Genomic DNA, 54,788 nt, shown 5'->3' with positions numbered 1-54,788 from the left:
GAGCTGGCGAGCCTGCCGCCGGGTCCGCGCGATACCCGCGCGGTACACGACGTTGTCGAGCCGCGACTCGAGGATCTGCAGCAGGTTCTCACCGGTCTTGCCGGTCCGCCGGTTCGCCTCCTCGTAGTAGCGCCGGAACTGACGCTCGAGGACGCCGTAGGTGTAGCGCGCCTTCTGCTTCTCCTGCAGCTGCAGCAGGTACTCGCTCTCCTTGATCCGGCCGCGGCCGTGCTGGCCGGGCGGATAGGGGCGACGCTCGAACGCCTGGTCGCCGCCGATGAGGTCGACCTTGAGGCGCCGCGAGATACGGGTTGCGGGGCCGGTGTAACGAGCCATGTGTCCTGATCCTCCCCGTTCCTCAGACCCGGCGCCGCTTGGGCGGGCGGCAGCCGTTGTGGGGCTGCGGGGTCACGTCCTGGATGGTGCCGACCTCGAGGCCAGCCGCCTGCAGCGAGCGGATCGCCGTCTCCCGGCCGGAGCCGGGGCCCTTGACGAACACGTCGACCTTCTTCATGCCGTGCTCGGCGGCCTTGCGGGCGGCGCTCTCGGCGGCCATCTGGGCGGCGAACGGCGTGGACTTGCGGGAGCCCTTGAAGCCGACGTGCCCGGACGAGGCCCAGGAGATCACCGCGCCGTTCGGGTCGGTGATGGAGACGATGGTGTTGTTGAACGTGCTCTTGATGTGGGCGTGCCCGTGAGCGACGTTCTTCTTCTCCTTGCGCCGGACCTTCTTGGTTCCGGCGGTACGGGACTTGGGTGGCATGGGTGGGTGTTTCTCCTCGTTAGCGCGAGTTCTGGCGATGGGCTGCAGCGGCCTCCCGCTGCCCCTGCCGGATCAGCGAACCGGCGTCGGTGTACAGCTGGCGCAGCGCCATCGGGCGGGCGTAGAGCGCCTTCGGCGATACGCACGAGGCGGTGCCGCGACGCTGCACGCCCCCGGCTGCGCGTACGACCTTCCTGCCTCGGACGCTCACTTCTTACCCGCCTTCTTCTTGCCGGCGACCGTCTTCTTCGGACCCTTGCGGGTGCGGGCGTTCGTCTTGGTGCGCTGCCCACGGACGGGAAGTCCGCGGCGCCACCGGAGGCCCTCGTAGCACCCGATCTCGATCTTCCGACGGATGTCGGCATTCACCTCGCGGCGGAGGTCACCCTCGACCTTGAAGTTCTCTTCGATGTAGTCCCGCAGCCGCACCAGGTCGTCGTCGCTGAGGTCCTTCACGCGGGTGTCCGCGTTCAGTTCCGTGGCGGCGATCATCTCCTTGGAGCGGGTACGGCCGATGCCGTAGATGTAGGTCAGCGCGATCTCCAGCCGCTTCTCGCGGGGGAGGTCGACGCCGGCGAGTCGTGCCATGGCGCTCGTGCTCCTTCTTCAGTCGTCTCTCCAGGTCTGCTCCCCGTCCGTCCCGGGACCGACTCGCTGTCGTCCACCCGCTCTCACGGGCGGTGTCCCGGCCCCGGCCTGGAGCCCGGGGGTGCACCGGGCCGTCGGACGGCCCGGCAGGTGCGGGGAGGTTATTGAGGTGTCAACACTCCGACGAGTGCCGGTGATCAGCCCTGCCGCTGCTTGTGGCGCAGGTTGTCGCAGATCACCATGATGCGCCCGTGCCGACGGACGATCTGGCACTTGTCGCAGATCTTCTTGACGCTCGGCTGAACCTTCACGTCTCCTGCTCTCCTGCTCGGCTCACCGTGATCACTTGTAGCGGTAGACGATGCGACCACGGGACAAGTCGTACGGTGACAGCTCCACCACGACCCTGTCCTCTGGCAGGATGCGGATGTAGTGCTGCCTCATCTTGCCGCTGATGTGTGCAAGGACCTTGTGGCCGTTCTCCAACTCGACGCGAAACATCGCGTTGGGAAGCGGCTCGATCACGCGGCCTTCGACCTCGATGGCCCCGTCCTTCTTCGCCATGTCCTCCGCGTTTCGTGATTGGTTGAGCGGTGAGTGCTTTGCCTGGATGATGTCGGCACACACGTCACCCCGACTCCAATGCCCCAGAGATACACAAGCGCGATGGAATCGACGTGATGGGCACGCCGACTAGACAGTGTACGCACCCCGTGTCGCGGGCCCCAAACGGGGTCCGATTGTGGTAGGCGTCACTCTCGGTGATTTGATTTGGTCCCGCCGTCACCCCGCGCCCACACCCGGGTGAGCCACTGCCGACGGCGCGTTCTGCGGGCTGAATGTGCTCGTCCGGCGGGCACCGGAGCGCGTTTTGCGGGCTAAAGGCGGCGTCAGGGGGTCTCGGGGGCGGTCAGAACCCAGGGGCCGCTGTCGGTGACGGCTACGGTGTGCTCCCAGTGCGCGGATCGGGAACCGTCAGCGGTGACCACCGTCCAGCCGTCCTCCAGCTCCACCGTCTCACCCGTTCCGGTGGTGAGCATGGGCTCGATGGCGAGCGCCATCCCGGTGCGCAGACGCGGGCCCCGTCCCGGCTTGCCGACGTTCGGCAGGAACGGGTCCATGTGCATCTGCCTGCCGATGCCGTGCCCGCCGTACTCCGCGACCATGCCGTACTCGACACCGGCCTCCGCCGCGGCACGCTCCGCCGCGGTCTGGATCGCGTACGAGATGTCGGTGAGCCTGGCCCCCGCCACCACGGCCCGGACACCCGCCCACATGGCGGCCTTCGTGGCCTCGGACAGCGCGTGATCGGTGTCCGCCACCGCACCGATCTCGAGGGTGACCGCCGAGTCGCCGTGCCAGCCGTGCAGGATCGCACCGCAGTCCACGGAGATCAGGTCACCCTCCCCGAGCTTCAGCTCACCTGACGGGATGCCGTGCACTATCTGCTCGTTGACCGAGGCGCAGATCGACGCGGGAAATCCGTGATAGCCCTTGAACGAAGGCACCGCGCCCGCGTCCCGGATGGTCTGCTCGGCCACCTCGTCGAGCTCAGCCGTCGACACGCCCGGGCGGGCGGCGTCCGCGACCGCGGTGAGCGCGCCGGCCACCACCAGGCCCGCCTCGCGCATCGCCTCCAGCTCGCCCGGAGTCTTGACCTCGATCCGCCGTCCCCGGCTCATCCGCCGCAGAACGCTCCCCACCCGTGATGTCACTGCTTGATGCGCAGGGCGTCCAGGACCCTCGTCGAGATCTCGTCGACGCTGCCGACGCCGTCCACGGTCACGAGGATGTCGGCGTAGTACTCCAGCAGCGGGGCGGTCTCCGACCGGTAGACCTGCTGCCTGCGCCGGATGACGTCCTCGGTGTCGTCCGAGCGCCCCCGGGAGAGCAGCCGGTCGACGAGCACGTCCTCCGGCACCTGCAACTCGATCACCGCGTCGAGCGCGGTGTCGTTCTCGGCCAGCATCTCGCCGAGCACCTCGGCCTGTTTCGTGTTGCGCGGGAAGCCGTCGAGCAGGAAACCGCGCTTGGCGTCCGGCTCCGCCAGCCGCTCCCGCACCATCTCGTTGGTCACCGAGTCGGGCACGAGGTCGCCCGAGTCCAGGTACCGCTTCGCTTCCTGCCCGAGCGGAGTCTCCTCGCCCACGTGCTTGCGGAACAGGTCACCGGTGGAGATGTGCGGGACGCCGAGACGCTCGGAGAGCGCCGCGGCCTGCGTGCCCTTTCCCGCACCTGGCGGACCGACCAGAACGACGCGTGTCATCGGAGGAACCCTTCGTAGTTGCGCTGCATGAGCTGGCTTTCGATCTGCTTCACGGTGTCGAGGCCGACACCGACCATGATCAGCACAGCTGTGCCGCCGAATGGGAAGTTCTGGTTCGCTCCCTGCTGGGTCACGGACAGGAAGAAGTTGGGCAGGATCGCCACGATGCCCAGGTAGATGGAACCCGGGAAGGTGATGCGGTTGAGTACGAAGCCCAGGTACTCGGCGGTGGGCCTGCCCGGCCGGATGCCCGGGATGAACCCGCCGAACTTCTTCATCTCCTCAGCGCGGTCGTCCACGTTGAAGGTGATCGTGATGTAGAAGTACGTGAAGAAGATGATCAACGCGAAGTACAGCAGGATGTGCACCCAGCTGGACTGGTCGACCAGGTAGGTCTGCAGGAACCGCTGCCACGCGGAGGCCTCGTTGGGGTCGCCGATGAGCCTGCCGAGCAGGTCGGGCAGGTACAGCAGCGACGAGGCGAAGATGACCGGGATGACACCGGCCTGGTTGACCTTGATCGGCAGGTAGGTCGAGGTGCCGCCGTACATCCGGCGGCCGACCATGCGCTTGGCGTACTGGACGGGGATCCGGCGCTGTCCCTGCTCGACGAAGATGACGCTCGCGATGATCGCCAGGCCGAGCACGCACACGAAGGCGAAGATCATGCCGCCCTCGTTGTTCAGGATGTTGGCGCCCTCGACCGGGATGCGGGAGGCGATGTTCAGGAAGATCAGCACGGACATGCCGTTGCCGACGCCGCGCTCGGTGATCAGCTCACCCATCCACATCATGACCGCGGTGCCCGCGGTCATCGTGAGGACGATGATGGCCAGGGAGTACACCGAGTTGTCCGGGAGGACCGGCTGGCTGCAGTCACCGAACAGCGCGCCGCGGTCCGCGAGCGCGACCACGCCGGTGGCCTGGAGGATCGCCAGCGCGATCGTCAGGTACCGCGTGTACTGGGTGAGCTTGCCCTGTCCGGCCTGCCCCTCCTTCTTGAGCTCCTCGAACCGAGGAATCACCACGGTGAGCAGCTGAACGATGATGCTGGCCGTGATGTAGGGCATGATGCCGGTCGCGAACACCGACAGCTGTAGGAGAGCACCACCGCTGAACAGGTTCAGCAAGCCGTAGATGCCCTGCTGGTCGATCTCCGCTTGGCAGGCCTGCACATTGGGATAGGAGACCCCGGGCGCCGGCGTGACCGCACCGAGCCGGTAGACGGCCACGATCATCAGCGTGAACAGGATCTTCTTGCGCAGGTCCGGCGTCGCGAGAGCCGAGCGGAAGGCGCTGAGCACGCGGGGGACCTCCTCGGCGTCGTCGGTGATCAGCCGACGATCGGCTTGGCCGGCACGGTGACCGGCGGGAACACACTGTCGCTGGCGGGCAAGCCAGGAACGCTTCGGGGCAGACGTGTCCCGAAGCGTGCAGCCGACTCTAACAGCCCCGCATCGGCCGCCTGCACGTAGTGCGCATTTCGCATGCGACTTCCCGGTTCGTGGGGGCCAGCGGGGCGCGTTTTGCCCGCAGAACGCGCCCGGCCGGGAGGTGGCGAGGCGCGTTCCGCGGGCAGAACGCGGTTCAGCAGCGCGGGTCGGTCTCCTCGACCTTGACGTCCCAAGCCGGCTGGCTGGCCGGGCCGTCGACGACCACGTCGTGCACGTACCAGTAGTAGTGGCCGTAGTACGGATCGCCGAAGTGCATCTCGTAGGTGCCGCGCACCTTCTGGCGCATCGGTGCCGCAAAGATGTCCACGGCCTGGTAGGGCCCCAGCTCGTGGCGGATCTCGTCGGCCTTCGTGGTGGTCCAGCTCCATTCCTGGCTGAAGCTCACCTCGTAGCTGGTCTCGAAGATCTCGCCGAGGGTCGCCCCGGCACTGATGGTCACGCCGACCGAGTTCGTGGTGGTCTGCGACGACTCCCAGCGGATGACTCTGGTCGAGGTGCCCGCCGAACAGTTCCGCGCGCCTCCGGCCAGCTCGTACGACCCGCGGTAGACCTCGGGCGGGCCGGCCGGGTGGAACTCGCACAGGTCCGTCCTGCCCTGCTCGCACTGTTCGAGCAGCTGGCGGATGGTCGGCCCTTCCTCAGCGTTCGCGACACCGGGCGCGAGCAGCCCGCCCAGCATCGCCGCCGCCGCGGTGAGTACCGCCGTCGTTCGCTTGGCACGTCCCATGTCGATCATCCCCTCAGCTGAGTCCCACGGTCACGGTGCGGTCGTTGATGTAGTCGCCGACGTACGAGTGGTTGTCCTTGTACGGCCCGGCGCGGTCGCCGGACGAGGGGTAGAGCCAAAGCCAGCAGGTGGACCACGCCTGTACCGACGAGATCCGGTCCTGCCAGTAGTCGCTGAGGTCGAGCCAGAAGTCGACCTTGCCGTTCTTGGGGCAGGGCTCGGGGACGGTGATGGTCAGCGAGGACCCGCCGTAGTTCTCGTCCTCGAACACCGTGGCTCCGATGATCTCGCCCTGCACACGCAGGAAGTCCCGGCCCTGCGGTCGCGTCCCTGCCTGCGACTTCGCCTCGGCGAGCGTGTCGTGGCAGGTGTACTCATGCGCCGAGACCGAGTACACACAGTGCTGACCCGGTTGCGCGGCGCTCGCGGCCGACGTGCCGGCCAGCGTCAACGCGACCGCACCGGCAGCGGCCGCGAACGCGGAAACGACGCGTCTCCCGCGTCGCTGAGAGCCTGTGTTGACCGTTGTCATCTCGATGTCCTCCCCACGGGCGAAGCCCGATACGGAATCGGTTCAGCTGACGTCCCGACTGTCCCGAGAGCTCGGCCAAGGGGTCTAGACCAAACTGTGGAGTAACCGACGAAGGTCTCCCCACCGCGCGACGATCGAACGCCGCCGGCCGGGTGAACCGGGCCCCGGCCGCGGCTGCCCCGTCGACCGCGTTCTGCGGGCAGAATGCGGCGCCCGGGGCGCGTTTTGCCGGCAGAACGCGCCCGCCGGGCGCACGAAAACGGCCCGCCGGTTCCGTGCGGAACCGGCGGGCCGTTTCGTTGGGGCGGGTGGGCTCAGACCGTGGTGGCGGAGCCACCGGCGGCTTCGAGCTTCTCCTTCGCCGAGTTGGAGAACGCGTCGGCGGTGACGTCCAGCTTCACGCCGTCCACGTCGCCGTTGCCGAGCACCTTCACGAGCTTGCCCTTGCGGACCAGGCCGCGAGCGGCCAGCTCTTCCTTGCCGACCTTGCCGCCGTCGGCGAAGACGCGCGCGATGTCGCCCACGTTCACCGGCTGGTACTCGGTGCGGAACCGGTTCTTGAAGCCACGCAGCTTCGGCAGCCGCATGTGGATGGGCATCTGCCCACCCTCGAAACCGGCGGGCACGTTCTTGCGCGCCTTGGTGCCCTTGGTACCGCGGCCCGCGGTCTTGCCCTTCGAGCCCTCACCGCGGCCGACCCGGATCTTCTCGGTCTTCGCACCGGGCGCGGGCCGCAGGTGGTGGATCTTGATGGCCATTACTTGACCTCCTCCACTGCCACCAGGTGCCGGACGGTGTGGATGAGGCCCCGCACCTGCGGCGTGTCCTCACGCACGACCGACTGCCGGATCTTGCGCAGCCCGAGGGTCCGCAGCGAGTCCCGGTGGTTCTGCTTCGTACCGATCGTGCTCTTGATCTGGGTGACCTTCAGCTGAGCCATCTCAGACCCCCTGCCCCGCACGCATGCGCAGCATCCGGGCCGGAGCCACGTCCTCGAGCGGCAGGCCACGGCGCGCCGCGACCTCCTCGGGACGCTGCAGCTCCTTCAGGGCCGCCACGGTCGCGTGCACGATGTTGATCGCGTTGTCGCTGCCGAGCGACTTCGACAGCACGTCGTGCACACCGGCACATTCCAGCACGGCACGCACCGGGCCACCGGCGATGACACCGGTACCGGGGCTGGCCGGACGCAGCAGCACGACACCGGCGGCCGCCTCGCCCTGCACGGGGTGCGGGATGGTGCCCGCGATGCGAGGCACGCGGAAGAAGTTCTTCTTCGCCTCCTCGACACCCTTGGCGATCGCCGCGGGAACTTCCTTCGCCTTGCCGTAGCCGACGCCGACCTGACCGTCGCCGTCCCCGACGACGACCAGCGCCGTGAAGCTGAAGCGACGACCACCCTTGACGACCTTGGCCACGCGGTTGATCGCTACGACGCGCTCGAGGTGCGGGGTCTTGTCCTGGGCCGCCCCGCCACGGCCACCGTCACGACGGTCCCTGCGGTCCCGGCCGCCACCGCGCTCGCGGTCGCCGGGTCCGCCCTGGCCGCCGGATTGCCGCGTACGTCCCGGCATCAGGCGTTCCTTCCGTTCTCGAGAATGTGCATGATCACTAGAACTCCAACCCGCCCTCGCGAGCGGCGTCGGCCAGCGCCGCGATCCGGCCGTGGTAGGCGTTGCCACCCCGGTCGAACACCGCGCTGGAGATGCCCGCGTTCTTGGCGCGGGCGGCGATCAACTCGCCGACCTTGGCGGCCTTCGCCTTCTTGTCGCCCTCGACGGCCTGCACGTCCGCCTCGAGGGTGGACGCCGCGGCGAGGGTGTGCCCCGCGATGTCGTCGATCAGCTGCACGTGCATGTGCCGGCTGGACCGCTTGACCGAGAGCCGGGGCCGCTCCGCGGTTCCGCTGATCTTCTTGCGCAGCCGGAAGTGCCGACGGGTCTTCGCGACCCGACGGCGGGTCGAGATGTCCTTGCCGACCGGCTTGCGCTTGGTCACGGTTTCGCTCATGATCACTTACCCGTCTTTCCGACCTTGCGGCGGATGCGCTCACCCTCGTAGCGCAGGCCCTTGCCCTTGTAGGGGTCGGGACGCCGCAGCTTGCGGATGACCGCGGCCGTCTGGCCGACCTTCTGCTTGTCGATGCCGGTCACCGAGAACTTCGTCGGGCTCTCGACCTTGAAGGTGATGCCCTCCGGCGCCTTGATCGTCACCGGGTGGCTGTAGCCGAGGGCGAACTCGAGGTCCTGCCCCTTGGCCTGGACGCGGTAGCCGACGCCGTGGATCTCCATCCGCTTCTCGTAGCCGTCGGTGACGCCCACGACGAGGTTGTTCACCAACGTCCGGCTCAGCCCGTGCAGCGCACGGCTCTCCCGCTCGTCGTCCGGCCGCTTGACCAGGATGGAGCCGTCCTCGTCCTGCTCGACCGTGATCGGCTCGGCGACGGTGTGCTCGAGGGTGCCCTTCGGTCCCTTGACCGAGACGTGCTGGCCGTTGATGGTCACCTCGACCCCGGAGGGGACGGCGATCGGCTGCTTTCCGATGCGAGACATGCTCTGGTCCCCCTTCCTCACCAAACGTAGGCGAGGACTTCGCCGCCCACGCCGTTGCGCTTGCACTGCCGGTCGGTCTGCAGGCCGGACGACGTCGAGATGATCGCGACGCCGAGTCCACCGAGGACGTTCGGCAGGTTGGTCGATTTCGCGTACACCCGAAGGCCCGGCTTCGACACCCGGCGCAGGCCGGCGATGCTGCGCTCGCGGTTCGGGCCGTACTTCAGCTGGACGACGAGGTTCTTGTGCTTCTCGCCGGGCTCGTCGCGGTAGTCCGAGATGTAGCCCTCGCGCTTGAGGATCTCGGCGATGTTCGCCTTGATCTTCGAGTGCGGCAGCACGACCTCGTCGTGGTACGCCGAGTTCGCGTTACGCAGACGCGTCAGGAAGTCTGCGATCGGGTCGGTCATCGTCATGGTGACCTGTCAACCTTTCTCACCCCGGTTCCCCGCCTTCCGGCGGGGCCTGTGGCGAAGTAGGAAATACGGAAGCCTTACCAGCTGGACTTGCTGACGCCGGGCAGCTGGCCCGCGTGGGCCATCTCGCGCAGGCAGATCCGGCAGAGCCCGAACTTGCGGAAGACCGAGTGCGGCCTGCCGCAACGCTGGCAGCGGGTGTAGGCGCGCACCTTGAACTTAGGCTTGCGGGCGGCCTTGGCGATCAGTGCTTTCTTGGCCATCGGCTCAGTTCTCCTTGAACGGGAAGCCGAGCTTGCGAAGCAGCGCACGGCCCTCGTCGTCGGTAATGGCGGTGGTGACAACCGTGACGTCCATGCCGCGCGGGCGGTCGATGGAGTCCGGGTTGATCTCGTGGAACATCGACTGCTCGGTCAGGCCGAACGTGTAGTTCCCCTTGCCGTCGAACTGCTTGGCCGACAGCCCGCGGAAGTCCCGGATACGCGGCAGCGCGATGGTCAGCAGCCGGTCGAGGAACTCCCACATGCGGTCGCCGCGCAGCGTGACCCGCGCGCCGATGGGCTGGCCCTCGCGCAGCTTGAACTGCGCGATGGACTTGCGGGCCCGGCGCACCTCGGGCTTCTGCCCGGTGATGGTGGCCAGGTCGCGGACCGCGCCTTCGATGAGCTTGCTGTCGCGGGCGGCGTCGCCGACGCCCATGTTCACGACGACCTTCACCACGCCCGGGATCTGGTGCGGGTTGGTGTAGCCGAACTCCTCGCGGAGCTGGCCCTTGATCTCGTCGCGGTACCGGGCGCGCAACCGCGGGGTCGGGTACGTCTTCTCTGCGGTGGTCATCAGATGTCCTTGCCGGTCCTACGCGAGATACGAACCTTCTTGCCGTCCTCGCCGATGCGGTACCCCACCCGGGTGGGCTTGCCGTCGGAGTCGACGACCATCACGTTCGAGACGTGGATGGGCGCCTCCTGCGTGACGATGCCGCCGGACTGCGCACCACGCTGCGTCTGCGTGATCCGCGTGTGCTTCTTGATCCGGTTGACACCCTCGACGAGCACGCGCTGACGCTCCGGGTAGGCCTGGATGACCTTGCCCTTGGCGCCCTTGTCCTTGCCGGCGATGACGAGGACCGTGTCCCCCTTCTTCACCTTCATCACAACACCTCCGGCGCGAGCGAAATGATCTTCATGAACTTCCGATCGCGCAGCTCGCGGCCAACCGGCCCGAAGATGCGGGTGCCTCGCGGCTCGTTGTCGTTCTTGATGAGCACCGCGGCGTTCTCGTCGAAGCGGATGTAGGAGCCGTCAGCGCGACGCTTCTCCTTCACCGTGCGGACGATGACGGCCTTGACCACGTCACCACGCTTGACGTTGGCGCCCGGGATGGCGTCCTTGACGGTAGCGACGATGATGTCGCCGATGCCCGCGTAGCGCCGCCCCGAGCCACCGAGCACGCGGATGGTCAGGATCTCCTTGGCACCCGTGTTGTCGGCGACTCGTAGTCGCGACTCCTGCTGGATCACGTCAACTCCTGTATGTCGCGCCGGTTCTCGGCGTCTTCCGAGCCTGGCGGAACGAAAGGGACCCGAGGGCCCCTGATTACTTGGCCTTCTCCACGATCCGCACCAGGCGCCAGCGCTTGGTGGCGGACAGCGGCCTGGTCTCCATGAGGATCACGCGGTCGCCGACACCGGCCGCGTTCTGCTCGTCGTGGACCTTCACCTTCTTGGTGGAGCGCACGACCTTGCCGTACAGCGGGTGCTTCTTCCGGTCCTCGAGGACGACCACGACGGTCTTGTCCATCTTGTCCGAGACGACGTAGCCCTCCCGGACCTTCCGGTAGTTCCGGCCGGCATCGACCTTCTGCACCGGCGTCTTGGCGAGCTCCTCAGCCTTCTCGCTCATGCCGCACCTTCACTTTCCGAGTCCTGCGGGGCGACCGACAGCCCGAGCTCGCGCTCGCGCATCACGGTGTAGATCCGCGCGATGTCCGAACGGACCGTGCGCAGCCTGCGGTTGTTGTCAAGCTGCCCGGTGGCCATCTGGAAGCGCAGGTTGAACAGCTCCTCCTTGGCCTCGCGCAGCCGCAGCACGAGCTCGTCCGCGGCGAGCTCACGGAGTTCCGATGCGGAAACGCCTGCCTTCGCCATCAGAACTCACTCCCTTCCCGGGTCACGATCCGGCACTTCATCGGGAGCTTGTGGATCGCGCGGCGCAGCGCCTCGCGAGCCACCGCCTCGTTGGGGAAGCTCATCTCGAACATCACCCGGCCGGGCTTGACGTTGGCGACCCACCACTCGGGCGAGCCCTTACCGGAACCCATGCGGGTCTCCGCGGGCTTCTTGGTGAGCGGGCGGTCCGGGAAGATGTTGATCCAGATCTTCCCGCCACGCTTGATGTGCCGGGTCATGGCGATACGAGCGGACTCGATCTGCCGGTTGGTCACGTAGCTGTGCTCAAGCGCCTGGATGCCGTACTCACCGAAGTTGACCTTCGTGCCGCCCTTCGCGGCGCCGGAACGATTCGGCGAGTGCTGCTTGCGGTGCTTGACCTTGCGTGGGATGAGCACGCGTCAGCCCTCCGTCTTCTCTGCCGCGTCCGGAGCGGCCGTCTGCGGCGCCTGCTTGCTGGCGACGTCGGTGTCGGACTGCGCGCCGCCCTGCGACGCCGCGGCAGCCCGGCCCGCCTCGGTGGACGTGGGCGTGGTGCCGGAAGCACCGGAACGGCGGGGCCGCGAGGGGCGCTCGCGACGCGGCGCGCGCTCGGCGGCCGCGGCGGCGTCCCGCGCCTCCTTGGCCTTCAGGCCACCGACCAGGTCGCCCTTGTAGATCCACACCTTCACGCCGATCCGGCCGAACGTCGTCTTGGCCTCGAAGAAGCCGTAGTCGATGTCGGCGCGCAGCGTGTGCAGCGGGACCCGGCCGTCGCGGTAGTGCTCCGAACGCGACATCTCGGCACCGCCGAGGCGGCCGCTGCACTGCACGCGGATGCCCTTGACCTGCGGCGAGCGCATGGACGTCTGGATCGCCTTGCGCATGGCACGGCGGAACGCCACCCGGTTGGACAGCTGCTCGGCGACGCCCTGAGCCACGAGCTGGGCGTCGGCCTCGGGGTTCTTCACCTCGAGGATGTTCAGCTGCACCTGCTTGCCGGTCAGCTTCTCCAGCGCGCCGCGGATCCGGTCGGCCTCCGCGCCGCGACGGCCGATGACGATGCCCGGCCGGGCGGTGTGGATGTCGACGCGGACCCGGTCACGGGTGCGCTCGATCTCGACCTTGGAGATGCCGGCGCGCTCCATGCCGGTCGACAGCAGCTTGCGGATCTTCACGTCCTCCGCGACGTACTCCGCGTACTGCTTGTCGGCGTACCAGCGGGACTTCCAGTCCGTGGTGATCCCGAGCCGGAAGCCGTGCGGGTTGATCTTCTGGCCCACTACCGGCCACCTGCCTTCTTCTTACCGCTCTTCTTCGCCTTGGACTCGGCCTGCGCCGGACGAGACTCCAGCTCGACCGTGATGTGGCTCGTGCGCTTGCGGATCCGGTAGGCGCGTCCCTGCGCGCGGGGCCGGATGCGCTTGAGCGTGGGACCCTCGTCCGCGTAGGCGTTGCGCACCCACAGCGTGTCGGGGTCGAGGTCGAGGTTGTTCTCGGCGTTGGCCATGGCGCTGGCGACCACCTTCGCCAGCTGGTAGCTGGCGGCCTGCGGTGCGAACCGGAGCACGGCCAGCGCCTCGTTGGCGTTGCGGCCCTTGATCAGCTCGATCACCCGGCGCACCTTGGTCGGCGAGTCCCGGACGAAGCGAGCCCGCGCCACGGCGACGGGCAGCGCTTCTGCCGTCGCGGCGTCGTTCTGGGCGTTCATCGCTTGCTTCCTTTTCTGTACCCGCTCAGCGGCGGCGCGACTTACGGTCGTCCTTGATGTGGCCCTTGAAGGTCCTCGTCGGGGCGAACTCGCCCAGCTTGTGACCCACCATCGCCTCGGTGACGAACACCGGGACGTGCTTGCGGCCGTCGTGCACCGCGATCGTGTGCCCGAGGAAGTCGGGAAGGATCGTGGAGCGGCGGGACCAGGTCTTGATCACCGTCTTCTTGCCCGACTCGTTGAGCGCGTCCACCTTCTTGAGCAGGTGGTCGTCCACGAACGGGCCCTTTTTCAGGCTACGCGGCATGTTCTTCTACCTCCCTGCTCAGCGCTTCTTGCCGGTACGCCGGCGGCGGACGATCAGCTGGTCACTCGGCTTGCGACGGCGGGTGCGGCCCTCCGGCTTGCCGTTCGGGTTCACCGGGTGCCGGCCACCGGACGTCTTGCCCTCGCCACCACCGTGCGGGTGGTCCACCGGGTTCATGACGACACCGCGGACGGTGGGGCGCTTGCCCCGCCAGCGGCTGCGGCCCGCCTTGCCCCAGTTGATGTTGGAGTGCTCGGAGTTGCCGACCTCGCCCACGGTGGCGCGGTTGCGCACGTCCACGTTGCGGATCTCGCCCGAGGGCATCCGCAGCTGGGCGTACGGGCCGTCCTTCGCCACGAGCTGCACGCGGGCGCCCGCGGAACGCGCGATCTTCGCGCCGCCACCGGGGCGGAGCTCGATCGCGTGCACGATGGTGCCCACCGGGATGTTGCGCAGCGGCAGGTTGTTGCCCGGCTTGATGTCGGCGCGCGGGCCACTCTCCACGGGGTCGCCCTGCTTGAGCTTGTCCGGGGCGATGATGTAGCGCTTCTCGCCGTCGGCGTAGTGCAGCAGCGCGATGCGGGCGGTGCGGTTGGGGTCGTACTCGATGTGCGCGACCTTGGCCGGGATCCCGTCCTTGTCGTTGCGCCGGAAGTCGATCACCCGGTACGCACGCTTGTGGCCGCCACCCTTGTGCCGGGTGGTGATGCGGCCGGACGAGTTGCGGCCGCCGCGGCCGTGGCGCGGACGCAGCAGCGACTTCTCCGGCTCCGAACGCGTGATCTCAGCGAAGTCGGACACCGAGGAGCCCCGGCGGCCCGGGGTCGTCGGCTTGTACTTGCGGATGCCCATGTCTTCTCAGTCCCTTACGCGGCTGGTCCGCCGAAGATCTCGATCGGCTTGCTCTCCGCCGAGAGCGTCACGACGGCACGCTTGGTGTCCTTGCGCTTGCCGAAGCCGTACCGGGTGCGCTTGCGCTTGCCCGGCCGGTTCAGCGTGTTCACGCTGACGACCTTCACGCCGAACACCTTCTCGACCGCGACCTTGATCTGCGTCTTGTTGGCGTCCGGGCGAACCAGGAACGTGTACTTGTGGTCCTCGAGCAGCCCGTAGGACTTCTCGGAGATCACCGGCGCGATGAGGATGTCGCGCGGGTCGGGGATCGCCACCGAGCTCACTGCTCGTCACTCCCTTCAGCCCCTTCGACGCGGCCCTTGCCGCCCTTGGCGGCGCCCGCGAGGAACGCCTCCAGCGCGGCCTTCGTGAAGACCACGTCGTCGTTGACCAGCACGTCGTAGGTGTTGAGCTGGTCCGGCGTGATCAGGTGCACGTAGGTGAGGTTGCGCGCGGAGAACCAGCCGAGCTGGTCGTCGCGGTGCAGCACCACGAGCACGCGCTTCGCCTGGGTCACGGCGGCGAGCGCGGCCTTCGCGTCCTTGGTGGACGGCTTCTCGCCGGACACCAGCTCGGTGATGACGTGCACCTGGCCCGCGCGCGCCCGGTCGGAGAGGGCACCGCGCAGCGCGGCGGCCTTCATCTTCTTCGGGGTGCGCTGGCTGTAGTCGCGCGGCGTGGGGCCGTGCACCGTGCCACCACCGGTGAACTGCGGCGCGCGGACGGAGCCCTGCCGGGCCCGGCCGGTGCCCTTCTGCCGGTACGGCTTCCTGCCACCACCGCGGACCTCGCCGCGGGTCTTCGTGTCGTGCGTGCCCTGGCGGGCGGCCGCGAGCTGGGCCACCACGACCTGGTGCATCAGCGGCACGTTGGCCTGCACGTCGAAGATCTCCGCGGGAAGCTCGACGGTGCCCTCCGCCTTGCCAGCGGGGGACTTCACCTCGATCGTCGCGGTCACTGCGTCACACCACCCTTCGCGGCGCTGCGGACGAAGACCAGGCCGCCCTTGGGACCGGGCACCGCACCCTTGATCAGCAGCAGGCCGTCCTCGGCGCGCACGGAGTGCACGGTGAGGCCCTGCGTGGTGACCCGGTTGTTGCCCATCCGGCCGGCCATCCGCAGGCCCTTGAACACGCGGCCCGGCGTGGCGCATCCGCCGATCGAGCCGGGCGCGCGGTGCTTGGCCTGGTTACCGTGGCTGGCGCCCTGGCCGTGGAAGCCGTGCCGCTTCATGACACCGGCGTAGCCCTTGCCCTTGCTGGTGCCGGTCACGTCGACGACCGTGCCGTTCTCGAAGACGTCCGCGGTGACCTCCTGGCCGACCTCGTACGTCTCGGCGTCACTGGTCCGCAGCTCGGCGAGATACCGCCGGGGCGTGACACCCGCCCGCTGGAAGTGCCCGGCCTTCGGCTTGTTGACCTTACGCGGGTCGATGGCGCCGAACGCCAGCTGCACGGCCGAGTAGCCGTCCTTGTCCTTGTTGCGCACCTGGGTCACCACGTTCGGCCCGGCCTGCACGACGGTGACCGGGATGATCCGGTTGTTCTCGTCGAAGACCTGGGTCATGCCGAGCTTGGTGCCCAGGATGCCCTTCACTTGCCTGTCAGACATGAGTCTCTTATCTCCGCCGCGCGCTCTCGCTTACTGGATGTTGACGTCGACGCTCGCAGGGAGGTCGATCCTCATGAGTGCGTCCACGGTCTTGGGCGTCGGATCCATGATGTCGATCAGACGCTTGTGGGTGCGCATCTCGAAGTGCTCGCGCGAGTCCTTGTACTTGTGCGGCGAGCGGATGACGCAGTAAACGTTCTTCTCGGTGGGCAGCGGCACCGGCCCGACGACGGAGGCGCCGGTGCGCGTCACCGTCTCCACGATCTTGCGCGCGCTCGCGTCGATCGCCTCGTGGTCGTAGGCCTTGAGCCGGATGCGGATCTTCTGTCCCGCCATGGTGGCAGCTCGTTCCTTGTCGTTTGCCGATTCGGGCTGTCGTCTTCTGCGCAGACGCAGTCGTCTCGTGCCGCTATCTCACACCGGAGTTCCGAGCAGCCGTACAGCCCTCTTCTCGCCGGTCTGCGCACGTCAACGCCCTGCTGTCCGGTCCACGCGGTCGGGCGTGTCGCGCCCAACACGCAGACTGATCCCGCAGGATCGTCGTGGTGCCGTAGGTCCTGTGCGTGCCGGAGCGGCCCGGCCGGTGCCAGGCGCTCCAGACCCGCGATCCCTCGCGGGCCCGACGCTCGTGCCGGGGCGGCCGATTCTTTCCGTGTTGCCACAGAATCGGCCGCCCCGCAACGAGCAACCCTAGTAGGATGCCATATTCGTTACCGGCACCCGTACCCGGGGGTACTTACTTCACGATCTTGGTGACCTGGCCGGCGCCGACGGTGCGGCCACCCTCACGGATGGCGAACCGCAGGCCCTCGTCCATGGCGATCGGCTGGATCAGCTTCACCGAGATCTCGGTGTTGTCGCCCGGCATCACCATCTCGGTGCCCTCCGGCAGCGTCACGACACCGGTGACGTCGGTGGTCCGGAAGTAGAACTGCGGACGGTAGTTGTTGAAGAACGGCGTGTGCCGGCCGCCCTCGTCCTTGGCCAGGATGTAGACCGAGGCCTCGAACTCCGTGTGCGGGGTGGTGGTGCCCGGCTTCACGACGACCTGGCCACGCTCCACGTCCTCACGCTTGATACCGCGCAGCAGCAGGGCGGCGTTGTCACCGGCCTGGCCGTAGTCGAGCATCTTGTTGAACATCTCGATGCTCGTCACGGTGGTCTTGCGCGCCTCGGGACGGATGCCGACGAGCTCGACCTCTTCGTTGAGCTTGATCTCACCGCGCTCGATACGGCCGGTGACGACCGTGCCGCGGCCGGTGATGGTGAAGACGTCCTCGATCGGCATCAGGAACGGCTTGTCGGTGGCACGCACCGGGTCCGGCACGCTGTCGTCGACGGCGTCCATGAGCTCGAGCACGCTCTGCGCCCACTTCTCGTCGCCCTCGAGCGCCTTGAGGCCCGAGACCTTGACGACCGGAGCGTCGTCGCCGGGAAACTCCTGCGAGGACAGCAGCTCCCGGACCTCCATCTCGACGAGCTCGAGGATCTCCTCGTCGTCGACCATGTCGGCCTTGTTCAGCGCCACGACGATGTAGGGCACGCCGACCTGACGCGCGAGCAGCACGTGCTCACGGGTCTGCGGCATCGGGCCGTCGGTCGCGGCGACCACCAGGATCGCGCCGTCCATCTGGGCGGCACCGGTGATCATGTTCTTGATGTAGTCGGCGTGGCCCGGGGCGTCGACGTGCGCGTAGTGACGCTTCTCGGTCTGGTACTCGACGTGCGAGATGTTGATCGTGATGCCGCGCTGCTTCTCCTCAGGCGCGTTGTCGATCTGGTCGAACGCACGCGACTGGTTCAGCTCCGGGTACTTCTCGTGCAGAACCTTGGTGATCGCCGCGGTCAGAGTGGTCTTACCGTGGTCGACGTGACCGATGGTCCCGATGTTGACGTGCGGCTTGCTCCGCTCGAACTTCGCCTTCGCCACTGGAATGTCCTCCTGGACTTTGCTTGCTCACCGGATCGGCGTGGCCCTGCCTGCCGGTGACTCGATCTGGTCGGTTGTGCGGACCCTAGGGGAGGCCCCTTTCACGCCCGCGTTGGGTGCGATTGGAGAGTTACTCCCCCGTCGCCTTCGCGATGATCTCCTTCGCGACGTTCGCCGGAACCTCGGCGTAGGAATCGAAGTGCATGGAGTAGTTCGCTCGACCCTGGGTCTTCGACCGCAGGTCGCCGACGTACCCGAACATCTCCGACAGCGGCACGAGTGCCTTGACGACGCGCGTGCCGGACCGCTCCTCCATGGCCTGGATCTGGCCACGGCGGGAGTTCAGGTCACCGATGACGTCGCCCATGTAGTCCTCGGGCGTGGTCACCTCGACCGCCATCATCGGCTCGAGCAGTACCGGGTTGGCCTTCTTCGCGGCTTCCTTCATCGCCATCGAACCGGCGATCTTGAACGCCATCTCCGAAGAGTCGACCTCGTGGTACGCACCGTCCAACAAGGTGAACTTCAACCCGACGAGCGGGTAGCCGGCCAGGACGCCGTACTGCATGGCGTCCTGGGCGCCCGCGTCCACCGACGGGATGTACTCCCTCGGCACGCGGCCACCGGTCACCTGGTTGTCGAACTCGTAGAGCGCGCCGTCGCCGGTCTCGAGCGGCTCGAGCTTCACGATCACCCGCGCGAACTGACCGGAGCCACCGGTCTGCTTCTTGTGGGTGTACTCGAGCTTGTCGACGACCTTGCGGACGGTCTCGCGGTAGGCGACCTGCGGCTTACCGATGTTCGCCTCGACCTTGTAGTCGGACTTCATACGGTTGACCAGCACCTCGAGGTGGAGCTCACCCATCCCCTTGATGATGGTCTGCCCGGTCTCCTCGTCCTGCTTGACCTGGAAGGTGGGGTCTTCCTCGGCCAGCTTCTGGATCGCGTTGGAGAGCTTCTCCTGGTCCGCCTTCGTCTTGGGCTCGATGGCCACCTCGATGACGGGCTCGGGGAACGTCATCGACTCGAGAACGATCGGGTTCTGCGGGTCGGCGAGCGTGTCACCCGTCGTGGTGTCCTTCAGGCCCTGGACGGCGTAGATGTGGCCGGCCTGCGCCTCGTCGACCGGGTTCTCCTTGTTGGAGTGCATCTGGAAGATCTTGCCGATGCGCTCCTTGCGGTCCTTGGTCGCGTTGACGACCTGCGAACCCGAGGCGACCCTGCCCGAGTAGACCCGGATGTAGGTCAGCTTGCCGAAGAACGGGTGCGCGGCGACCTTGGAGACCAGGGCCGAGAACGGCTCCTCGACCGACGGCTTGCGCGACGCGGGGGTCTCGCCGTCCAGCAGCAGGCCCTCGACCGGCGGCACGTCGAGCGGCGACGGCAGGTAGTCGATCACGGCGTCGAGCATGGGCTGCACGCCCTTGTTCTTGAACGCCGAGCCCGCCAGCACGGGGAACGCCTCACGGCTGAGCGTGAGCTTCCGGATGCCGGACTTGATCTCGTCCTGCGTCAGCTCCTCGCCGCCGAAGTACTTCTCCATCAGCTCGTCGTCGGTCTCGGCGACCGCCTCGATGAGCTGGTCACGGTACTCCTGAGCGCGCTCGGCGAGGTCGGCCGGGATCTCCTCGACCTCGTAGTCCTCGCCCTTCTTGACGTCGCCACGCCAGGTCAGCGCCTTCATCCGGACGAGGTCGACAACGCCCTGGAAGTCGCTCTCCGCACCGATGGGCAGCTGGATGACCAGCGGGCGAGCGCCGAGGCGCTCGGAGATGGTCTTCACGGTGAAGTAGAAGTCCGCACCCAGCTTGTCCATCTTGTTGACGAAGCAGATGCGCGGGACCTCGTACTTGTCGGCCTGGCGCCAGACCTGCTCGGACTGGGGCTCGACACCTTCCTTGCCGTCGAACACGGCGACGGCGCCGTCGAGCACGCGCAGCGAGCGCTCCACCTCGACGGTGAAGTCGACGTGGCCCGGGGTGTCGATGATGTTGACCTGGTAGTCGTTCCAGAAGGTGGTGGTCGCAGCCGAGGTGATGGTGATACCCCGCTTCTGCTCCTCCTCCATCCAGTCCATCGTGGCGGCGCCGTCGTGGACCTCGCCGATCTTGTAGTTGATGCCTGTGTAGAACAGGATCCGCTCGGTGGTGGTGGTCTTACCGGCGTCGATGTGGGCCATGATGCCGATGTTGCGGACCTTGTTCAGGTCGGTCAGCACGTCACGTGCCACTTGAATGTTCCCCTGTCTCGAACGTGGGGCCCGGCATTGGCTTCGGTCGGCTGCCGGGCGGCGCTCACCAGCGGTAGTGGGCGAACGCCTTGTTGGACTCGGCCATCTTGTGCGTGTCCTCGCGGCGCTTCACGCTGGCCCCGAGGCCGTTGCTCGCGTCGAGCAGCTCGTTCTGCAGGCGCTCGATCATGGTCTTCTCGCGGCGTACGCGCGCGTACGCGACGATCCAACGGAGCGCGAGGGTCGTGGAGCGACCCGGCTTCACCTCGATCGGCACCTGGTACGTGGCGCCACCGACGCGGCGGCTCTTCACCTCGAGGGTGGGCTTCACGTTGTCGAGCGCACGCTTCAGCGTGACGACCGGGTCGGTGCCGGTCTTCTCCCTGGCGCCTTCCAGCGCGCCGTAGACGATGCGCTCGGCCAGCGAGCGCTTGCCGTCCGTGAGGACCTTGTTCACCAGCTGGGTCACCAGCGGCGAGGCGTAGACGGGATCAGCGGTGAGTGGCCGCTTCGGGGCCGGACCCTTGCGGGGCATCAGCTCTTCTCCTTCTTCGCGCCGTACCGGCTGCGCGCCTGCTTGCGGTTCTTCACGCCCTGCGTGTCGAGCGAGCCGCGGATGATCTTGTAGCGGACGCCCGGCAGGTCCTTCACACGACCGCCGCGCACGAGCACCATCGAGTGCTCCTGGAGGTTGTGCCCCTCACCGGGAATGTAGGCCGTGACCTCGATGCCGCTGGTCAGCTTCACACGCGCGACCTTGCGCAGCGCCGAGTTCGGCTTCTTGGGCGTGGTGGTGTACACGCGGGTGCACACGCCACGCCGCTGCGGGCTCCCCTTGAGCGCCGCGGTCTTCTGCTTGGCAGCCTTGTCCTGGCGGCCCTTGCGGACCAGCTGCTGGATCGTGGGCAATGGACCAGCTTTCTGTCGCGTCTGTCAGCTCTACTCTTTCCCCGGTCCCCGCGGTCGGGCGTGTCGGCCCGCGTCAGGATCTTTCGATCCGCTAACGTCCCCTCGGGATTTCCGTGGAACTCCGTCTGGCCCCGGCCGTCAGCCGGGAGCTGGAGCACCCGGCCGTGGCCGAATGGCACACGGAGCCGCCCGACGCCTGCCGGGCACGGTCGTCAAAGATACCCGCCCGCCCAGATGTCAACCACATCGGGGGTCGGTTTCGACCCATGACGCGGCACGGACGGGTGGCTTACCGGTCCCAGTTTACCGGATCCTCACCCGCACGCAGGGCGGATGAGCCATGATGAGGCCCGCGTCGAGCGCGTACGTGACCACCACCATAGCCGGGGAGGCAAGCAGTGTCAGCAGAGTTCGACCGGCTCGTCGCTCAGTTCGAGCAGTTCCAGTCGAAGCTGAAGAACGTCGACGAGCAGTTCGCGAACCTGGGCCAGATGCAGCGGCAGATCGCGGACCTGGAGGCCGTCGCCACATCACCCGACCGGTCGATCACGGTGGTCGCCGGTCCCGGTGGGTCGGTGAAGGACATCAAGCTCACCGAGGCGGCGCTCGCGCAGCAGCCCCAGGCCCTGTCGAGCGCGCTGCTGTCGACGCTGCAGCAGGCGGTGGCCGAGGCCGCCCGCAAGCAGGCCGGGATCGTCGAGGAGCACGTCGGTGACGACATGCACCTCACCGACCAGGTGCTGGAGACGCAGGCCCAGCTGTTCGGCACCTCCCCCGAGGAGCTGCGGGAACGCACGGAGGAGGAGCGGCCCGCGCGGCGCGCGGACGCCGACGAGGTCCACGACGACTACTCGCAGCAGTCAGTCCTGCGGTCGTCCGACGAACAGCCGCCCGGCACTCCCCCGCCGAGCGCGACAGGTTCCCAGGGCGACGATTTCCTGCGCAACCTGTTCAGCGAGGACGACCGCTGACCTCGGAGGAGAAGGAGGAGGTCACCCCCGAGTGACGTTCGAGGACCACCTGCCCGGACTCATCGTCGTGAGCTACGCGCTCATGGCGCTGTGCCTCTGGGGACGGAGCAAGCTGCGGGCGAAACTGCCGCCGCCGTCCGCCGACGAGGACGCAGGCGAGTCGCAGGTGCCGACGCCGGCTCCCGGCAGCATCGGTCCGGAAGCCGGTGCGGGAGCGACCCGGACGGGGGCTCGCGCGCTGGCGTGGGGCGCCGCCGTGCTCGGCACCGGCACCACCGTGACGTGGCTGTACGCCGCGCTGGACCTCAGCGGCATCGTCGTGTTGCTCGCGGTGCTGCTGGGGCTGGTCCTGTTCGGGCTGATGCTGGGGCTCGCGCTGCAGAGCGAGTCCGCCACGAGCAAGCTGTTTGGCGTGCTCGGCGCGGCCGTGGTCCTCGCCGACTTCTGGTTTCTGATGCTGGCGCCGCTGCTGCACCTGCTGGGCCTGACCAGGGACATCGCATTGCACGTGACCAGCGTGTTCGAGTCGCGCAACCGCCTGGGCGCCGGGCAGGCCACGACCGTCCAGGGCAGCTACGAACTCGACGGGGCCGAGCACCAGGCGGACGTCTGGTGGCTCGCCCTCGGCGGGGCGCCGGAGGAAGGGGAGACGGTGGCCGCGGGCCTGTCCCCGGCGTGGCCGCACCAGATCATCGGGGAGACGTCGGAGGCGTGGCTGCTGCTCGGCATCGGCGCGGGCACCGCCGTTCTGTACGGATGCGTCTTCTTCGGGGTCGTCTCCGGCACCCGGCGGTTCCGCACCCGGCGGAACACACCGGCAGAACAGGGAACCGGGAGGTGACCCCGCACGGTCGAAGCGGGGAGCACGGAACAGGAGGAGGGCACAGTGAGCGGGTTCAACGTCAACGCCGAGGAACTGCGGGCGTACTCGGGGAAGCTGGCCGGGCAGAAGGACACCGCGAGCCAGATCGGCGGGCTCGTCGACACGGCCGATGTCGGGGACAAGTCGTGGGGCGTGGTCGGCCTGTTCGTCAAGGACGAGTACACGCAGATGCTCGGCGACCTCAAGGACCTGTTCGCCGACATGCAGGACGGGTTCCAGTCCGGAGTGGACAAGTTCCGGCTGGCCGCGGACGGCTACCAGCAGCACGAGGACGCCATGAAGCAGCTCCTCGACGGCATGAAGATCGAGATCGAGGGTAAGTAGCGATGGCTGAGGTCGAGCACGAGGCAGGCGGCGTCAAGATCAAGGTCGGCGAGAAGGACGTCGGCACCAAGGCCCAGGAGGCCGTGCCCGTTTACGGCAACTTCCTCAAGGCGTTCGAGGCGGGCGGCAAGCTCACCGACGGCGCGACCGGCTCCGAGGTCTCCGGGCTGATGTCGGAGGGCTCCGGGTTCATCATGTCGTGCGCGGGCACGGCGATGGGCATCGCGACGGACCCCATCGGGTGGCTCGTCGGCCAGGGCCTGAACTTCCTCATCTCGGTCGTGCAGCCGCTCGAGGACGCGATCCACTTCGTCAGTGGCGACGGGCCCGCGCTGTCGCAGGCGGCGGAGAACTTCAACGCGATCGGCCAGGGCGTGACCGAGCTGCGGCAGAAGTTCGACGAGGAGCTGGCCTCCACCGTGAAGGAGTGGGGTGGCGAGGCCTCGGAGACGGCGGGCACGAAGCTGGCCGAGTTCGCCAAGGGCATCGACGGGGTGGCCGGGCAGGCCGGCGAACTCGCCCAGCTCCTGCAGATGTCCAGCATGGTGATGACGGTCATCGAGGACTTCATCAAGGCGCTGCTCACCGAGTTCATCACCTGGCTGATCATGATCTGGATCCCGGCGCTCGCCGCCGCGGTGCCGACCGCCGGTGCCTCCACGGCGGCCGCGGGCACGGCGACCGGCGTGCGTGCCGCGACCACGACCAGCCGCGTGTCGCAGATGATCGCGAAGCTCCGCAGGGTGCTCGACAAGATCATGGACTTCCTGCGCGGGCTGCGCACCCGGATGGGCAACCTGCGCACCGGCTTCAAGCAGGCGATGGACAACAAGCGGCTGCAGAGCAGCCTCGCCGACATGGAGCTCGCGGGCGGCAGCAGGTCCCCGATGGCGAAGCTCATGGGCGGCGACGGGATGATCGGTGAGCGGGTGCAGAAGGGCTTCGGCACGATGACCGGCAAGGCGCTCGGTGACACCGCGGCCGCGCAGGTCGGCGCCGGCACGGGGGCGAACGCGGGACCCGAGAAGCTCTACCGCAACATCGGCAACACGGAGAAGGCCGGCGAGTACGACCAGACCGGCGCGGACCAGACGAAGAGCGAGACCGAGGGCTACCTCGACATCTGAGAAGGGGCTATGACACCGTCGACGTGGCTTCCGGACGGCCCGGCCGGGTGGGTGCTGATCGCCCTGCTCGTCGCGGGCCTGGCGTGGTGGGCGGCGCGGCGCGTCCCCAGGGCGACGTTCGGCGCCGGCGGCGCCCGGCGGCTCGCCCGGCAGCGTGGCTGGCTGGCCAAGGCGGGCCCGGCCGGTGAGGGCGATCTCAGCGGGGACGGTGCCCCGGCCGCCGCGTCCTGGGAGCACGCGGGGCTGCCCAGGACCGACTTCGAGTTGCTCGGTGAGCACCGGGGTTACGTGTTCCACGCCCGGCAGCAGCGCACGCGCGCCAAGACGTCGGCGGGCCATCCCGGTACCCACAGTTTCTACTGGCGGTACGACTACGTGGTCAGCATCGCGACGACCCCACATCCCTACGACGGGTTCTTCACCCGGGGCGTGCGCCAGCCGATCACCGACTGGCGGCTCGCGCTGTACCCGGCGTTCCTGGAGTGGGAGCGGGCCATCTTCGAGTCGTTCGACCTCGCGGGCAACAACACACCGCCGAACGGTTACCGCAGCGGGCACGGCCTCGTCTCCGTCGAGCGGCGTGCGGAACGGCTGTCCCGGCAGGCCCTGCTGGCCCATCTCGATCAGCTCGTGGACTCCGTCCAGCCCGGTATGACCGGCTACCACGCCGGTCCCTCCTGAGCCCCGCGCGCGACATTCTGCCCGCAGAACGCGGCCCGGGGACCCGCCGGAGCGCGTTTCGCGGGCAGAATGTCGCGCTCCGGCGGGTCCGGGATCAGATTCCGCAGCTGGATGCCGACCAGTAGCGGCTCGACCGGTGGTCGACGTGGGTGTGGTCGTTGTGGCCGGGGAAGCCGGGGCCGAGGATGCCGTTGAAGCCGTGGTTGCGGGCCTGCCTGGCCAGGGTGCACAGCGAGTGCGGGCCTGCCCCGAGGTCGACGGCGTCGCCGTAGAGGTGGCGGCTGTTGGACGCGCCGCCGACGGCGTCGTTGCACGCGTGGCTGCGGAAGCCGCTGGTGACCCGGATCGGGGAGTCACCGAGCGCGTGCCGCATGGCCTGCAGCTTCCACATGGACACGAGCGCGTTGAACCGGGCCGTCGAGGCCGAGACCGCGCCGCCCGACCAGCTGGAGTTGCACTGGTTGAGCTCGGCGAACGAGAAGTTCGCCGGGCTGCAGTCGCTGTCCTGCAGCGCGTAGATCTTGCTGTACGTCTGGCTGCCCGCGATACCGTCGGCCGCGAGCCCGTACGCCTGCTGGAACCTGGTGACCGCGGCCTTGGTGGCGGGACCGTAGTCGCCGTCGATGGCCAGTACCCCGCCGTAGCCGGGATAGCCCGAGACGCGGATCTGCAGCTGCCGCACGTCCTCCCCCGACATGCCCTGGGAGAGCGTGCGGTTCCACGTGTAGCAGGCGTCGGCCTGCGCCGGACTCGCCGTGACCGTGGAACCCACGACGGCGCCGGCGACGGCGAGCAGCAGTGCGGCAACGAGTCCGGCAACACGTCTGACCATGGGTGACCTCCTCTACCCGGTTCAGTGACGCCGGGAAGAGTGGCGTGGCCCACGCCGAGTCGTCAACGATTCACACCCTGGTGGCCCAGTCTGTTCGTCTGTGTCAGCGGCGCCCACCCCCGCCGTGCCGCCCGCCCCGGGCGCATTCTGCCCGCAGAAGGCGCCCGGGGCGGGCGGCGGAGCGACATTCTGCCCGCTAAAGGCGCTCGGGGGTGACGTCGTGCCAGTGGTGGACGGGGTCGTGGATGAAGTAGCGGGCGAAGGTGTCCACGGTGAAGTGGGCGCCGTCGCTGCGGGTGCCGGTGCGCTGCCACTGGTCGTCGTTCACCCGTTCGAACCGCGCGGCGAGGGTCTCGGCCGCCTCGGCGAGTTCGTCCGCGACGTGCCGGGGATCCTGCTCGCCGTACCGCTCGGCGACCGCCGTCTCGTCCTGGTCCCAGTTCGGGAAGGCGGGGTCGTCCTCGGTCAGCATGAGCACCAGGCGATCGTCGTAGATCCGGAAGACGTCCCGGACGTGGCAGGCGTACTCCAGTGGCGACCACTTGTCGGGCCGCGGCCGCGTCCGCACGTCCGCGCCGGCCGTGAGCAGCTGCCGCCAGGACGCCGCGTTCACCCGCAGCATCGCGGGCACCTGCCGGGGTGTGATGGACGAGGCGTCGAAGCCGCATTCCGGGCAGGTGCGGCGCAGGACCCAGGTCCAGTCCTTCGTGTCAGGCGTAATCACCAGCAGATCGTCACCCGCACCGATGCTGAAGCACCAGTGAAATTCCGTTCAACACGGTTAAGCAGCGCTGAAAAAGCGCTCGGCCCCCGGGGCGCGGGAGGCACCCCGGGGGCCGAGCGCTCAGGTGACTACGTCGGCGCGGCAGCCGCGTCCTCAGCGGAAGTCGCGGCCGAAGTCGTAGTCGTCCAGCGGGACCGCGGCACCCGTGCCGGTGCCGAACACGTCCGGCGTGTAGTAGCCGTCGTCGTAGGACGGGATCGCGTAGGCCGCGACCCGCGCCTCCTCGGTCGGCTGGACCTGGATGTTGCGGTAGCGGTTGATGCCCGTACCGGCCGGGATCAGCTTACCGATGATCACGTTCTCCTTGAGGCCCACGAGCTTGTCGCTGCGGCCGTTGATCGCCGCATCGGTTAGGACTCGCGTGGTCTCCTGGAACGACGCCGCGGACAGCCACGAGTCCGTGGTCAGCGACGCCTTCGTGATACCCATCAGCACCGGACGGCCGGAGGCAGGCTCGCCGCCCTCGGCCACCGCCTGCCGGTTGACCGCCTCGAAGCGCGTGCGCTCCGGCAGCTCACCGGGCAGGAACTCGGTGGTACCCGAGTCGATGATCGTGACGCGCCGCAGCATCTGCCGCACGATGACCTCGATGTGCTTGTCGTGGATCGACACACCCTGCGCGCGGTACACCTTCTGCACCTCGTTGACCAGGTGCATCTGGGCCTCGCGCGGGCCCATGACCCGCAGCACCTCGTGCGGGTCCGGCGTGCCTTCCAGCAGCGGCTGGCCGACGTTCACGTGGTCGCCGTCCGCCAGCGGGCCGTTCGGCCCCACGGCGAGACGCTGCCGCTTCGACAGCTTGTCGAAGACGATCTCCTCGCTGCCGTCGTCCGGGATCAGCGTGATCTTCCAGAACCGCTCGCTCTCCTCGATGCGCACGCGGCCGTCGACGTCGGCGATCGGCGCCTTGCCCTTCGGGATGCGGGCCTCGAACAGCTCCTGCACACGCGGCAGACCCGTGGTGATGTCGTCACCGGCGACACCACCCTGGTGGAAGGTACGCATCGTGAGCTGGGTGCCCGGCTCACCGATCGACTGGGCGGCGACGATGCCGACGGCCTCGCCGACGTCCACCAGCTGACCCGTGGCCATCGACCGGCCGTAGCAGGTGGCGCAGATGCCGACCGCGGACTCGCAGGTCAGCACGCTGCGGACCTTGACCTTGGTGATCCCGCTCGTGATGAGCTTCTCGATGGCGGGATCGCCGAGGTCGTCGCCCGCGTTGAGCACCACGTTGCCCTGCGCGTCGACCGCGTCGGCCGCGAGGTTGCGGGCGTAGACGCTGGTCTCCACGTGCTCGGTGCGCACCACGCGACCGTCGGGCAGCTCGTCGCCGATGGTCATCATGATGCCGCGGCTGGTGCCGCAGTTGACCTCGCGGACGATGACGTCCTGCGACACGTCCACCAGACGCCGGGTCAGGTAACCCGAGTCGGCGGTCCGCAGCGCGGTGTCGGCCAGACCCTTGCGGGCACCGTGCGTGGCGATGAAGTACTCCGCCACCGAGAGGCCCTCGCGGAAGTTGGCCTTGATCGGCCGCGGGATGTACTCGCCCTTCGGGTTGGACACCAGACCACGCATACCGGCCAGCGACCGGACCTGCGTCATGTTGCCCGCCGCCCCCGACCGCACGATCATCGCGATCGGGTTGTCGTCCGGGAAGTGGTCCTCCATCGCCTTGGCGACGTCCTCCGTCGCCTGGCCCCACACCTTGACCAGCTCGTTGTTGCGCTCGGCGTGCGAGAGCTGACCGCGCTGGTACCGCTTCTCGACCTGGGACGCCTTGGCCTCGTACTCGTCGAGGATCCGCTTCTTCTCCTCGGGCACGAGCACGTCGGAGATCGCCACGGTGACACCCGAGCGGGTGGCCCAGTAGAACCCGGCGTCCTTGAGCCGGTCGAGCGTCTGCGCGACCTGCGTCATCGAGTACCGCTCCGCCAGGTCGTTCACGATGACCGCCTGCCGCTTCTTCGGCAGGGGCTCGTTGATGAACGGGTAGTCGGCGGGCAGCAGCTCGTTGAACAGCACGCGGCCGAGGGTGGTCTCGGCCAGCCACGGCTGGCCGGGCTCCCAGCCCTTCTCGCGCAGCGCGGGCTCGTCGGCCTTGGCCGGCTGCCGGTCCTTGACCCGGATCTTCACCGGCGCGTGCAGGCCGATCTCGTGCAGGTCGAAGGCCATGACGGCCTCGGCGAGCGACGAGAAGGAACGGCCGGCACCCGGCGCGTTCTCGTCCAGCCTGGTCAGGTGGAACAGGCCGGTCACCATGTCCAGTCGCGGCATGGCCAGCGGGCGGCCCGACGCGGGCGACAGGATGTTGTTCGCCGACAGCATCAGGATGCGCGCCTCGGCCTGCGCCTCCGCGGACAGCGGCAGGTGCACGGCCATCTGGTCACCGTCGAAGTCCGCGTTGAACGCCTCGCAGACCAGCGGGTGCAGCTGGATGGCCTTGCCTTCCACCAGCTGCGGCTCGAAGGCCTGGATGCCGAGGCGGTGCAGCGTCGGTGCCCGGTTCAGCAGCACCGGGTGGCCGTTGATGACCTCCTCCAGCACGTCCCACACCTGCGGGCGGGCCCGCTCCACCATCCGCTTGGCGGACTTGATGTTCTGCGCGTGGTTGAGGTCGACCAGCCGCTTCATCACGAACGGCTTGAACAGCTCCAGCGCCATGTCCTTCGGCAGGCCGCACTGGTGCAGCTTCAGCTGCGGACCGATGATGATGACCGAACGGCCCGAGTAGTCGACGCGCTTGCCGAGCAGGTTCTGGCGGAACCGGCCCTGCTTGCCCTTGAGCAGGTCGGACAGCGACTTGAGCGGCCGGTTGCCCGGGCCCGTCACCGGACGGCCGCGGCGGCCGTTGTCGAACAGCGCGTCGACGGCCTCCTGCAGCATCCGCTTCTCGTTGTTGACGATGATCTCGGGCGCGCCGAGGTCGATCAGCCGCTTCAACCGGTTGTTCCGGTTGATGACGCGGCGGTACAGGTCGTTCAGGTCGGACGTGGCGAAGCGGCCACCGTCCAGCTGCACCATCGGGCGCAGCTCCGGCGGGATCACCGGGATCGCGTCCAGCACCATGCCGCGCGGGTCGTTGCCGGTGTTCTGGAACGCCGCGACGACCTTCAGCCGCTTGAGGGCGCGGAGCTTCTTCTGCCCCTTGCCGGTGCGGATCGTCTCGCGCAGCGACTCGGCCTCGGCGTCGACGTCGAACTCGACGGCGAGCTTCTGAATGGCCTCGGCGCCCATGCCGCCGGTGAAGTACTCGCCGTAGCGGTCGATCAGCTCGCGGTAGAGCTGCTCGTCGACGATCAGCTGGCGCGGCTCGAGCTTGGTGAACGTCGACCAGACCTCCTCGAGCCGGTCCAGCTCACGCTGGGCCCGGTCGCGGATCTGGCGCATCTCACGCTCGCCGCCCTCCTTGACCTTGCGGCGCACGTCCGACTTCGCGCCCTCGCCCTCCAGCTCGGCGAGGTCGGCCTCGAGCTTCTGCGCCCTGGCCTCGATGTCGGAGTCCCGCTTGGCCTCGATGTTGCGGCGCTCGACGCCGATCTCGTTCTCGAGTGTCGGCAGGTCGTTGTGCCGCAGCTCCGTGTTCACGCTGGTGATCACGTAGGCCGCGAAGTAGATGATCTTCTCGAGGTCCTTCGGAGCCAGGTCGAGCAGGTAGCCCAGCCGCGACGGAACACCCTTGAAGTACCAGATGTGCGTGACGGGCGCGGCCAGCTCGATGTGGCCCATGCGCTCGCGGCGCACCTTGGCCCGGGTCACCTCGACGCCGCAGCGCTCGCAGATGATGCCCTTGAAGCGCACCCGCTTGTACTTACCGCAGTAGCACTCCCAGTCCCTGGTGGGACCGAAGATCTTCTCGCAGAAGAGACCGTCCTTCTCCGGCTTCAGCGTGCGGTAGTTGATGGTCTCCGGCTTCTTGACCTCACCGAAGGACCACTGACGGATGTCGTCCGCGGTGGCCAGGCCGATCCGGAGCTCATCGAAGAAGTTGACGTCCAGCACGTCCTTGCATCCCCTTGGGTTTGATTCGGCTAGAGGGGTCGGCTACCCGGGTGGGAGGGCACACGGGAGGTGTGCCCTCCCACCCGGGCGGCTGGGTCATTGCACGACGTCGTCCACCGAGGGCGACTCGTTGCGGGACAGGTTGATGCCGAGGTTGGCGGCGGCCCGTTCGAGGTCTTCGTCGTCGGAGTCGCGCATCTCGATGGCGGCCCCGTCGCTGGAGAGCACCTCGACGTTCAGGCACAGCGACTGCAGCTCCTTGAGCAGCACCTTGAACGACTCCGGGATACCCGGCGACGGCATGTTCTCGCCCTTGACGATGGCCTCGTAGACCTTCACGCGGCCGAGCACGTCGTCGGACTTGATGGTGAGCAGCTCCTGCAGCGTGTACGCCGCGCCGTAGGCCTGCATCGCCCAGCACTCCATCTCACCGAAGCGCTGGCCACCGAACTGCGCCTTACCGCCCAGCGGCTGCTGGGTGATCATCGAGTACGGGCCCGTCGACCGCGCGTGGATCTTGTCGTCCACCATGTGGTGCAGCTTCAGGATGTACATGTAGCCGACGGCGACCGGGTACGGGAACGGCTCGCCGGAGCGGCCGTCGAGCAGCGTCGCCTTGCCGTCGGCGTCCACCATGCGCTCGCCGTCCCGGTTCGGCTTCGTCGCCCCGAGCAGCCCCATGAGCTCCTGCTCCTTGGCGCCGTCGAACACCGGGGTGGCCGTGCGAGTGCCCGGTTCCACCTCCTGCAGCTCCTCGGGCAGGCTCTTCGCCCACTCGGGAGCGCCCTCGACCTTCCAGCCCTGCGAGGCCAGCCAGCCGAGATGCAGCTCGAGGATCTGCCCGATGTTCATCCTTCGCGGCACACCGTGCGTGTTCAGCACGACGTCGACCGGCGTGCCGTCCGGCAGGAACGGCATGTCCTCGACGGGGAGGATCTTGCCGATGACGCCCTTGTTGCCGTGCCGGCCCGCGAGCTTGTCGCCGTCCTGCACCTTGCTCTTCTTCGCCACGTAGACGCGGACGAGCTCGTTGACGCCCGGGGGCAGCTCGTCGTCGTCCTCGCGGGAGAACACGCGGACGCCGATCACCTTGCCGGTCTCGCCGTGCGGCACCTTCAGCGAGGTGTCGCGCACCTCGCGCGCCTTCTCGCCGAAGATCGCGCGGAGCAGGCGCTCCTCCGGGGTCAGCTCGGTCTCGCCCTTCGGCGTGACCTTGCCGACCAGGATGTCGCCGTCGCGGACCTCGGCGCCGATGCGCACGATGCCGCGTTCGTCGAGGTCGGCGAGCACGTCCTCGGAGACGTTCGGGATGTCCCGGGTGATCTCCTCGGCACCGAGCTTGGTGTCGCGGGCGTCGACCTCGTGCTCCTCGATGTGGATCGAGGTGAGCACGTCGTCCTGGACCAGCCGCTGCGAGATGACGATGGCGTCCTCGTAGTTGTGGCCCTCCCACGGCATGATCGCCACGAGCAGGTTCTTGCCGAGCGCCATCTCACCCTGGTCGGTGGAGGGGCCGTCGGCGATGACCTGGCCTGCCTCGACGCGGTCGCCCTCGTTGACGACCGGCCGGTGGTTGAAGCACGTGCCCGCGTTGGTACGGCGGAACTTGTACAGCCCGTAGCTCTTGCGGGTGCCGTCGTCGTGCATGATCGTCACCAGGTCGGCCGAGAGCTCCTCGACCACCCCGGCCTGCTCGGCGACCAGCACGTCGCCCGCGTCGACCGCGGCCCGCAGCTCGGCGCCGGTGCCCACGAGCGGGGCCTCGTTGCGCAGCAGCGGCACGGCCTGCCGCTGCATGTTGGCACCCATGAGCGCGCGGTTGGCGTCGTCGTGCTCGAGGAACGGGATCATGGCCGTGGCCACCGACACCATCTGGCGCGGCGACACGTCCATGTAGTCGACCTCCATCGGGTCGATCAGCTCGACCTCGCCGCCCTTGCGGCGGCCGAGGACCGTCTCCTCGACGAAGTAGCCGTCGGCGTCGATCGGCGCGTTGGCCTGCGCCTTGACGAAACGGTCCTCCTCGTCGGCGGTGAGGTAGTGCACCTCGTCGGTGACCCGGCCCTCGACGACCTTCCGGTACGGGGTCTCGATGAAGCCGAACGGGTTCACCCGCGCGTAGGAGCACAGCGAGCCGATGAGGCCGATGTTCGGGCCTTCCGGCGTCTCGATCGGGCACATCCGGCCGTAGTGGCTGGGGTGCACGTCGCGCACCTCCATGCCGGCGCGCTCACGGGACAGACCGCCGGGGCCGAGCGCCGAGAGGCGGCGCTTGTGGGTCAGCCCGGACAGCGGGTTGTTCTGGTCCATGAACTGCGACAGCTGGGAGGTTCCGAAGAACTCCTTGATCGCCGCGACGACCGGGCGGATGTTGATCAGGGTCTGCGGCGTGATCGCCTCGACGTCCTGGGTGGTCATCCGCTCGCGGACCACGCGCTCCATGCGGGAGAGGCCGACCCGGATCTGGTTCTGGATCAGCTCGCCGACGGTGCGCAGGCGGCGGTTGCCGAAGTGGTCGATGTCGTCGGTCTCGACCGGCACCTCGCGCTCGCCGATCGTCATCCTGTCCTCACCCGCGTGCAGGCGGACGAGGTACTCGATGGTGGTGACGATGTCTTCCTCGGTGAGCGTGCCGGTGTCGTACGGCAGGTCGAGCCCGAGCTTCTTGTTGATCTTGTACCGGCCGACCTTGGCGAGGTCGTAGCGCTTGTCCTTGAAGAACAGGTTCTCCAGGAGCGTCTGCGCGCTCTCCTTCGTCGGCGGCTCGCCGGGACGCAGCTTCCGGTAGATGTCCAGCAGCGCCTCGTCCTGGCCCGCGGTGTGGTCCTTCTCGAGGGTCGCGAGCAGCGTCTCCGAGAAGGAGAAGCGCTCGCGGATCGCCTCGGTGGTCCAGCCGAGCGCCTTGAGCAGCACGGTGACCGGCTGGCGGCGCTTGCGGTCGATGCGGACGCCGACGGTGTCGCGCTTGTCGACGTCGAACTCCAGCCACGCACCCCGGCTCGGAATGACCTTGACGCTGAAGACGTCCTTGTCGGTCGTCTTGTCGACCGCCTGGTCGAAGTACACCCCGGGGGAGCGCACGAGCTGGGAGACGACCACGCGCTCGGTGCCGTTGATGATGAACGTGCCCTTGTCGGTCATCACGGGGAAGTCGCCCATGAAGACCGTCTGGCTCTTGATCTCACCGGTGTTGTTGTTGACGAACTCGGCGGTGACGAACAGCGGCGCCGCGTAGGTCATGTCCTTGTCCTTGCACTCCTCGACGGAGGCCTTGACCTCGTCGAAGCGCGGGTCGGAGAAGGACAGGGACATCGAGCCGGAGAAGTCCTCGATCGGGGAGATCTCGTTGAGAACCTCCTCGAGACCGCCGACCGGGTTCTCGTCCCCCTCGTTGACGGCACGCTCGTACCACGCCTCCGAACCGGTGAACCATTCGAAGGACCTGATCTGGACGTCGAGGAGGTTGGGAGTGGTCAGCGGTTCGCGAATCTTCGCGAAGGAGACCCGCTTCGGCGCTCCGGGGATGCCCGTGGACTCGGGAGTCGAGTGGGTGGTCGCAGCAGTGGCCTGGTTCGCGGGAGAGACTGCCAAGATGCGTCCTTCCGGGGACATAGCGGTTGAGCAGCCGCGTTAGCAACTCGTAACACGTACTGTCAAGGGTGCGGTGGTGCCGACCATCCTAGCTGCCGCGATTGGGCAGCCTGAAAGTGGGCAGCGCAAAGAAGCAGTCTAGCCCGGAAGACGGCATCTGTCGAGGGGGCACTCCCAGACCGGGGCCCAGCCTCACGTGCTCGTCTCCTGGCTCGCCTCCCGCATGGGCGTGCCGTCGGGAGTAAGCGTGAACCCCCAGCGACTATGAGTCAAGCGCCCACGCGCGGATCCCTTCGGACGGCGCAGTACCGGCACCCCCGACCGACCGGCAGCCGACACGGTTTCCCCTGGTGAGGGGGCCGGAATCCGGCCCGCGAGCCGCTTCGGCGGGCCGCGAGCGACCGCTCCCGCGCGCCGGCCGCGGCGGAACGGGACGCGCGGGCGGGAACGCGGCACTCGGCGTTCTGAGCGCGGCACTCGGCGGCCCGGGCGGGGGACACGCGCGCCCGGGCGGGGGACACGCGGTCAGTTGCCGCCGTTCGGCTGCTCGGGCGCGGAGGACGGGGCCGGCGTGGGTGCCCCCGAGCTGTAGGTGTCCATGTCGACGACCTTCCACTGCCCGTCGCGCTTCTCCGTGTTGAACCACATGGCGGCGCCGCCCGCCGAGCTCTGGTTCTTGTCGGTGCGCGTCGCGGTCTGGTCGATGTACACCATGACCTTGGCCCGGTCGCCGTCGAGCAGGATGACGCCGCTGCGGGTGGCCTTGACGGTCACCACGATCTTCTGCTCGGGTGCCAGCTTGCGGACCTCGCCCATGAGGGCGTCGTACTTCTGCCGGACCTCGTCGCCAGCCAGCAGCTCGTTCGCCGCCTGCTCGGTCTTGCCGAGATCGTTGTAGTCGATGGAGAACAGCCGCTCGGCCGCGCTGCTCATCGCCTGCTTGACCTCGGCGGTCGCGGCGACGTCCACCAGCGCGGTGTTGCTCGTGGCCGAGGCGACCTCGTCGTGCTGGAGCTTGAAGAACACCCCGAGTCCGCCGAAGACGACGGCCACCGCGAGCAGCACGGCGGTCCGCGTGTACATCCCCCGGCGCGACAGTCCGCCCGCGGAACGCTCGCGCCGGGCGGGTGGCGGGGGCGGCCCTGAGGGCGCCTCGGCGTCGGTGACCTCGGCCTCGGAGGCGGGCTTCGGCGCGCCCGCGTCCCGGGACTTGCGGCGCGGGGTCGGCCTGCCGGGTTCCCGAGGCACCTCGAGGGTGTCCGGCACCGGGGGAGCCTCGGGCGCCGCTTCGGCGCCCTCCGGCCGCGGCCGGGGAGAAGGGGACGGTTTGCGCAGGCCGGCCACGCGCGGCCGCCGGGCCGGCGGCGGCGCGCCCGGGAGGTGGCGGGAAGGTGGCAACACTGGCTCCGTTCTGGCTCGGCCTACTGGCCCGATCCGACCACCGGCACCTCGCCGATGTTCGACAGTTTCCAGGCCTGCTCGCCATTCTCCGCGACACGGGTCAGCTGGACCTCGAGCCGCAGGGTCTTGGTGCTCGTCTGGTCGCCCTGGGTGATCTCGTTGCTCACGGTGGCGAGCGCGCTGGCCTTGCCCTCGTGCTCGTTGAGCTCCTCCACGGCGATGTCCTGCACGGTGGAGACGACCTTCGTCTTGGCCTGGGCGATGGCCTTGCGGTAGGTCTCCTCGGACTTGTCGATCTGCTCGCGCAGGTCCCCGGTGGTGATCTCCCGCTGCCGGGAGAAGTACGCGTCCGGGTTCTCGTAGTCCAGCTCGGTGAACGCCTCCACGGCGGTGCCGGTGGCCCGCACGACGTTCTCCCTCGCGGTGGCGATGTCGGCGTCGTCGCTGTTCGACTCGGTCAGCCACAGGACACCGAAGACGGCGGCCACCACGACCGCGGCCACGGCGAGGGCCGCGCTGCCCAGCATCAGCAACCGGGGCAGCTTCGGGTCGGCCGGGTCGTCTTCCGCGGCCGCGGCCGCACGCTCCGGCTCGGTGTCCTCGGTGTCCTCGGTGTCCTCGGTGTCCTCGGTGTCCTCGGTGGACTCGGTGTCCTCCGCGGCCTCCGTGTCCTCCATGGAATCGGCGGACTCCGGGGACCCGGCGGCCTCCGGGGACCCGGTGGTCTCCTCCCGGGCCGCACCCTCGGCGGAGGACCCGGACGCGTCAGCCGACCCGGCCCGCGCCGTCGCGGTCTCCTCCTCCGGGACGGCGGGCTCGCCGTCGCCTGCGGCGGAGTCCCGCTGCTCGTCCGAACTCATAACGCTCCAGGGTAGGTGGGGGGTGTGATATCGCGGTCAGCTCGGCAACCCGATCAGCTGACGGAGGCTGACGATGTTCAGCCCGGGGCTGCCCGCCATGCCCGGGACGCCCCGCCGGGACGCGAGCTCCTCCTCGTCGCGGTCGGCGTTGGCCCGCACCTGCTCCTCGCTCGGCGCCACCGGCACGCCGTGGTACGGGGCGTTCTGCGACCCGCGCACGTTGATCGGGCTGCCGGCGGGCTCGGCGCAGTAGGCGTCCGTCTTCGGCGGCCGCGGCGACTCGACGTTGCCGGGCCGGTACTGCTCCGGCGGCAGGTATCCCTTGGTGCACGACGGTGGGTCGAACAGGTTGAGCACCAGGCCGAGGTGTGCGGTGCCGTCGCCGGGGGCGACCGTCTGGGCGCCGACGGCCAGCACCGGGTAGGTGACCAGCCCCTGCTCCAGGCCGTCGAGCCGGGTCACCAGGAGGTTCGACGTGGTGAGCAGGTTGGCCACGAGCGCGCCGAGGCCGGGGCCCGACTCCGCGAGGACCCCGCTGACCTGCTCGGCGACCTGCGGGGTGATGTCGATCAGCTTGCGCAGGTCGGCGTCGGAGCTCTTCAGCGTCGCGCTGAGCTCGTTGAGGTCCCGGCTGAACGAGCGCAGCGAGCCCGCCATCTCGTTCTGCGTGTCGAGCACCGTGTTGCCCTGTTCGAGCAGTTGCACGGTCTGCGGCAGGTAGTCCTGCGCGATCCGGGTGAAGTCGCGCGTGGTGTCCATCAGGATCTGCAGGTCGTCGCCGGTGCCGCGGAACGCGTCGTAGGACTCGTCGACGACGGTCCGCAGCGCGTCGGTGGGCACCGAGCCAGCGAGGCTGTTCAGGTCGGCGATGACCTCGTGGGCGCGGACCGGGGTCGTGGTGTCGGACGCGTCGATGACCGACCCGTTCTCCAGGTAAGGGCCGTCGTCGGTGACCGGGCGGAGATCGACGTACTGCTCCCCCACCGCGGACCGGTTGGCGACGACGGCGTGCAGGTCGCGGGGCACCTGGGGCGCCTCCGGCTCGATCTCGAGGTCCGCCTGCAGCCCGTCGGCGGTGAGGCTCAGCTCGCCGACCCGCCCGATGTTGTAACCGCGGTAGGTCACCTCGGCGCCGGTGAAGATGCCGCCGGACTCCGTCAGCTGCAGCCGCACGGTGTAGCCGTCGGTGCCGAACACCTTGCCGACGTCGGTGAACCGGAACAGCGCGTAGGTGATCGCGAGCACCGAGATGACCAGGAAGGCCAGGAGCTGGATCCGCGTCTTGCGCACCAGCATCAGCGCTCACCTCCCAGGAGACCGAAGATCGAGCCGAGGCCGCCCGGCGAGGACGAGGTGCCGTCCTGCCCGCCCTGGTCCGGTTCGGCACCGGGCACCGGCAGCGGGGGCGGCGAGTCGCCGCTCTCGCCCTGCCTCGGGCTGGTCAGGTCGCCGACGACGGGGATGTCCTGCAGCGGGTTCTGCCTGCTGCGGCCCAGGTTGGCCAGCACCTCGCCGAGGTTGAGGTCGATGGTGGCGTAGAGGTTGAAGTAGTCGCCCTTGGCGCCCTGCACCGCGGCGTCGCTGAACGGGAAGGTCAGCAGCAGTTCGAGCGCCTTCGGCAGGTCGGAGCCCGCCTCGCCGAGCTTGCGCAACGTGGGCAGCAGCGAGCGCAGGTTGGCGACCAGGTCCTCCTGGCTCTGGTTCACGGTGTTCACGGCGACGGTGGAGAGCTCGCGCATGGCCTGCAACATCGTGACGAGCTGCCCGCGCTGCTGTTCGAGGACGCGCAGCCCGGGACCCAGGTTCTCGATGGCGTTCGCGATCTGGCCCTGCTGCGCGTTGAGCGTGCTGGACAGCCGGTTGAGGCCGTCGAGGGCGCGGGTGATGTCGCTTGACTGGGCGTCGAGGGTGCTGACCAGTTCGTCGGTGTTGCGGAGGAGGGCCTTGATCTCCGGTTCGTTGCCGGAGAGGGCCTTGTTCAGCTCCTTGGTGATCGTGTTGAGCTGCTCGACACCGCCACCGTTGAGCAGCATCGACAGCGCCCCGAGGATCTCCTCCACCTCGACGTTGCGGTTGGTGCGGGCGACCGGGATGAGGTCGCCCTCGCCGAGCCTGGCCTCGGCGGGGTTCTGGGCGGGTGCGGACAGCTCCACGTACTTCTCGCCGAGCAGGCTGGACTGGCGCAGGTTCGCCACCGCGTTGGCCGGCAGCTCGACGTCGCCGTTGACGAGCACGGTGACCTCGGCGGTCCAGCCGTCCTCGGCGAGTGTGACCGACTCGACGGTGCCGACGGGCACCTCGTTGACCTTGACGCCGGCCTGCGGCACCAGGTCGAGCACGTCGCGGAAGTGCACGGTGACCGAGTACGGGTGGTCGCCGAGGTCGGCGCCGCCCGGCAGCGGCAGGTCGTAGATGCCACCGAAGCCGCATCCGGAGGTGGTGAGCAGCCCGGCCGCGCACAGGGCGGCGATGATCTTGCGCCTCACTGGCCACCTCCCGTTCCGTAGACCTGCGACGCCAGCGGGAGCGGCAGCGGCGGCAGCTGGCCGTTGTTGAGCGCGTGCACCGACTGGGCCAGCGACGGCAGCTGGAGGGTGCCGTCGAGCACGGGTGCGAGGGAGGCGCAGGTGTCGCCGAGCACGTCCAGCGCTTCCGGGGTCTGCCTGAGCAGGTTGCAGACCATCGTGATCGGCGGTTGCGTGAGCTCGTTGAGGTTCGGGCGCGCGTCGAGCGTGCCGGAGGCGGCGTTGTAGGTGTTCACGAGGTTGCCGAGGCCGACGGGGGCGACGTCGAGAATCTCGGCGAGCGCGCCGCGCTGCTCGACGAGCACCCTGGTGATGCTCGCGAGTTTGTCCACGTTGGACTTCACCCGGCCGCGGTTGTTCTCGATGAAGTCGCGGACCGAGTTGAGCGTGGTGCCGAGCTGGCGCACGGTGGCGGCGAGGTTGTCCTTCTCGTCGGCGAGGTAGCCGCTCACGTCGGCGAGCTGGGTCTCGAACCTGCGCACCTCGTCGTCGCTGGCGGCGATCGTGGTGGACAGCTGGGCCAGGTTCTCGACGGTGGCGAACAGGTCGCCCGAGTTGCCGGAGAGGGTGCCCGCGGCCTGGCTGAGCTTGGTGATCGTGTTGTTCAGCTGGGTTCCGTTGCCCTCGAAGTTCTTCGCGAGCGTCCGCAGCACGTCGGAGAGGGAGCCGTCGGCGTTGGCGCCGGTGGGCCCGAGGTCCTCGGCGACCCGGCTGAGGCTCTTGCTGAGGTCGTCGATCTCCAGCGGGACCGCGGTGCGCGCGAGCGGGATCTCGGCGCCGTCGGGGAGCCGTTCGCCGCCGGTGTAGGCGGGTGCGAGCTGGACGTAGCGGTCGGAGACCAGCGAGGGAGCGACGATCACGGCCTTCGCGTTCGCGGGGACCGGTACCTCGCGGTCGTAGGTCATCTCGACGCGAACCTGGTCGCCCAGCGGCTCGATGCCGGTGACCTCACCCATCCGCACGCCGAGCATGCGCACGTCGTTGCCCTCGTAGAGGCCGATGGCGGTGGGGAAGAACGCGGTGACCCGCTTCTGGCCCGCGTCCTGCAGCGTCCACCACAGTCCGCCCGCGACGACGAGGCCGAGGACGCACGCGATGGCGACCCCCCGGGCGAGGGACTGCCCGAACCTGGTGTCACTCATTCGGGTTGCACCCCTCTTCGTTGAGCGGGCCGACGGACGGCAGCAGGAGGCCGCAGATGTAGTTGTCGAACCAGCGGCCGTTGCCGATCGTGTTGGTGAAGACCCGCACGAACGGCGCGAACCGGCGGATGCCCTCGCCGAGGGCCTCCTGGTTGCGGTGCAGCATGTTCGTGAGCTGGTCGAGCTGGGCCAGGACGGGGTCGAGCTGCTCGTTGTTGTCGTCGATCAGGCCCTGCAGCTCGGTGGCCAGCTGCCTGCTGCCGTCGAGCAGGGCGGTGATGGCCTCCTTGCGCCGGGAGAGCTCCTCGAGCAGCAGGTTGCCGTCCTCCAGGAGCTTCGTCAGCTGCTGGTCGCGGTCGACGAGGGTCTGGCTGACCTGGCGGGTGTTGGCCAGCAGGGTCGCCAGCTGGGAGTCGCGCGAGGCGATGGTGTCGGACAGCCGGGACAGCCCGGTGAGCGCGCCGCGCACGTCGTCGGGGGTGTTCGCGAACGTGTCCGACAGCGCGTCGAAGCTCTGCGCCAGCTGTTCGGTGTCGATCGCGTCGACGGTCTGGGACAGCCCGCGGAAGGCCTCCAGCACGTCGTAGGGGGCGACCGTGCGTTCCTTCGGGATGGTGTCGGACGGGTCGAGCGGGGTGTCGCCGACCGGGTCGAGTGCGATGTACTTCTGCCCGAGCAGCGTCTTGATCTTGATGGCGGCCGTGCTGCGGTCGCCGACCCAGGCGTCCTTGACGCGGAACGCGACCAGGACCTGGTCACCGTCGAGGCCGACATCGCTGACCTCGCCGACCTTGACGCCGGCGATGCGGACCTCGTCGCCCGAGGTCAGCCCGGCCGCCTCGCTGAAGTGGGCGGTGTAGGTGGTGCCGCCGCCGATGATCGGCAGGTCGTCGGAGTTCAGCGCGGCGACGGTGCCGAGCACCATCAGGACGATGCCGACGATGGCGATCGGGACCGGGTTGCGCTTGGAGAAGCTTTTCATGCGTGGCACCGCTCCCTCTCGGCCGGAGCGATCGGCAGCGTGACGGGCTCGTTCATCAGCCCGGGGAGCTGGACGCTGCCCTTCGTCTCGCACATGAAGAAGTTGAACCAGGAACCGTAGTCGGCGGTCGCGGTCAGCCTGGTGACCTTCTCGGGCAGGTACTGGATGAAGTGCTCCACCACCGGCTCGTTCTCGTTGAGGGTGCGGGTCAGGTCGCCGAGGGCGTCGATGTCCTGCTTGAGCGGCTCCCGCACGTCGCGGACCAGGCTTGCCGTGGTGGTGGTCAGGTTGCCGAGCGCGTCGATCGCGTCGCCGATCTGCTGCCGGTCGCCGGACAGCCCGGAGACGAACTCCTGGAGCCGGGTGAGCAGGTCGGACAGCTGCGGGGTGCGCGCGTTGACGGTCTCGAGCACCGCATTGAGGTTGTCGATGACCTGGCCGATCACCTGGTCCTTCTCGGCGATCGTGGTGGTCAGCGACGCGGTGTGTTGCAGGAGGCTCTCCACCGTGCCGCCCTCGCCCTGCAGGACCTGGATGATCTCGTAGGACAGCTGGTTGACGTCGTCGGGGTTGAGCGCCCGGAACAGCGGCTTGAAGCCGTTGAACAGCTCGGTGAGGTCGAGCGCGGGCGTGGTGCGCTCGAGGGGGATGGTGTCGCCGGGTTCGAGCCTGCCCGCGGGCTCGCCGCTGCCCTTGTCGAGGGAGAGGTACCGCTGGCCGACGAGGTTGCGGAACTTGATGGTCGCGGTGACGCCCGCGGGCAGCGTGCGGCCCTGCTCGACCTCGAACTCGACCTCGGCCTGGCGGCGGTCGACGACGCGCACGCCGGAGACCTGGCCGACGCGCACGCCGGCGATGCGGACGTCGTCGCCCTCCATCACCATCGTGGCGTCGGTGAACCGGGCCGCGTACGTGTTGGTGTCGCCGAGGTTCACGTTGCCGATGCTGATCCCGAGGATCGCGGTGAAGACGACGGTCACCACGATGAACGTGACCAGCTTCGCGAGCGGAGCGCCGAGTCCCCTCATCGCACCGACACCTCGGCTCCCCGGTACAGCGGGCCGACGAGCAGCGAGCTCCAGCCGGGCACCTCGTCCGGGCTCAGCCCGACCTGCGGGGCGAGCAGCTGCGACAGCAGTGCGTGTTCGGCGGCGCTGTGGGCCAGGCCGCCCGCCGTGCTGCCGCCGCCATTGTAGTCACCGGCGTTGGCGGCGTTGTTGGCGGGGTTGAGCCCGTCGTTCTGGGACCGCGCGGGCGGCGGATGCTCGGTGCCGTCCTGGATCGGGCCGTCCGGCGGGTGCTGGGGGAAGGGCTTCGGGTACTCGTCCATCGCGTAGCAGCGCGGTCCGCGCTTGTCGTTGAACTCCGGTTCGTCCTGGCCGGGAATGTAGCGGCCCCGGTGGTTGGTGATCTCGATGGTGGCGTGCAGGCCGGGCTTGTCGGTGCCCTTGCCGAACGCCTCGTCGATCTTCGGCAGGGTGTCGGCCATCTGGCTGATGACGCACGGGTATTCGGGCGCGTACTTGGCCAGCAGTTCGAGCGTGGGCCGCGACGTCTCGCCGAGGCTGATGATGTTGCTCGAGTTGGCCTCGAGGAACGACCGCAGGTCCACCGACGCGGTGGTGAGGCTGCCGTAGAGCGTCCGCAGGTTCGTGGCCTGTTCCACGACGGTGCGGCTGGTGGTGGTGAGGTTGTCCATGGCGCGCACCAGGTCGGGGGCCGCGTCGGAGAGGTGGTGGGAGAACTCGGCCAGCTCCCGCAGGTTCTGTTGCAGGTCCGGCAGGTGCGGGTTGAGGTCGCCGAGATACCTGCCGAGCTCGGAGAGGGTCTCGCCGAGCGGTTCGCCGCGCCCTTCGAGCGCGGTGGAGATCGCGGTGAGCGTGCTCGACAGCTTCTGCGGCTCGACCGCCTGCAGCACGGGCAGCAGGTGTTCGAAGGCCTGCTCCAGCTGCACCGCGTCCTCGGTGCGGTCCTGCGGGATCACGTCGCCGTCGCGCAGGCTCTGCGGGGACGGCCGCTCCGGGATCTGCAGCGCGACGTACCGCTCGCCGAACAGGGTCTTCGGCAGGAACCGGGCCCTGACGTTGCTCGGCACCAGGTCGGCCTGCTCCGGGTTCAGCTGCAGGGTGAGTTCGACGCCGTCGTCGGTGGGCGCGACGTCGGCGACGCTGCCCACGATGAGCCCGCGCACCTTGACGTCGGAACGTTCGGTGAGCTGGTTGCCGATGTCGCCCGCGCGCAGCTTGACGGTGACGAACGTGGAGAACGCCTTGTTGTAGAGGGCGACGCTGAGCGCCACGCCGCCCACCAGGACGGCGATGAGCAGCAGGCCGAGCAGCCTGCGCCGTACCGTGACCATGACCTGCCGCGCGCTCATCCCGCGATCCTCACCGTCGTGTCGGTGCCCCAGATGGCGAAGCCGATGAAGAAGTTGACGATGGCGACCGTGACGATCGTCAGCCGCACGGCCCGGCCGACGGCCACACCGACGCCCGCGGGGCCGCCGCTGGCCCGGTAACCGTAGTAGCAGTGCGTGAGGATGATCAGCACGCTGAAGATCAGGACCTTGATGAACGAGTACAGAACGTCCTGCGGTGGTAAGAACAGGTCGAAGTAGTGGTCGTAGGTGCCCGCCGATTGGTCATAGAGGTAGACCACGACCAGCCGGGACGCGAGGTAGGAGCTGAGCAGCCCGATCACGTACAGCGGGATGACGGCGACGAACCCGGCGAGGATCCGGGTGGTCACCAGGTACGGCAGGCTGGGCACGCCCATCACCTCGAGCGCGTCGATCTCCTCGGAGATCCGCATCGCGCCGAGCTGGGCGGTGAAGCCGGCGCCGACCGTCGCCGACAGTGCGAGGCCCGCCACGAGGGGCGCGATCTCGCGGGTGTTGAAGAACGCGGTGAGGAAGCCGGTGAACGCCGACGTGCCGATCGAGCTCAAGGCGGAGTAGCCCTGGAGGCCGACGAGCACACCGGTGAACAGGGTCAGGCCGACCATGACGCCGACCGTGCCGCCGATCACCGCCAGCGAGCCCGAGCCGAAGCTGACCTCGGCGAGCAGCCGCAGCACTTCCTTGGAGTAGCGGCGGATCGTCCGCGGTGCCCACGCGAGCGCGCGGATGTAGAACGACATCTGGTCGCCGAGGACGTCCAGTGTCTCCAGTGGACGGTTCGCGATCCGCTTCGCGTTCTGGGTGAGGGAAGCCATCGTTCTTGCCGTCCTAGCCCAACTTCGTCGGAACGATCTGCAGGTAGATCAACGTGATCACGAAGTTCACCACGAACAACAGCAGGAACGTGATGACGACGGACTGGTTGACCGCATCCCCCACGCCCTTCGGCCCCGGCGGCGGGTGCAGGCCGCGGTAGGAGGCCACGACCGCCGCGATGAAGCCGAAGATGAGCGCCTTGATCTCGCCGACCCACAGGTCGGGCAGCTGGGCGAGGGCGGAGAAGCTGGCGAGGTAGGCGCCGGGTGTGCCGTCCTGGAGGACGACGTTGAAGAAGTAGCCGCCGAGCACGCCGATGACGCTGACCATGCCGTTGAGCAGCAGCGCGACGAGCATGCACGCGAGGACCCTCGGCACGATCAGGCGCTGCACCGCGGAGACACCGAGCACCTCCATGGCGTCGATCTCCTCGCGGATGGTGCGCGCGCCGATGTCGGCGCAGATCGCGGAGCCGCCCGCGCCCGCGACCAGCAGCGCGGTCACCAGCGGGCTGGCCTGCTGGACGGTGGCGAGGACGCTGCCCGCGCCCGTGTAGGACTGCGCGCCGAGCTGCCTGGCCAGGGAACCGAACTGCAGCGAGATGACCGCGCCGAACGGGATGGCGACGAGCGCGGTCGGCAGGATCGTGACGCTCGCGATGAACCAGGACTGCTGGATGAACTCGCGCAGCTGGAACGGCCGCTGGAAGATCCCGCGCCCGACGTCGAGGCCGAGGGCGAAGAGCTTCCCGGTTTCCCGCAGCATGCCGATTCCGGGAAACCTGGCCGTGGAGGCCCCTGCTGTCATGAACGTCCTCGCCGTGCTCGTTCCTCGCGGGCCGTGCCCGCTCGCCGTGTCGTGGGGAGCGACCGAACTCGGTCGGCACCGCTCATGCGCCGCCCTGCCCCGGGCGCGGCGACTGGTGCCGGGGGCCGCCGGTGCCGGGCTGGGGTCTCGGCGCGGGCCCGTTCCAGCCGGAGTCCGGCAGCTGGGCGATGTTCTCGGTGGGCAGCTCGCCGGAGTGCCTGCTGGGCGTGCTGCCGGACGCGACGGGCCGGGTGGCGTGCTGCGCGCCCGCGTAGGCGTGCGGCTGCACGCCGTAGCGCCGCTGCTCCTCGGGGGTGAGCGACTCGATGATGCCTTCCTGCGCTGCGGGCGGCAGGGTGTGCAGGATCTTCATGACGCGGTCCTTGCGGCGGCGGACGCCCTGCCGCTCCGGCAGCCCCGGCGTCGGCTGCAGCTGCGGGACGACGCCACGGACGTCCTCGGTGGACCCGTCGTGGTGCCCGGCGTCGGCCATCTCCTGCTCCATCGCCATCTGGGCGGAGTCCTTCTCCTCGGACATGCCGATCGGCCCGATCCGGCGGCCGTTGAGGAACTGCTCCACCACCGGCTCGTCGCTGGTCAGCAGCACCTCGCGGGGGCCGAACATCACCAGCTCCTTGCGGAAGAGCATGCCGATGTTGTCCGGCACGGTGCGGGCCACGTTGATGTTGTGGGTGACGATGAGGATGGTGGCGTCGATCTGCGCGTTGAGGTCGATCAGCAGCTGCGAGAGGTAGGCGGTGCGCACGGGGTCGAGGCCGGAGTCGGGCTCGTCGCACAGGATGATCTCGGGGTCGAGCACGAGCGCCCTGGCGAGGCCGGCGCGCTTGCGCATACCGCCGGAGATCTCACCGGGCAGCTTGGTCTCGGCGCCCTTGAGACCGGTCATCTCGAGTTTCTCGAGCACGATCTTGCGGATCTCGGTCTCGGACTTCTTGGTGTGCTCCCGCAGCGGGAACGCGACGTTGTCGTAGAGGTTCATGGAACCGAACAGCGCGCCGTCCTGGAACAGCACGCCGAACAGCTTGCGGGTCTCGTAGAGCTTGTGCTCGGAGCACTGCACGATGTCGACGCCGTTGACGACGCACTTGCCGCGGTCGGGCTTGAGCAGGCCGATCATCGACTTGAGGAACACCGACTTGCCGGTGCCCGAAGGGCCGAGCATGACGGAGACCTCGCCAGGCGGCAGCGTCAGCGTCACGTCCCGCCAGATGGCCTGCTTGCCGAAGGACTTCGTCAGGCCTTCGATGACCACCTCGGCACCCATCGCACCTCCCGGAGCTGTTCGTCGCCGGCCCGCGTCGGCCCGCACCTGGTATCGCCGCGCCCGATACCCGCGTCAACCAGGTGCAACGAGCAGGGGGCCGACAGGTTACTCGCCAGTTCTGTGCGCGAGCACCCGTTGTCGCCGCGATCGCGCAGCAAGGTAACCCACGAAGGCGGGTCTCGCGGATACCCGGGTGTGTTCCGGAATCGAAAAAGGGCGGGCACCCGGGATGGGTGCCCGCCCTTTTGCCGGTCCGTGAATACCGCGCCGTGGCGGTTCGTTCACGAGAAGTGACCGGAATGGGTCACTTGACGGTGACCTTGGCGCCGGCGGCCTCGAGCTTCTCCTTGGCGGCGTCGGCGGCCTCCTTGTCGACCTTCTCCAGGAGCGGCTTCGGAGCGCCCTCGACCATCTCCTTGGCCTCCTTCAGGCCGAGGCCGGAGACGATCTCGCGGACGACCTTGATGACCTGGATCTTCTTGTCGCCCGCGCCCTCGAGGATGACGTCGAACTCGTCCTGCTCCTCCTCGGCCGGGGCGGCACCGCCCGCGGCGGGGGCGCCCGCGACGACCTGCGGCGCCGGGGCGGCCGCGGTGACGTCGAAGGTCTCCTCGAACTTCTTCACGAACTCGGACAGCTCGAGCAGCGTCAGCTCCTTGAACGCGTCGAGCAGTTCGTCGGTGCTCATCTTCGCCATGGTGGCGTTCCTCTCTCGGTGATCTCGGTGGTCGGGGTTTTCGTGGTCAGCTCTCGGCAGTGTCGCCGGACTCGGACCTGCGCTTGTCCTCGAGCGCGGCGGTCATGCGAGCCACCTGGGACGCCGGCGCCTGGAACAGCGCGGCGGCCTGGGACAGCTTCGCCTTGAACGCGCCCGCCGCCTTGGAGAGCAGCACCTCGCGGCTCTCGAGGTCGGCGATCCGGTCGATCTCGTCGACGGTGAGCGGGCGGCCGTCCATGTAGCCGCCCTTGATGACGAGGGCGTTGTTGGCCTTCGCGAAGTCCTTCAGAGCCTTCGCGGCCTCGACCGGCTCACCCTCGACGAAGGCGATGGCGGTCGGGCCGATGAACAGCTCGTCGAGGCCCTCGATGCCCGCGTCCTCGGCGGCACGCTTGACGAGGGTGTTCTTCGCGACCCGGTACTTGGCGGTGTTGCCGAGAGCGCGGCGCAGCTCGCTGAGCTGGGACACGGAGAGGCCGGTGTACTCAGTGACGACTGTTGCCGAGCTGGTGCGGAACCGGTCCGCGATCTCGGCGACGGCCGCCACCTTGTCGGGCTTCGCCATGGTCGCCTCCTCTCTCTTGGCTGAGCGACCACTGGCCGGCCCGGGACCCCGGACACGACAAACGCCCCGGCGCAGCAGGCGGCGGGGCGTCCACGGTGGCGTGCGTGCGCACGCGGTGAGCCTCGTTCCTCCTGCGCGGGCCGCCCGCGGTGCACGGGACCTTCGCTCCCCGCGCCGGGAGGCACGGGGAAGACCAGCGGTCTTCGGTAGAACCGCGACCAGCATACCCGCCCCCACCCGCGCCCCGGCGCCACCCCCGCCCGGACCGCGTTCCGCGGGCGAAACGCGACCGGCCGGGCGACTTCCGCGGGCAAAACGCGGCCGGGACGCCACCGGGAGTGGCCGGGCAGGCATCATGGGTCACGTGGTGGAACAGCGACCTGACGGCGAGCCGGGGCCCGAGCGGCGCCCGGACGGCGCCACGCCGGGCTCCGAGGTCGAGCCCGCGCGGCAGGCGGCGCCGGAGCAGCGGGCGGAGCCCGAACGGTTCGACGCCGAGCAGTTCCGCCAGTTCCAGCAGTTTCAGCAGTTCCAGGAGTTCCTGCGGTACCAGGAGGCGCAGCAGGGCGGGTCCACCCCGCGGTACCCGCCCGCGGCCGCACCGCCCCAGCAGCTGGACCCCGCGCCGCCCGGCAGGCCGAAGGCCCCCCGCTGGCTGCGCTGGCTCGGCAAGAAGGTGCTCGGCTGGCTGGTCTTCCTCGCCCTGCTCGCGCTCGCCCTGATCCTGGCGGCGAAGTACATCATCAACATGGTCACCGGCGGCGACGACCCCGAGCGGCCCGCGGCCGAGATGGGCGGCGGCACCTACCGCACGAACAAGATCCTCTCCACCGAGCCCTACGAGGCCGTGCGGAAGGTCTACGCCCAGATCGCCTACGGCAGGCCCGACCTCGCCTGTGGCTACTTCGACAACGAGCGCGGTATCCAGCAGCGGTTCGCGGTGAACACCGGGTACGCCGACTGCCGGGAGGCGGTCCTCGGGCTCCACGAGCAGGTGGCCCACGTCAACGACTACGCCGAGTCGATCTACCCCAGGACGTACGACCCGGACGCCACGACGATCCGGATCGACTCCTGCGACTTCCCGATCGAGGGCGGTCCCGCCCTCGGCACCTTCGTGGTCACCAAGCAGGACTTCGAGGGTCAGTGGCTCATCACCGGACACGAGAAGGGACCGCGGACCTGCCCCGCTCCCCCGGCGAGCACCGGCCCCACCCGCTGAACTGGCACCCACCGCCGCCGACGAGCGCCGACCGGATGCACCCAATGCCGCATTCGGTGCGCCGGATGTCCCCAATGTGGCATTCGGTGCACTGGACGCCACCAATGCGGCATTCGGTGCGTGGCGGAAGCGCTCGAACGGCTCCGGGAATCCGGAACGCCGACCGCGCGGTTCCGAGCGCGGCACCCCGCGTGTCCGAACGCGGCTCTCGCACCACGGAACGCGGCACTCGCCGCACCCACCGCAGCACTCGCGGCCGGACCGCGGCACTCGCGCGCCAGAACGCGACACTCACCGACCCGAACACGGCACTCGCACGTCCGAACGCGGCACTCACCGACCCGAACGCGGCACTCGCGGGTCCGAGCGGCGGACTCGCGGGCGGGAGCGGGGGACTCGCGCACGCGAAAGGGCGGCCACCCGTTCGGGGTGGCCGCCCTTGTCGCCTGCGACGGGCGCGTTACGCGCTGACCTCCTCGGCGAGCAGGTCGCGGGTGCGCGCCGGGTCCACCGGGATGCCGGGGCCCATCGTCGTGGTGAAGGTGACCTTCTTGAGGTACCGGCCCTTGGCGGCGGACGGCTTGGCCCGCAGCACCTCGTCGAGCGCGGCCGCGTAGTTCTCCACCAGCTTCTCGGTGTCGAACGACGTCTTGCCGATCACGAGGTGCAGGTTGGCCTGCTTGTCGACCCGGAAGCTCACCTTGCCGCCCTTGATGTCGGCGACGGCCTTGCCGACGGCGGGCGTCACGGTGCCGGTCTTCGGGTTGGGCATCAGCCCACGGGGGCCGAGGATGCGGGCGATCCGCCCGACCTTCGCCATCTGGTCCGGCGTGGCGATCGCGGCGTCGAAGTCGAGCCAGCCACCCTGGATGCGCTCGATCAACTCGTCGGTGCCGACCGCGTCGGCGCCTGCGGCCTCGGCCTCGGCGGCCTTGTCGCCACTGGCGAACACGATGACGCGGACGGTCTTACCGGTTCCGTGCGGCAGGTTCACGGTGCCGCGGACCATCTGGTCGGCCTTGCGGGGGTCCACGCCGAGGCGCATCGCGACCTCGACGGTGGCGTCCATCTTGACCTTGGACGACTCCTTGGCGAGCTTCGCGGCCTCCAGCGGCGTGTACAGCCGCTGCGGGTCGATCAGCTCGGCGGCCTGGCGGTAGGCCTTGCTGCGCTTGGTCATGCTCTGTCCTTACTGCTGAAGCGGATCAGGTGTGGTGGCGGGCCAGCGCCTGGCCCTCCCACGGATGGTGCTCGTCAGTCGACGATCGTCAGGCCCATCGACCGGGCGGTACCGGCGATGATCTTGGCGGCCTGGTCGGCGTCGAACGCGTTGAGGTCGGTCTTCTTCGTCTCGGCGATCTCGCGGATCTGGTCCCAGGTCACCTTGCCGACCTTGGTCTTGTGCGGCTCGCCGCTGCCCTTGTCGACACCGGCGGCCTTGAGCAGCAGCTTCGCGGCGGGCGGCGTCTTGAGCTTGAAGTCGAACGACCGGTCCTCGTACACGGAGATCTCGACCGGCACGACGTTGCCGCGCTGCGACTCGGTGGCCGCGTTGTAGGCCTTGCAGAACTCCATGATGTTGACGCCGTGCTGACCCAGCGCCGGACCGACGGGCGGCGCCGGGTTCGCGGCGCCCGCCTGGATCTGCAGCTTGATGATCGCTGCAAGCCTCTTCTTCTTGGGTGGCATTCCTTTTTCCTGTTCAGTGTCGTCTCCCCCGCGCACCTGCCCGTAGCGCGGGGACTGTCGGCCGTCCTGCGGCCGTCAGATCTTGGAGACCTGGTTGAACGACAGCTCGACCGGTGTCTCCCGGCCGAAGATCGACACCAGGACCTTCAGCTTCTGCGCGTCCGCGTTGACCTCGCTGATCGTCGCGGGCAGCGTCGCGAACGGGCCGTCCATGACGGTGACCGACTCGCCGACCTCGAAGTCGACCTCGACCGCGCCGCCGCCCGTGGGGGCCTCGGCCGCGGCGGCCTCCTTGCCCGGCTTCGCGGGCGCGGCCTTCTCGACACGCGGCGCGAGGAACTTCAGCACCTCTTCGACGCTCAACGGCGACGGCCGCGAGGTCGCTCCGACGAAGCCGGTGACTCCCGGCGTGTTGCGCACCGCGCTCCACGACGCGTCGTTGAGGTCCATGCGGACCAGGATGTAGCCGGGCAGCACCTTGCGCTGCACCTGCTTGCGCTGACCGTTCTTGATCTCGGTGACCTCTTCGGTCGGCACCTCGATCTGGAAGATGAAGTCCTCGACGTCGAGCGTCTGCCTGCGGGTCTCGAGGTTGTTCTTGACCTTGTTCTCGTAGCCCGCGTAGGAGTGGACCACGTACCACTCGCCGGGCAACGACTTCAGCTCCGCGCGGAGCTTGGCGACCGGGTCCTCGTCCTCGTCGGCCTGCTCCTGCGCGGCGGCGGACTCAGCAGTGGTCTCGGCGGGCTCGGCCTCCGCGTCCTCGCCGGCCTCGGCGGCGTCGTCCGCGGGCGCGGTCTGCTCCGCGTCCTCCTCGCCGGTGGCCGCGAGCACCTGCTCCTCGGAAAGGCCGGTCAGGTCCTGACCGGCTCCTGAGCCGTTCTCGGAGGTCACTTTCCGTCCTCTCAATTGATCGCGTGCGGTGGTCACGGGCGTGCACCGGCCCGCCACCCGCGAGGTGTGGCGGAGCGGATCACTCGCCGAACACGACGTCCATGCCCTCGAGGAACACGAAGTCGAGCCCGCTGACGAGCGCCACCATGAACACCAGGAACACCAGCACCACAGCGGTGTAGGTGATCATCTGCTTGCGGGTCGGCCAGATGACCTTGCGCAGCTCCGCCCAGACCTCACGGATGAACCGCGAGATGCGGGCGAAGATCGAGCCCCGCTTGTCGTCCCCGCGGTTCCGCTTCGGGGTCGGCCCGCTCTTGCCCTCGGGCTTGGCGGCCTTGTCCGAAGACTTGCCCTTCGGCGCGGGCCGCTTCGAGGCGTCGGCCGCCTCGGAGCCCTTGCCCGCGGGACGCGCGGAGGCACGGCGCTCACGCCGAGCCGCGGCGGTGACCGGACGGGAAGGGCGCTTGGCGCCTTTCTCCTTGTCCTTCTCGCCGTCCTCGCTCACGAGCCACTCCTCCGCATCACCTGGCTGTGTCCGCTGTGTCCGCTGCGACCCCGGCCGGGACGTGATGTCCCGGGCCGCGCGACGCAGGGGTGACAGGACTTGAACCTGCAACCTGCGGTTTTGGAGACCGCTGCTCTGCCATTTGAGCTACACCCCTTCGGGCGGCAGGACCGCCCACAGGACGCACTTCACCAGCCCCGCATTCCGCGAGGGGCCGACGGTCGTACGTTCCAAGTTCCGCAGTCTACGGCAAGCCCGGCAGCGGCTCGCAACCGAGCCCGTCGGACGGCCGAGGGGCGGCTGCGCACAGCCACCTCACGCGTGAAAAAATGCCGCCATGGCCACCCCTGGAAGCACCGTCAGCAGCCCCCGCTCGCGCGTCTCGGCCCGCATCGCCGGCATCACGCCGTCGGCGACGCTCGCCGTCGACGCGAAGGCCAAGGCGCTGAAGGCCGAGGGGCGTCCGGTGATCGGCTTCGGCGCGGGCCAGCCCGACTTCCCGACCCCGGACCACATCGTCGAGGCGGCCGCCGCCGCCGTGCGCGACCGGGCCAACCACGGCTACACCGCCGCGGCGGGCCTGCCCGAGCTGCGGGAGGCGATCGCGGCCAAGACCCTGCGCGACTCCGGGTTCGACTGCGACCCTTCCCAGGTCCTCATCACCAACGGCGGGAAGCAGGCGGTCTATTCCGCCTTCGCCACCCTGCTCGACCCGGGCGACGAGGTGCTCCTGCTCGCGCCGTACTGGACGACCTACCCCGAGTCGATCACCCTCGCGGGCGGGGTTCCGGTCCAGGTCACGGCCGACGAGTCCACGGGCTACCTGGCGACCGTCGAGCAGCTCGAGGCCGCGCGCACCGAGCGCACGAAGGTGCTGCTGTTCAACTCGCCGTCCAACCCCACCGGCGCGGTGTACCCGCGCGAGCAGGTGGAGGCGATCGGCCGGTGGGCCTACGAGCACGGCATCTGGGTCGTCACCGACGAGATCTACGAGCACCTGGTGTACGACGGCATGACGGCCGAGTCGATGCCGGTGGTGGTGCCCGAGCTGGCCGACCAGACGCTGATCCTCAACGGCGTCGCGAAGACGTACTCGATGACCGGCTGGCGGGTGGGCTGGATCGCCGGGCCCACCGACGTGATCAAGGCCGCGGCGAGCTACCAGTCCCACCTGTGCGGCAATGTCGCCAACGTCTCGCAGCGGGCCGCGCTCGCGGCCGTCGCGGGCCCGCTCGATGTCGTGGCGGAGATGCGGGCCGCGTTCGACGCGCGGCGGAAGCGGATCGTCGCGCTGCTCTCGGAGATCCCCGGGGTCGACTGCCCGACGCCGCAGGGCGCGTTCTACGCGTACCCCTCGGTGAAGGCGCTGCTGGGCAAGGAGATCCGGGGCGAGCGGCCGGAGGACACGGTGGCGCTGGCGGACCTCATCCTCCGGGAGGCCGAGGTCGCCGTGGTGCCCGGCGAGGCGTTCGGCACCCCTGGCTACTTCCGGTTCTCCTACGCGCTCGCGGAGGAGGACCTGGTGGAGGGCGTCACCCGCGTCGGGAGGCTGCTCGCCGAGGCCACGTGACCCGGATCGGATGAAGCAGGCCGCCTCGGCGCACCGGGGCGGCCTTCTTCGTGCACCCAGAGCGCGTTTGTTCTAGTAGAGTTAGAACTATGCTGGTCCGGATCGACCCCGCGTCGAAGGTCCCCCTGTTCGAGCAGGTGGCCGCCTCGGTCCGGCGAGCCGTCGCCGACGGGGACGTGCGGCCGGGTGACCAACTGCCGCCTGCCCGTACCCTCGCGGCGTCGCTGGAGGTGAACGTCCACACGGTGCTGCGCGCCTACGCGCTGCTGCGGGACGAGGGGCTGATCGAGCTGCGCCGCAGGCGGGGCGCCGTCGTCACCGGCGGCGCGGAGACCTGGGCGAGGCTGCACGGGCTGGTCGGGGAGCTCGTCACCGAGGCCCGCCGGGCCGGACTCGACCCGGACGAGCTGAACGCGCTGATCCGAAGGCGGTACGCATGACACAGGTGCGGGCACGGATCCTGCTGGCGACCCTCGGGATCCCCGCGGTCGCGGCCGGGCTGGCGGGGTGGCTCCGGCTGCGCTGGGCCGATCGCCTGCCCGACCCGGTGGCCGTGCACTGGGGCGCAGGTGGCGAGCCCGACGGTGCCGCGTCCGTCGACACGATCACCGTCGCGCTGTTCTGCGCCGGCGGCGCTCTCGCCCTGCTGGGCGCGACCCTCGCGCTGGTGGCGCTGCGCCGCGGCGCGGCGGTGCTGCGCTGGCTGCTCGGCTTCTACGCCTGGCTGGCGGCGCTGCCCTCGGCCGCGCTCGTGAGCACGCTGTGGGCCAACCTCGGCGCGGAGAGCTGGCGCGCCGCCGCCGACGCCGGCTGGTCACTGGTGCTGCTGCTCGGCGGGAGCGCGGTGGCCGCCCTGCTCGGGGCGCTGGTGGGCCCGTCCGTGCCCGCGCGGCGCGGTGCCGGCGAGGGCGGCGACCGGCCTTCGATCGGGCTCGCGCCCGGCCAGCGGGCGACGTGGACCGGGGGCAGCACCAACCGGTGGCTGGCCGCCTCCTTCCTCCCCGCGCCCGCCGTCCTCGTCGCCATCGACCTGGCGGGGGCCGCGGACGTGCCGCTGTTCCTCTACCTCGTGGTCACCGTGCCGGGACTGGCGATCACGGCGGCGCTGTCCCGGCTGCGGGCCGTCGTGGACTCGACCGGGGTGTCGGTCCGCATGGGGTGGTTCGGCCTGC

The 54,788-nt window shown here is 69.0% G+C and carries 66 protein-coding genes and 1 tRNA gene (2 of these 67 running past the window's edge); 9 read left to right on the top strand and 58 right to left on the bottom strand.

The genetic code is table 11. The annotated features are described in order from the left end of the window. The 36 genes from rpsD to rpsL all read right to left on the bottom strand — a co-directional run. Positions 1-336, bottom strand: the 5' portion of a protein-coding gene (gene rpsD / locus B0I33_RS27465) for a 30S ribosomal protein S4 (RefSeq protein WP_106181945.1). It extends 270 nt beyond the left edge of the window; only the first 336 of its 606 coding nucleotides appear in the window; its start codon is at positions 334-336; its stop codon lies beyond the left edge, outside the window. A 22-nt stretch (positions 337-358) separates the two neighbouring features. Further along, a complete protein-coding gene (gene rpsK, locus B0I33_RS27460) occupies positions 359-763 on the bottom strand; it encodes a 30S ribosomal protein S11 (RefSeq protein WP_106181943.1) in 405 nt (134 codons plus the stop codon). 19 nt (positions 764-782) lie between these two features. Then, positions 783-974, bottom strand: a complete 192-nt coding sequence (locus B0I33_RS30610; protein ID WP_106181941.1) for a hypothetical protein — start codon at positions 972-974, stop codon at positions 783-785. Further along, the gene (gene rpsM / locus B0I33_RS27450; RefSeq protein ID WP_106181939.1) at positions 971-1,351 is read right to left on the bottom strand and encodes a 30S ribosomal protein S13; all 381 of its coding nucleotides are present in this window, start codon (positions 1,349-1,351) and stop codon (positions 971-973) included. Before rpsM ends, B0I33_RS30610 begins: the two co-directional genes overlap by 4 nt. Before the next feature lie 197 nt (positions 1,352-1,548). After that, entirely contained in the window at positions 1,549-1,662 is a 114-nt protein-coding gene (rpmJ, locus tag B0I33_RS27445) for a 50S ribosomal protein L36 (protein ID WP_091673789.1), read from the bottom strand. A 31-nt stretch (positions 1,663-1,693) separates the two neighbouring features. Beyond that, on the bottom strand, positions 1,694-1,915 hold the full coding sequence (gene infA, locus B0I33_RS27440) for a translation initiation factor IF-1 (RefSeq protein ID WP_005443304.1): 222 nt from the start codon (positions 1,913-1,915) through the stop codon (positions 1,694-1,696). 326 nt (positions 1,916-2,241) lie between these two features. Next, a complete protein-coding gene (gene map / locus B0I33_RS27435; protein ID WP_106181938.1) occupies positions 2,242-3,033 on the bottom strand; it encodes a type I methionyl aminopeptidase in 792 nt (263 codons plus the stop codon). Positions 3,034-3,062: 29 nt separating this feature from the next. Next, positions 3,063-3,617, bottom strand: a complete 555-nt coding sequence (locus B0I33_RS27430) for an adenylate kinase (protein WP_106181936.1) — start codon at positions 3,615-3,617, stop codon at positions 3,063-3,065. Beyond that, positions 3,614-4,921 (bottom strand): preprotein translocase subunit SecY, encoded by a 1,308-nt coding sequence (gene secY / locus B0I33_RS27425; RefSeq protein WP_106181934.1) that lies wholly within the window; start codon positions 4,919-4,921, stop codon positions 3,614-3,616. Before secY ends, B0I33_RS27430 begins: the two co-directional genes overlap by 4 nt. Before the next feature lie 283 nt (positions 4,922-5,204). After that, complete coding sequence (locus B0I33_RS27420) at positions 5,205-5,798, bottom strand: hypothetical protein (protein ID WP_245901131.1); 594 nt, start codon at positions 5,796-5,798, stop codon at positions 5,205-5,207. Between the two features lie 13 nt (positions 5,799-5,811). Continuing rightward, positions 5,812-6,249 carry a beta/gamma crystallin family protein gene (locus B0I33_RS27415; protein ID WP_106181933.1) on the bottom strand — a complete coding sequence of 146 codons (438 nt, stop codon included), beginning with the start codon at positions 6,247-6,249 and terminating at the stop codon, positions 5,812-5,814. Between the two features lie 395 nt (positions 6,250-6,644). Continuing rightward, on the bottom strand, positions 6,645-7,088 hold the full coding sequence (rplO, locus tag B0I33_RS27410) for a 50S ribosomal protein L15 (RefSeq protein WP_106181931.1): 444 nt from the start codon (positions 7,086-7,088) through the stop codon (positions 6,645-6,647). Then, positions 7,088-7,270, bottom strand: coding sequence for a 50S ribosomal protein L30 (gene rpmD / locus B0I33_RS27405; protein ID WP_106181929.1), 183 nt, complete (start codon positions 7,268-7,270; stop codon positions 7,088-7,090). The genes rplO and rpmD overlap by 1 nt, the downstream gene beginning before the upstream one ends. Position 7,271: 1 nt before the next feature. Further along, positions 7,272-7,904, bottom strand: coding sequence for a 30S ribosomal protein S5 (rpsE, locus tag B0I33_RS27400; protein ID WP_106181928.1), 633 nt, complete (start codon positions 7,902-7,904; stop codon positions 7,272-7,274). A gap of 37 nt (positions 7,905-7,941) precedes the next feature. Further along, the gene (gene rplR / locus B0I33_RS27395) at positions 7,942-8,340 is read right to left on the bottom strand and encodes a 50S ribosomal protein L18 (protein ID WP_106181926.1); all 399 of its coding nucleotides are present in this window, start codon (positions 8,338-8,340) and stop codon (positions 7,942-7,944) included. Positions 8,341-8,342: 2 nt separating this feature from the next. Further along, positions 8,343-8,882: a 50S ribosomal protein L6 gene (gene rplF, locus B0I33_RS27390; RefSeq protein WP_106181924.1), complete on the bottom strand. Its 540-nt coding sequence runs from the start codon at positions 8,880-8,882 to the stop codon at positions 8,343-8,345. Positions 8,883-8,899: 17 nt separating this feature from the next. Beyond that, a complete protein-coding gene (rpsH, locus tag B0I33_RS27385) occupies positions 8,900-9,298 on the bottom strand; it encodes a 30S ribosomal protein S8 (RefSeq protein WP_106181923.1) in 399 nt (132 codons plus the stop codon). Between the two features lie 77 nt (positions 9,299-9,375). Further along, positions 9,376-9,561, bottom strand: a complete 186-nt coding sequence (locus B0I33_RS27380) for a type Z 30S ribosomal protein S14 (RefSeq protein ID WP_106181921.1) — start codon at positions 9,559-9,561, stop codon at positions 9,376-9,378. Positions 9,562-9,565: 4 nt separating this feature from the next. After that, positions 9,566-10,135, bottom strand: a complete 570-nt coding sequence (gene rplE / locus B0I33_RS27375) for a 50S ribosomal protein L5 (protein WP_106181919.1) — start codon at positions 10,133-10,135, stop codon at positions 9,566-9,568. After that, on the bottom strand, positions 10,135-10,449 hold the full coding sequence (gene rplX, locus B0I33_RS27370) for a 50S ribosomal protein L24 (protein WP_106181918.1): 315 nt from the start codon (positions 10,447-10,449) through the stop codon (positions 10,135-10,137). The genes rplE and rplX overlap by 1 nt, the downstream gene beginning before the upstream one ends. Continuing rightward, complete coding sequence (gene rplN, locus B0I33_RS27365; protein WP_106181916.1) at positions 10,449-10,817, bottom strand: 50S ribosomal protein L14; 369 nt, start codon at positions 10,815-10,817, stop codon at positions 10,449-10,451. Before rplN ends, rplX begins: the two co-directional genes overlap by 1 nt. A 76-nt stretch (positions 10,818-10,893) precedes the next feature. After that, the gene (gene rpsQ, locus B0I33_RS27360) at positions 10,894-11,199 is read right to left on the bottom strand and encodes a 30S ribosomal protein S17 (RefSeq protein WP_106181915.1); all 306 of its coding nucleotides are present in this window, start codon (positions 11,197-11,199) and stop codon (positions 10,894-10,896) included. Continuing rightward, the gene (gene rpmC, locus B0I33_RS27355) at positions 11,196-11,444 is read right to left on the bottom strand and encodes a 50S ribosomal protein L29 (protein WP_106181913.1); all 249 of its coding nucleotides are present in this window, start codon (positions 11,442-11,444) and stop codon (positions 11,196-11,198) included. The genes rpsQ and rpmC overlap by 4 nt, the downstream gene beginning before the upstream one ends. Then, positions 11,444-11,863: a 50S ribosomal protein L16 gene (gene rplP, locus B0I33_RS27350; RefSeq protein ID WP_106181911.1), complete on the bottom strand. Its 420-nt coding sequence runs from the start codon at positions 11,861-11,863 to the stop codon at positions 11,444-11,446. Before rplP ends, rpmC begins: the two co-directional genes overlap by 1 nt. 3 nt (positions 11,864-11,866) lie before the next feature. Then, positions 11,867-12,727 carry a 30S ribosomal protein S3 gene (rpsC, locus tag B0I33_RS27345; protein WP_106181909.1) on the bottom strand — a complete coding sequence of 287 codons (861 nt, stop codon included), beginning with the start codon at positions 12,725-12,727 and terminating at the stop codon, positions 11,867-11,869. After that, entirely contained in the window at positions 12,727-13,155 is a 429-nt protein-coding gene (gene rplV / locus B0I33_RS27340) for a 50S ribosomal protein L22 (protein WP_106181907.1), read from the bottom strand. Before rplV ends, rpsC begins: the two co-directional genes overlap by 1 nt. Before the next feature lie 25 nt (positions 13,156-13,180). Next, the gene (gene rpsS / locus B0I33_RS27335) at positions 13,181-13,462 is read right to left on the bottom strand and encodes a 30S ribosomal protein S19 (protein ID WP_106181905.1); all 282 of its coding nucleotides are present in this window, start codon (positions 13,460-13,462) and stop codon (positions 13,181-13,183) included. Between the two features lie 18 nt (positions 13,463-13,480). Then, on the bottom strand, positions 13,481-14,314 hold the full coding sequence (gene rplB / locus B0I33_RS27330; RefSeq protein ID WP_106181904.1) for a 50S ribosomal protein L2: 834 nt from the start codon (positions 14,312-14,314) through the stop codon (positions 13,481-13,483). 14 nt (positions 14,315-14,328) lie between these two features. Beyond that, complete coding sequence (gene rplW / locus B0I33_RS27325) at positions 14,329-14,640, bottom strand: 50S ribosomal protein L23 (protein WP_106181902.1); 312 nt, start codon at positions 14,638-14,640, stop codon at positions 14,329-14,331. Then, positions 14,637-15,314 carry a 50S ribosomal protein L4 gene (gene rplD / locus B0I33_RS27320; RefSeq protein ID WP_106181900.1) on the bottom strand — a complete coding sequence of 226 codons (678 nt, stop codon included), beginning with the start codon at positions 15,312-15,314 and terminating at the stop codon, positions 14,637-14,639. Before rplD ends, rplW begins: the two co-directional genes overlap by 4 nt. After that, positions 15,311-15,967, bottom strand: a complete 657-nt coding sequence (gene rplC / locus B0I33_RS27315) for a 50S ribosomal protein L3 (protein WP_106181899.1) — start codon at positions 15,965-15,967, stop codon at positions 15,311-15,313. The genes rplD and rplC overlap by 4 nt, the downstream gene beginning before the upstream one ends. Positions 15,968-15,997: 30 nt before the next feature. After that, positions 15,998-16,303 (bottom strand): 30S ribosomal protein S10, encoded by a 306-nt coding sequence (gene rpsJ / locus B0I33_RS27310; RefSeq protein ID WP_106181897.1) that lies wholly within the window; start codon positions 16,301-16,303, stop codon positions 15,998-16,000. A gap of 400 nt (positions 16,304-16,703) precedes the next feature. Continuing rightward, positions 16,704-17,897 carry an elongation factor Tu gene (tuf, locus tag B0I33_RS27305; RefSeq protein WP_106181895.1) on the bottom strand — a complete coding sequence of 398 codons (1,194 nt, stop codon included), beginning with the start codon at positions 17,895-17,897 and terminating at the stop codon, positions 16,704-16,706. Between the two features lie 130 nt (positions 17,898-18,027). Then, positions 18,028-20,127: an elongation factor G gene (fusA, locus tag B0I33_RS27300; RefSeq protein ID WP_106181893.1), complete on the bottom strand. Its 2,100-nt coding sequence runs from the start codon at positions 20,125-20,127 to the stop codon at positions 18,028-18,030. A 64-nt stretch (positions 20,128-20,191) separates the two neighbouring features. Beyond that, positions 20,192-20,662, bottom strand: coding sequence for a 30S ribosomal protein S7 (gene rpsG / locus B0I33_RS27295; protein WP_106181891.1), 471 nt, complete (start codon positions 20,660-20,662; stop codon positions 20,192-20,194). After that, positions 20,662-21,036 carry a 30S ribosomal protein S12 gene (rpsL, locus tag B0I33_RS27290; RefSeq protein WP_003102113.1) on the bottom strand — a complete coding sequence of 125 codons (375 nt, stop codon included), beginning with the start codon at positions 21,034-21,036 and terminating at the stop codon, positions 20,662-20,664. The genes rpsG and rpsL overlap by 1 nt, the downstream gene beginning before the upstream one ends. 398 nt (positions 21,037-21,434) lie before the next feature. Here rpsL and B0I33_RS27285 point away from each other — a divergent pair, with 398 nt between their 5' ends. From B0I33_RS27285 to B0I33_RS27265, 5 genes are read left to right on the top strand one after another with little or no spacing between them, the layout of a single operon-like run. After that, positions 21,435-22,007, top strand: a complete 573-nt coding sequence (locus B0I33_RS27285; protein WP_106181890.1) for a YbaB/EbfC family nucleoid-associated protein — start codon at positions 21,435-21,437, stop codon at positions 22,005-22,007. 31 nt (positions 22,008-22,038) lie between these two features. Continuing rightward, positions 22,039-22,848 (top strand): hypothetical protein, encoded by an 810-nt coding sequence (locus B0I33_RS27280; RefSeq protein WP_106181888.1) that lies wholly within the window; start codon positions 22,039-22,041, stop codon positions 22,846-22,848. A gap of 45 nt (positions 22,849-22,893) precedes the next feature. Further along, positions 22,894-23,214: an ESX-1 secretion-associated protein gene (locus B0I33_RS27275; RefSeq protein ID WP_106181886.1), complete on the top strand. Its 321-nt coding sequence runs from the start codon at positions 22,894-22,896 to the stop codon at positions 23,212-23,214. A 2-nt stretch (positions 23,215-23,216) separates the two neighbouring features. Then, positions 23,217-24,341 carry a WXG100 family type VII secretion target gene (locus tag B0I33_RS27270; RefSeq protein ID WP_106181885.1) on the top strand — a complete coding sequence of 375 codons (1,125 nt, stop codon included), beginning with the start codon at positions 23,217-23,219 and terminating at the stop codon, positions 24,339-24,341. Between the two features lie 9 nt (positions 24,342-24,350). Then, positions 24,351-25,022, top strand: coding sequence for a hypothetical protein (locus tag B0I33_RS27265; protein ID WP_106181883.1), 672 nt, complete (start codon positions 24,351-24,353; stop codon positions 25,020-25,022). Between the two features lie 94 nt (positions 25,023-25,116). Here the strand turns inward: B0I33_RS27265 and B0I33_RS27260 are convergent, their stop codons facing one another. The 17 genes from B0I33_RS27260 to rplJ form a co-directional block, all read right to left on the bottom strand. Next, positions 25,117-25,854: a D-Ala-D-Ala carboxypeptidase family metallohydrolase gene (locus B0I33_RS27260; protein WP_106181881.1), complete on the bottom strand. Its 738-nt coding sequence runs from the start codon at positions 25,852-25,854 to the stop codon at positions 25,117-25,119. 196 nt (positions 25,855-26,050) lie between these two features. Next, positions 26,051-26,578 (bottom strand): DinB family protein, encoded by a 528-nt coding sequence (locus B0I33_RS27255; protein WP_106181880.1) that lies wholly within the window; start codon positions 26,576-26,578, stop codon positions 26,051-26,053. A 153-nt stretch (positions 26,579-26,731) separates the two neighbouring features. Further along, positions 26,732-30,643: a DNA-directed RNA polymerase subunit beta' gene (locus B0I33_RS27250; protein ID WP_106181878.1), complete on the bottom strand. Its 3,912-nt coding sequence runs from the start codon at positions 30,641-30,643 to the stop codon at positions 26,732-26,734. A 96-nt stretch (positions 30,644-30,739) separates the two neighbouring features. After that, on the bottom strand, positions 30,740-34,234 hold the full coding sequence (gene rpoB, locus B0I33_RS27245; protein ID WP_106181876.1) for a DNA-directed RNA polymerase subunit beta: 3,495 nt from the start codon (positions 34,232-34,234) through the stop codon (positions 30,740-30,742). A 525-nt stretch (positions 34,235-34,759) separates the two neighbouring features. Continuing rightward, positions 34,760-35,500 carry a hypothetical protein gene (locus B0I33_RS27240; protein WP_245901129.1) on the bottom strand — a complete coding sequence of 247 codons (741 nt, stop codon included), beginning with the start codon at positions 35,498-35,500 and terminating at the stop codon, positions 34,760-34,762. A 155-nt stretch (positions 35,501-35,655) separates the two neighbouring features. Beyond that, positions 35,656-36,495, bottom strand: a complete 840-nt coding sequence (locus tag B0I33_RS27235; protein ID WP_245901127.1) for a hypothetical protein — start codon at positions 36,493-36,495, stop codon at positions 35,656-35,658. A 36-nt stretch (positions 36,496-36,531) separates the two neighbouring features. Next, positions 36,532-37,791, bottom strand: a complete 1,260-nt coding sequence (locus B0I33_RS27230) for an MCE family protein (RefSeq protein ID WP_106181874.1) — start codon at positions 37,789-37,791, stop codon at positions 36,532-36,534. Beyond that, a complete protein-coding gene (locus tag B0I33_RS27225) occupies positions 37,791-38,981 on the bottom strand; it encodes an MCE family protein (protein WP_106181873.1) in 1,191 nt (396 codons plus the stop codon). Before B0I33_RS27225 ends, B0I33_RS27230 begins: the two co-directional genes overlap by 1 nt. Next, positions 38,978-40,162 carry an MCE family protein gene (locus B0I33_RS27220; protein ID WP_106181871.1) on the bottom strand — a complete coding sequence of 395 codons (1,185 nt, stop codon included), beginning with the start codon at positions 40,160-40,162 and terminating at the stop codon, positions 38,978-38,980. Before B0I33_RS27220 ends, B0I33_RS27225 begins: the two co-directional genes overlap by 4 nt. Further along, entirely contained in the window at positions 40,155-41,144 is a 990-nt protein-coding gene (locus B0I33_RS27215; RefSeq protein ID WP_106181869.1) for an MCE family protein, read from the bottom strand. Before B0I33_RS27215 ends, B0I33_RS27220 begins: the two co-directional genes overlap by 8 nt. Beyond that, positions 41,141-42,172 carry an MCE family protein gene (locus tag B0I33_RS27210; protein ID WP_106181867.1) on the bottom strand — a complete coding sequence of 344 codons (1,032 nt, stop codon included), beginning with the start codon at positions 42,170-42,172 and terminating at the stop codon, positions 41,141-41,143. Before B0I33_RS27210 ends, B0I33_RS27215 begins: the two co-directional genes overlap by 4 nt. Next, entirely contained in the window at positions 42,169-43,521 is a 1,353-nt protein-coding gene (locus B0I33_RS27205; protein ID WP_106181865.1) for an MCE family protein, read from the bottom strand. The genes B0I33_RS27210 and B0I33_RS27205 overlap by 4 nt, the downstream gene beginning before the upstream one ends. Continuing rightward, positions 43,518-44,357 carry an MlaE family ABC transporter permease gene (locus B0I33_RS27200; RefSeq protein WP_106181863.1) on the bottom strand — a complete coding sequence of 280 codons (840 nt, stop codon included), beginning with the start codon at positions 44,355-44,357 and terminating at the stop codon, positions 43,518-43,520. The genes B0I33_RS27205 and B0I33_RS27200 overlap by 4 nt, the downstream gene beginning before the upstream one ends. Positions 44,358-44,370: 13 nt before the next feature. Continuing rightward, complete coding sequence (locus B0I33_RS27195) at positions 44,371-45,165, bottom strand: MlaE family ABC transporter permease (RefSeq protein WP_106181861.1); 795 nt, start codon at positions 45,163-45,165, stop codon at positions 44,371-44,373. 82 nt (positions 45,166-45,247) lie between these two features. After that, on the bottom strand, positions 45,248-46,450 hold the full coding sequence (locus B0I33_RS27190; protein WP_245901126.1) for an ABC transporter ATP-binding protein: 1,203 nt from the start codon (positions 46,448-46,450) through the stop codon (positions 45,248-45,250). Positions 46,451-46,754: 304 nt separating this feature from the next. Further along, positions 46,755-47,147: a 50S ribosomal protein L7/L12 gene (gene rplL / locus B0I33_RS27185; protein WP_106181859.1), complete on the bottom strand. Its 393-nt coding sequence runs from the start codon at positions 47,145-47,147 to the stop codon at positions 46,755-46,757. Between the two features lie 46 nt (positions 47,148-47,193). Then, positions 47,194-47,733: a 50S ribosomal protein L10 gene (rplJ, locus tag B0I33_RS27180; protein WP_106181858.1), complete on the bottom strand. Its 540-nt coding sequence runs from the start codon at positions 47,731-47,733 to the stop codon at positions 47,194-47,196. Positions 47,734-48,088: 355 nt separating this feature from the next. Here rplJ and B0I33_RS27175 point away from each other — a divergent pair, with 355 nt between their 5' ends. Further along, positions 48,089-48,955, top strand: coding sequence for a hypothetical protein (locus tag B0I33_RS27175; RefSeq protein ID WP_106181856.1), 867 nt, complete (start codon positions 48,089-48,091; stop codon positions 48,953-48,955). A 460-nt stretch (positions 48,956-49,415) separates the two neighbouring features. On the opposite strand, the gene rplA is transcribed toward B0I33_RS27175, so the two are convergent. The 5 genes from rplA to B0I33_RS27150 all read right to left on the bottom strand — a co-directional run bounded on the left by rplA (position 49,416) and on the right by B0I33_RS27150 (position 52,203). Further along, on the bottom strand, positions 49,416-50,135 hold the full coding sequence (gene rplA / locus B0I33_RS27170) for a 50S ribosomal protein L1 (protein ID WP_106181854.1): 720 nt from the start codon (positions 50,133-50,135) through the stop codon (positions 49,416-49,418). Between the two features lie 74 nt (positions 50,136-50,209). Further along, positions 50,210-50,644: a 50S ribosomal protein L11 gene (gene rplK, locus B0I33_RS27165; protein ID WP_106181853.1), complete on the bottom strand. Its 435-nt coding sequence runs from the start codon at positions 50,642-50,644 to the stop codon at positions 50,210-50,212. A gap of 75 nt (positions 50,645-50,719) precedes the next feature. Next, positions 50,720-51,538: a transcription termination/antitermination protein NusG gene (gene nusG / locus B0I33_RS27160; protein WP_106181851.1), complete on the bottom strand. Its 819-nt coding sequence runs from the start codon at positions 51,536-51,538 to the stop codon at positions 50,720-50,722. 79 nt (positions 51,539-51,617) lie between these two features. Further along, a complete protein-coding gene (secE, locus tag B0I33_RS27155; RefSeq protein ID WP_106181849.1) occupies positions 51,618-52,046 on the bottom strand; it encodes a preprotein translocase subunit SecE in 429 nt (142 codons plus the stop codon). Between the two features lie 84 nt (positions 52,047-52,130). After that, positions 52,131-52,203, bottom strand: a tRNA-Trp gene (locus B0I33_RS27150). A gap of 180 nt (positions 52,204-52,383) precedes the next feature. On the opposite strand from B0I33_RS27150, the gene B0I33_RS27145 reads away from it, so the two are divergent. From B0I33_RS27145 to B0I33_RS27135, 3 genes are all read left to right on the top strand, one after another. Continuing rightward, entirely contained in the window at positions 52,384-53,616 is a 1,233-nt protein-coding gene (locus B0I33_RS27145) for a pyridoxal phosphate-dependent aminotransferase (protein ID WP_106181847.1), read from the top strand. Positions 53,617-53,705: 89 nt separating this feature from the next. Continuing rightward, a complete protein-coding gene (locus B0I33_RS27140) occupies positions 53,706-54,056 on the top strand; it encodes a GntR family transcriptional regulator (RefSeq protein WP_106181846.1) in 351 nt (116 codons plus the stop codon). Further along, positions 54,053-54,788, top strand: partial view of a DUF1648 domain-containing protein gene (locus B0I33_RS27135; RefSeq protein ID WP_106181844.1) — the 5' portion only. 251 nt of this gene lie beyond the right edge of the window; only the first 736 of its 987 coding nucleotides appear in the window; the start codon lies at positions 54,053-54,055; its stop codon lies off the right edge, out of view. The genes B0I33_RS27140 and B0I33_RS27135 overlap by 4 nt, the downstream gene beginning before the upstream one ends.

The organism is Prauserella shujinwangii, from assembly GCF_003001955.1.
Lineage (GTDB): Bacteria > Actinomycetota > Actinomycetes > Mycobacteriales > Pseudonocardiaceae > Qaidamihabitans > Qaidamihabitans shujinwangii.
Note: the sequence above shows the minus strand (reverse complement) of the source record. Positions and strands in the feature narration are given on the sequence as shown.

Coding starts and splice junctions, on each gene's coding strand:
- B0I33_RS27380 (WP_106181921.1), bottom strand. CDS start 9,561: ATGGCCAAGAAAGCACTGATCGCCAAGGCCGCCCGCAAGCCTAAGTTC.
- rplF (WP_106181924.1), bottom strand. CDS start 8,882: ATGTCTCGCATCGGAAAGCAGCCGATCGCCGTCCCCTCCGGGGTCGAG.
- rpsJ (WP_106181897.1), bottom strand. CDS start 16,303: ATGGCGGGACAGAAGATCCGCATCCGGCTCAAGGCCTACGACCACGAG.
- B0I33_RS27195 (WP_106181861.1), bottom strand. CDS start 45,165: ATGACAGCAGGGGCCTCCACGGCCAGGTTTCCCGGAATCGGCATGCTG.
- rpsG (WP_106181891.1), bottom strand. CDS start 20,662: ATGCCCCGCAAGGGTCCGGCCCCGAAGCGGCCACTCACCGCTGATCCC.
- B0I33_RS27205 (WP_106181865.1), bottom strand. CDS start 43,521: ATGAGCGCGCGGCAGGTCATGGTCACGGTACGGCGCAGGCTGCTCGGC.
- rpsM (WP_106181939.1), bottom strand. CDS start 1,351: ATGGCACGACTCGCCGGCGTCGACCTCCCCCGCGAGAAGCGGCTGGAG.
- rplA (WP_106181854.1), bottom strand. CDS start 50,135: ATGACCAAGCGCAGCAAGGCCTACCGCCAGGCCGCCGAGCTGATCGAC.
- B0I33_RS27215 (WP_106181869.1), bottom strand. CDS start 41,144: ATGAAAAGCTTCTCCAAGCGCAACCCGGTCCCGATCGCCATCGTCGGC.
- rplE (WP_106181919.1), bottom strand. CDS start 10,135: ATGACCACCGCAGAGAAGACGTACCCGACCCCGCGGTTGCGCGCCCGG.
- rpsH (WP_106181923.1), bottom strand. CDS start 9,298: ATGACGATGACCGACCCGATCGCAGACTTCCTGACGCGTCTGCGTAAC.
- rpsQ (WP_106181915.1), bottom strand. CDS start 11,199: ATGAGCGAGAAGGCTGAGGAGCTCGCCAAGACGCCGGTGCAGAAGGTC.
- B0I33_RS27210 (WP_106181867.1), bottom strand. CDS start 42,172: ATGAGGGGACTCGGCGCTCCGCTCGCGAAGCTGGTCACGTTCATCGTG.
- B0I33_RS27175 (WP_106181856.1), top strand. CDS start 48,089: ATGGGTCACGTGGTGGAACAGCGACCTGACGGCGAGCCGGGGCCCGAG.
- B0I33_RS27265 (WP_106181883.1), top strand. CDS start 24,351: ATGACACCGTCGACGTGGCTTCCGGACGGCCCGGCCGGGTGGGTGCTG.
- rplC (WP_106181899.1), bottom strand. CDS start 15,967: ATGTCTGACAGGCAAGTGAAGGGCATCCTGGGCACCAAGCTCGGCATG.
- rplK (WP_106181853.1), bottom strand. CDS start 50,644: ATGCCACCCAAGAAGAAGAGGCTTGCAGCGATCATCAAGCTGCAGATC.
- rpsE (WP_106181928.1), bottom strand. CDS start 7,904: ATGCCGGGACGTACGCGGCAATCCGGCGGCCAGGGCGGACCCGGCGAC.
- rplR (WP_106181926.1), bottom strand. CDS start 8,340: ATGAGCGAAACCGTGACCAAGCGCAAGCCGGTCGGCAAGGACATCTCG.
- rpmD (WP_106181929.1), bottom strand. CDS start 7,270: ATGGCTCAGCTGAAGGTCACCCAGATCAAGAGCACGATCGGTACGAAG.
- rplX (WP_106181918.1), bottom strand. CDS start 10,449: ATGAAGGTGAAGAAGGGGGACACGGTCCTCGTCATCGCCGGCAAGGAC.
- rplL (WP_106181859.1), bottom strand. CDS start 47,147: ATGGCGAAGATGAGCACCGACGAACTGCTCGACGCGTTCAAGGAGCTG.
- map (WP_106181938.1), bottom strand. CDS start 3,033: ATGAGCCGGGGACGGCGGATCGAGGTCAAGACTCCGGGCGAGCTGGAG.
- B0I33_RS27270 (WP_106181885.1), top strand. CDS start 23,217: ATGGCTGAGGTCGAGCACGAGGCAGGCGGCGTCAAGATCAAGGTCGGC.
- rplB (WP_106181904.1), bottom strand. CDS start 14,314: ATGGGCATCCGCAAGTACAAGCCGACGACCCCGGGCCGCCGGGGCTCC.
- rpsS (WP_106181905.1), bottom strand. CDS start 13,462: ATGCCGCGTAGCCTGAAAAAGGGCCCGTTCGTGGACGACCACCTGCTC.
- B0I33_RS27230 (WP_106181874.1), bottom strand. CDS start 37,791: ATGCTGGTGCGCAAGACGCGGATCCAGCTCCTGGCCTTCCTGGTCATC.
- B0I33_RS27190 (WP_245901126.1), bottom strand. CDS start 46,450: ATGGGTGCCGAGGTGGTCATCGAAGGCCTGACGAAGTCCTTCGGCAAG.
- rplO (WP_106181931.1), bottom strand. CDS start 7,088: ATGGCCATCAAGATCCACCACCTGCGGCCCGCGCCCGGTGCGAAGACC.
- B0I33_RS27220 (WP_106181871.1), bottom strand. CDS start 40,162: ATGAGTGACACCAGGTTCGGGCAGTCCCTCGCCCGGGGGGTCGCCATC.
- rplJ (WP_106181858.1), bottom strand. CDS start 47,733: ATGGCGAAGCCCGACAAGGTGGCGGCCGTCGCCGAGATCGCGGACCGG.
- B0I33_RS27140 (WP_106181846.1), top strand. CDS start 53,706: ATGCTGGTCCGGATCGACCCCGCGTCGAAGGTCCCCCTGTTCGAGCAG.
- rpmC (WP_106181913.1), bottom strand. CDS start 11,444: ATGGCGAAGGCAGGCGTTTCCGCATCGGAACTCCGTGAGCTCGCCGCG.
- rpsK (WP_106181943.1), bottom strand. CDS start 763: ATGCCACCCAAGTCCCGTACCGCCGGAACCAAGAAGGTCCGGCGCAAG.
- B0I33_RS27430 (WP_106181936.1), bottom strand. CDS start 3,617: ATGACACGCGTCGTTCTGGTCGGTCCGCCAGGTGCGGGAAAGGGCACG.
- B0I33_RS27420 (WP_245901131.1), bottom strand. CDS start 5,798: ATGGGACGTGCCAAGCGAACGACGGCGGTACTCACCGCGGCGGCGGCG.
- infA (WP_005443304.1), bottom strand. CDS start 1,915: ATGGCGAAGAAGGACGGGGCCATCGAGGTCGAAGGCCGCGTGATCGAG.
- rplV (WP_106181907.1), bottom strand. CDS start 13,155: ATGAACGCCCAGAACGACGCCGCGACGGCAGAAGCGCTGCCCGTCGCC.
- B0I33_RS27235 (WP_245901127.1), bottom strand. CDS start 36,495: ATGAGTTCGGACGAGCAGCGGGACTCCGCCGCAGGCGACGGCGAGCCC.
- B0I33_RS27200 (WP_106181863.1), bottom strand. CDS start 44,357: ATGGCTTCCCTCACCCAGAACGCGAAGCGGATCGCGAACCGTCCACTG.
- B0I33_RS27260 (WP_106181881.1), bottom strand. CDS start 25,854: ATGGTCAGACGTGTTGCCGGACTCGTTGCCGCACTGCTGCTCGCCGTC.
- B0I33_RS27145 (WP_106181847.1), top strand. CDS start 52,384: ATGGCCACCCCTGGAAGCACCGTCAGCAGCCCCCGCTCGCGCGTCTCG.